General features: G+C 64.0%; 49 protein-coding genes and 2 tRNA genes (1 of these 51 only partly in view). 20 read left to right on the top strand and 31 right to left on the bottom strand.

The genetic code is table 11. The features are described 5' to 3' along the window. Positions 1-1,487 (top strand): PhoH family protein (locus tag B0E41_RS07175; protein ID WP_253194664.1); only part of this gene is annotated, 1,487 nt, incomplete at its 5' end. 63 nt (positions 1,488-1,550) lie between these two features. On the opposite strand, the gene dnaB is transcribed toward B0E41_RS07175, so the two are convergent. The 9 genes from dnaB to B0E41_RS07130 form a co-directional block, all read right to left on the bottom strand. Further along, positions 1,551-2,981: a replicative DNA helicase gene (gene dnaB, locus B0E41_RS07170; RefSeq protein ID WP_077330379.1), complete on the bottom strand. Its 1,431-nt coding sequence runs from the start codon at positions 2,979-2,981 to the stop codon at positions 1,551-1,553. Between the two features lie 186 nt (positions 2,982-3,167). Continuing rightward, positions 3,168-3,620 carry a 50S ribosomal protein L9 gene (rplI, locus tag B0E41_RS07165; protein ID WP_077330377.1) on the bottom strand — a complete coding sequence of 151 codons (453 nt, stop codon included), beginning with the start codon at positions 3,618-3,620 and terminating at the stop codon, positions 3,168-3,170. Between the two features lie 13 nt (positions 3,621-3,633). After that, positions 3,634-3,915: a 30S ribosomal protein S18 gene (gene rpsR / locus B0E41_RS07160; RefSeq protein ID WP_077330375.1), complete on the bottom strand. Its 282-nt coding sequence runs from the start codon at positions 3,913-3,915 to the stop codon at positions 3,634-3,636. 12 nt (positions 3,916-3,927) lie between these two features. After that, positions 3,928-4,230: a primosomal replication protein N gene (gene priB, locus B0E41_RS07155; RefSeq protein WP_253194663.1), complete on the bottom strand. Its 303-nt coding sequence runs from the start codon at positions 4,228-4,230 to the stop codon at positions 3,928-3,930. A gap of 10 nt (positions 4,231-4,240) precedes the next feature. Continuing rightward, entirely contained in the window at positions 4,241-4,654 is a 414-nt protein-coding gene (rpsF, locus tag B0E41_RS07150; RefSeq protein WP_077330371.1) for a 30S ribosomal protein S6, read from the bottom strand. A gap of 178 nt (positions 4,655-4,832) precedes the next feature. Then, positions 4,833-6,944: a sodium:solute symporter family protein gene (locus B0E41_RS07145; RefSeq protein WP_077330369.1), complete on the bottom strand. Its 2,112-nt coding sequence runs from the start codon at positions 6,942-6,944 to the stop codon at positions 4,833-4,835. Positions 6,945-6,948: 4 nt separating this feature from the next. Then, on the bottom strand, positions 6,949-7,209 hold the full coding sequence (locus B0E41_RS07140) for a DUF4212 domain-containing protein (RefSeq protein ID WP_077330367.1): 261 nt from the start codon (positions 7,207-7,209) through the stop codon (positions 6,949-6,951). Between the two features lie 175 nt (positions 7,210-7,384). Continuing rightward, on the bottom strand, positions 7,385-7,960 hold the full coding sequence (locus B0E41_RS07135) for a tetratricopeptide repeat protein (protein ID WP_077330365.1): 576 nt from the start codon (positions 7,958-7,960) through the stop codon (positions 7,385-7,387). Continuing rightward, a complete protein-coding gene (locus B0E41_RS07130) occupies positions 7,957-8,253 on the bottom strand; it encodes a hypothetical protein (protein ID WP_077330363.1) in 297 nt (98 codons plus the stop codon). Before B0E41_RS07130 ends, B0E41_RS07135 begins: the two co-directional genes overlap by 4 nt. Positions 8,254-8,427: 174 nt before the next feature. On the opposite strand from B0E41_RS07130, the gene B0E41_RS07125 reads away from it, so the two are divergent. Beyond that, entirely contained in the window at positions 8,428-10,293 is a 1,866-nt protein-coding gene (locus B0E41_RS07125) for a putative nucleotidyltransferase substrate binding domain-containing protein (protein WP_077330361.1), read from the top strand. A 124-nt stretch (positions 10,294-10,417) separates the two neighbouring features. Here B0E41_RS07125 and B0E41_RS07120 read toward each other — a convergent pair whose 3' ends face one another. The 5 genes from B0E41_RS07120 to ppsA form a co-directional block, all read right to left on the bottom strand. Beyond that, positions 10,418-12,613, bottom strand: coding sequence for an exonuclease domain-containing protein (locus tag B0E41_RS07120; protein WP_077330359.1), 2,196 nt, complete (start codon positions 12,611-12,613; stop codon positions 10,418-10,420). Between the two features lie 2 nt (positions 12,614-12,615). Next, a complete protein-coding gene (locus B0E41_RS07115) occupies positions 12,616-12,984 on the bottom strand; it encodes a response regulator (RefSeq protein WP_077330357.1) in 369 nt (122 codons plus the stop codon). After that, the gene (locus tag B0E41_RS07110; protein ID WP_077330355.1) at positions 12,981-15,749 is read right to left on the bottom strand and encodes a sensor histidine kinase; all 2,769 of its coding nucleotides are present in this window, start codon (positions 15,747-15,749) and stop codon (positions 12,981-12,983) included. Before B0E41_RS07110 ends, B0E41_RS07115 begins: the two co-directional genes overlap by 4 nt. A gap of 171 nt (positions 15,750-15,920) precedes the next feature. Continuing rightward, positions 15,921-16,142 (bottom strand): hypothetical protein, encoded by a 222-nt coding sequence (locus tag B0E41_RS07105; RefSeq protein WP_077330401.1) that lies wholly within the window; start codon positions 16,140-16,142, stop codon positions 15,921-15,923. 147 nt (positions 16,143-16,289) lie between these two features. After that, positions 16,290-18,698: a phosphoenolpyruvate synthase gene (gene ppsA / locus B0E41_RS07100; RefSeq protein ID WP_077330353.1), complete on the bottom strand. Its 2,409-nt coding sequence runs from the start codon at positions 18,696-18,698 to the stop codon at positions 16,290-16,292. A 245-nt stretch (positions 18,699-18,943) separates the two neighbouring features. Here ppsA and B0E41_RS07095 point away from each other — a divergent pair, with 245 nt between their 5' ends. From B0E41_RS07095 to B0E41_RS07085, 3 genes are all read left to right on the top strand, one after another. Beyond that, a complete protein-coding gene (locus B0E41_RS07095; protein WP_077330352.1) occupies positions 18,944-19,765 on the top strand; it encodes a pyruvate, water dikinase regulatory protein in 822 nt (273 codons plus the stop codon). 176 nt (positions 19,766-19,941) lie between these two features. Further along, on the top strand, positions 19,942-20,250 hold the full coding sequence (locus B0E41_RS07090; RefSeq protein WP_077330350.1) for a DUF485 domain-containing protein: 309 nt from the start codon (positions 19,942-19,944) through the stop codon (positions 20,248-20,250). After that, positions 20,247-22,064, top strand: a complete 1,818-nt coding sequence (locus B0E41_RS07085) for a cation acetate symporter (RefSeq protein ID WP_077330348.1) — start codon at positions 20,247-20,249, stop codon at positions 22,062-22,064. Before B0E41_RS07090 ends, B0E41_RS07085 begins: the two co-directional genes overlap by 4 nt. A gap of 90 nt (positions 22,065-22,154) precedes the next feature. Here B0E41_RS07085 and ahpF read toward each other — a convergent pair whose 3' ends face one another. Both ahpF and ahpC read right to left on the bottom strand, forming a co-directional pair. After that, positions 22,155-23,735, bottom strand: a complete 1,581-nt coding sequence (ahpF, locus tag B0E41_RS07080) for an alkyl hydroperoxide reductase subunit F (protein WP_077330346.1) — start codon at positions 23,733-23,735, stop codon at positions 22,155-22,157. Positions 23,736-23,973: 238 nt separating this feature from the next. Beyond that, a complete protein-coding gene (gene ahpC, locus B0E41_RS07075; RefSeq protein WP_077330344.1) occupies positions 23,974-24,537 on the bottom strand; it encodes an alkyl hydroperoxide reductase subunit C in 564 nt (187 codons plus the stop codon). Between the two features lie 341 nt (positions 24,538-24,878). Between ahpC and B0E41_RS07070 the strand changes: the two genes are divergently transcribed. The 7 genes from B0E41_RS07070 (at position 24,879) to B0E41_RS07040 (ending at position 31,573) form a co-directional block, all read left to right on the top strand. Then, entirely contained in the window at positions 24,879-27,194 is a 2,316-nt protein-coding gene (locus B0E41_RS07070) for a TonB-dependent siderophore receptor (RefSeq protein ID WP_077330400.1), read from the top strand. 97 nt (positions 27,195-27,291) lie between these two features. Further along, positions 27,292-27,984, top strand: a complete 693-nt coding sequence (locus B0E41_RS07065) for a Fe2+-dependent dioxygenase (protein ID WP_077330342.1) — start codon at positions 27,292-27,294, stop codon at positions 27,982-27,984. Next, a complete protein-coding gene (locus B0E41_RS07060) occupies positions 27,981-29,201 on the top strand; it encodes an alpha-hydroxy acid oxidase (protein WP_077330340.1) in 1,221 nt (406 codons plus the stop codon). Before B0E41_RS07065 ends, B0E41_RS07060 begins: the two co-directional genes overlap by 4 nt. Positions 29,202-29,481: 280 nt before the next feature. Then, a complete protein-coding gene (locus B0E41_RS07055) occupies positions 29,482-30,135 on the top strand; it encodes an energy transducer TonB (RefSeq protein WP_077330338.1) in 654 nt (217 codons plus the stop codon). A gap of 27 nt (positions 30,136-30,162) precedes the next feature. Continuing rightward, positions 30,163-30,897, top strand: a complete 735-nt coding sequence (locus B0E41_RS07050; protein WP_077330336.1) for a MotA/TolQ/ExbB proton channel family protein — start codon at positions 30,163-30,165, stop codon at positions 30,895-30,897. An 18-nt stretch (positions 30,898-30,915) separates the two neighbouring features. Beyond that, on the top strand, positions 30,916-31,329 hold the full coding sequence (locus B0E41_RS07045; protein ID WP_077330334.1) for a biopolymer transporter ExbD: 414 nt from the start codon (positions 30,916-30,918) through the stop codon (positions 31,327-31,329). Positions 31,330-31,366: 37 nt separating this feature from the next. Then, positions 31,367-31,573 (top strand): hemin uptake protein HemP, encoded by a 207-nt coding sequence (locus tag B0E41_RS07040; RefSeq protein WP_077330332.1) that lies wholly within the window; start codon positions 31,367-31,369, stop codon positions 31,571-31,573. A gap of 105 nt (positions 31,574-31,678) precedes the next feature. On the opposite strand, the gene B0E41_RS07035 is transcribed toward B0E41_RS07040, so the two are convergent. Beyond that, positions 31,679-32,086 (bottom strand): heme-binding protein, encoded by a 408-nt coding sequence (locus tag B0E41_RS07035; protein WP_077330330.1) that lies wholly within the window; start codon positions 32,084-32,086, stop codon positions 31,679-31,681. Between the two features lie 205 nt (positions 32,087-32,291). Here B0E41_RS07035 and B0E41_RS07030 point away from each other — a divergent pair, with 205 nt between their 5' ends. Continuing rightward, positions 32,292-32,990, top strand: coding sequence for a Bax inhibitor-1 family protein (locus B0E41_RS07030; protein WP_077330328.1), 699 nt, complete (start codon positions 32,292-32,294; stop codon positions 32,988-32,990). Between the two features lie 137 nt (positions 32,991-33,127). Continuing rightward, entirely contained in the window at positions 33,128-33,475 is a 348-nt protein-coding gene (locus B0E41_RS07025; RefSeq protein ID WP_077330326.1) for a hypothetical protein, read from the top strand. A gap of 15 nt (positions 33,476-33,490) precedes the next feature. Here the strand turns inward: B0E41_RS07025 and rlmD are convergent, their stop codons facing one another. The 5 genes from rlmD to surE all read right to left on the bottom strand — a co-directional run bounded on the left by rlmD (position 33,491) and on the right by surE (position 38,394). Next, the gene (gene rlmD, locus B0E41_RS07020) at positions 33,491-34,942 is read right to left on the bottom strand and encodes a 23S rRNA (uracil(1939)-C(5))-methyltransferase RlmD (RefSeq protein ID WP_077330324.1); all 1,452 of its coding nucleotides are present in this window, start codon (positions 34,940-34,942) and stop codon (positions 33,491-33,493) included. A gap of 34 nt (positions 34,943-34,976) precedes the next feature. Then, positions 34,977-35,762, bottom strand: coding sequence for a 3'-5' exonuclease (locus tag B0E41_RS07015; protein ID WP_077330322.1), 786 nt, complete (start codon positions 35,760-35,762; stop codon positions 34,977-34,979). A gap of 13 nt (positions 35,763-35,775) precedes the next feature. Beyond that, positions 35,776-36,597 carry a peptidoglycan DD-metalloendopeptidase family protein gene (locus B0E41_RS07010; RefSeq protein ID WP_253194670.1) on the bottom strand — a complete coding sequence of 274 codons (822 nt, stop codon included), beginning with the start codon at positions 36,595-36,597 and terminating at the stop codon, positions 35,776-35,778. A gap of 163 nt (positions 36,598-36,760) precedes the next feature. Further along, positions 36,761-37,402: a protein-L-isoaspartate(D-aspartate) O-methyltransferase gene (locus B0E41_RS07005; protein WP_077330397.1), complete on the bottom strand. Its 642-nt coding sequence runs from the start codon at positions 37,400-37,402 to the stop codon at positions 36,761-36,763. A gap of 215 nt (positions 37,403-37,617) precedes the next feature. Continuing rightward, positions 37,618-38,394 carry a 5'/3'-nucleotidase SurE gene (gene surE / locus B0E41_RS07000; RefSeq protein ID WP_077330320.1) on the bottom strand — a complete coding sequence of 259 codons (777 nt, stop codon included), beginning with the start codon at positions 38,392-38,394 and terminating at the stop codon, positions 37,618-37,620. Between the two features lie 146 nt (positions 38,395-38,540). On the opposite strand from surE, the gene B0E41_RS06995 reads away from it, so the two are divergent. Further along, positions 38,541-39,530 carry an NADPH:quinone oxidoreductase family protein gene (locus B0E41_RS06995; protein WP_077330318.1) on the top strand — a complete coding sequence of 330 codons (990 nt, stop codon included), beginning with the start codon at positions 38,541-38,543 and terminating at the stop codon, positions 39,528-39,530. 56 nt (positions 39,531-39,586) lie between these two features. On the opposite strand, the gene B0E41_RS06990 is transcribed toward B0E41_RS06995, so the two are convergent. From B0E41_RS06990 to B0E41_RS06970, 5 genes are all read right to left on the bottom strand, one after another. Beyond that, a tRNA-His gene (locus B0E41_RS06990) sits at positions 39,587-39,662 on the bottom strand. A 52-nt stretch (positions 39,663-39,714) separates the two neighbouring features. Then, a complete protein-coding gene (locus B0E41_RS06985; protein WP_077330316.1) occupies positions 39,715-41,610 on the bottom strand; it encodes a SurA N-terminal domain-containing protein in 1,896 nt (631 codons plus the stop codon). Positions 41,611-41,694: 84 nt separating this feature from the next. Further along, positions 41,695-41,770: transfer RNA gene (locus B0E41_RS06980), tRNA-Val, on the bottom strand. A gap of 22 nt (positions 41,771-41,792) precedes the next feature. After that, positions 41,793-42,065: an HU family DNA-binding protein gene (locus tag B0E41_RS06975; protein ID WP_077330314.1), complete on the bottom strand. Its 273-nt coding sequence runs from the start codon at positions 42,063-42,065 to the stop codon at positions 41,793-41,795. 294 nt (positions 42,066-42,359) lie between these two features. After that, positions 42,360-43,457, bottom strand: coding sequence for a tartrate dehydrogenase (locus B0E41_RS06970; protein ID WP_077330312.1), 1,098 nt, complete (start codon positions 43,455-43,457; stop codon positions 42,360-42,362). An 82-nt stretch (positions 43,458-43,539) separates the two neighbouring features. Here B0E41_RS06970 and B0E41_RS06965 point away from each other — a divergent pair, with 82 nt between their 5' ends. Next, positions 43,540-44,508 (top strand): LysR family transcriptional regulator, encoded by a 969-nt coding sequence (locus B0E41_RS06965; protein ID WP_077330310.1) that lies wholly within the window; start codon positions 43,540-43,542, stop codon positions 44,506-44,508. Here the strand turns inward: B0E41_RS06965 and B0E41_RS06960 are convergent. The 4 genes from B0E41_RS06960 to B0E41_RS06945 form a co-directional block, all read right to left on the bottom strand. Beyond that, the gene (locus B0E41_RS06960) at positions 44,465-45,379 is read right to left on the bottom strand and encodes a DMT family transporter (protein ID WP_077330308.1); all 915 of its coding nucleotides are present in this window, start codon (positions 45,377-45,379) and stop codon (positions 44,465-44,467) included. The genes B0E41_RS06965 and B0E41_RS06960 overlap by 44 nt on opposite strands. Beyond that, on the bottom strand, positions 45,379-45,948 hold the full coding sequence (gene pgsA, locus B0E41_RS06955) for a CDP-diacylglycerol--glycerol-3-phosphate 3-phosphatidyltransferase (RefSeq protein ID WP_077330306.1): 570 nt from the start codon (positions 45,946-45,948) through the stop codon (positions 45,379-45,381). The genes B0E41_RS06960 and pgsA overlap by 1 nt, the downstream gene beginning before the upstream one ends. 124 nt (positions 45,949-46,072) lie before the next feature. Then, positions 46,073-48,103: an excinuclease ABC subunit UvrC gene (gene uvrC / locus B0E41_RS06950; RefSeq protein WP_077330304.1), complete on the bottom strand. Its 2,031-nt coding sequence runs from the start codon at positions 48,101-48,103 to the stop codon at positions 46,073-46,075. Positions 48,104-48,152: 49 nt separating this feature from the next. Next, positions 48,153-49,217, bottom strand: coding sequence for a dienelactone hydrolase family protein (locus B0E41_RS06945; RefSeq protein ID WP_171984693.1), 1,065 nt, complete (start codon positions 49,215-49,217; stop codon positions 48,153-48,155). A 121-nt stretch (positions 49,218-49,338) separates the two neighbouring features. Between B0E41_RS06945 and earP the strand changes: the two genes are divergently transcribed. The 4 genes from earP to B0E41_RS06925 all read left to right on the top strand — a co-directional run. Next, positions 49,339-50,424 carry an elongation factor P maturation arginine rhamnosyltransferase EarP gene (gene earP / locus B0E41_RS06940; protein WP_077330393.1) on the top strand — a complete coding sequence of 362 codons (1,086 nt, stop codon included), beginning with the start codon at positions 49,339-49,341 and terminating at the stop codon, positions 50,422-50,424. A 152-nt stretch (positions 50,425-50,576) separates the two neighbouring features. Further along, positions 50,577-51,131, top strand: a complete 555-nt coding sequence (gene efp / locus B0E41_RS06935; RefSeq protein ID WP_077330302.1) for an elongation factor P — start codon at positions 50,577-50,579, stop codon at positions 51,129-51,131. A 162-nt stretch (positions 51,132-51,293) separates the two neighbouring features. Continuing rightward, complete coding sequence (locus B0E41_RS06930; protein ID WP_253194661.1) at positions 51,294-52,172, top strand: AEC family transporter; 879 nt, start codon at positions 51,294-51,296, stop codon at positions 52,170-52,172. 35 nt (positions 52,173-52,207) lie between these two features. Beyond that, positions 52,208-52,668, top strand: the 5' portion of a protein-coding gene (locus tag B0E41_RS06925; RefSeq protein ID WP_077330298.1) for a TIGR00730 family Rossman fold protein. It continues 409 nt past the right edge of the window; only the first 461 of its 870 coding nucleotides appear in the window; it begins with the start codon at positions 52,208-52,210; its stop codon lies off the right edge, out of view.

Genomic DNA, 52,668 nt, shown 5'->3' with positions numbered 1-52,668 from the left:
CTCCGGCACCCCGGTTGCCTTTTCCGACCCCCACCCCGGCGGCTTTGGCGCCACATGCGGGAGCCCGTCGTCGTGGGGGCAAAGCCGCGTCCCATGGTGCCACGCGCCTGTTTGTGCTCGACACCAACGTGCTGCTTCACGACCCCATGAGCTTGTTCCGCTTTGAGGAACACGACATCTACCTGCCGATGATCGTGCTCGAAGAGCTCGATGGTCACAAGAAGGGCATGACCGAAGTCGCACGCAACGGCCGTCAAACCAGCCGCACCCTGGACGCCCTCGCCGCGCAGCAAGGCAGCGACATGGCCAAAGGGCTCAAGCTTTCAGCGACAGGGCACCAGACCGCGCGGGGTTTGCTCTTTTTCCAGACCGAGCCGCTGAACGCTGAGTTGCCCAGCAGCCTGCCGCAAGGCAAGGCGGACAACCAGATTCTCGGCGTGGTGCATGCACTCCGTGAGAAACATCCCGAACGCGAAGTCATCCTGGTGTCCAAAGACATCAACATGCGGGTCAAGGCGCGTGCCTTGGGTTTGGCCGCGGACGACTACCAGAACGACAAGACACTGGAAGACGGCGAGTTGCTGTACGCCGGTGCTCTGGCGCTGCCGCAAGACTTCTGGACCCGTCAAAGCAAGACCATCGAGAGCTGGCAAAGCGGCAGTCACACCTTCTACCGCGTCAGTGGCCCGGCGGTGGGACATTTCTACATCAACCAGTTTGTCTATTTCGAAGCACCCGGCGAACCAGCGCTGTACGCTCGTGTGACTGAAATCCGTGACAAGACCGCTGTGCTCAAGACCCTGAAGGATTTCACGCACCTGAAGAACGCGGTGTGGGGTGTGACCAGCCGCAACCGCGAGCAGAACTTTGCGCTCAATCTGCTGATGGATCCCGAGGTCGATTTCGTGACGCTGGCAGGCACAGCCGGCACCGGCAAGACACTCATGGCCCTTGCCAGTGGCCTGACGCAGGTGCTCGACGACCGCCGCTACACCGAGATCATCATGACCCGTGCCACGGTCAGTGTGGGCGAGGACATCGGTTTTCTGCCAGGCACTGAAGAAGAAAAAATGGGCCCCTGGATGGGCGCCCTTGACGACAACCTCGAATTCCTGGCCAAGGGTGACGGTGGCAACGCGGGTGACTGGGGTCGTGCAGCCACCAACGAGCTGATTCGCAGCCGCATCAAGGTCAAGAGCATGAACTTCATGCGCGGGCGGACCTTCATGAACAAGTACGTCATCATCGACGAGGCGCAAAACCTGACGCCCAAGCAGATGAAGACACTGATCACTCGGGCAGGCCCGGGCACCAAGATCATCTGCATGGGCAACCTGGCGCAAATCGACACGCCGTACCTGACCGAAGGCTCGTCAGGCCTGACCTACGCGGTGGACCGCTTCAAAGGCTGGCCTCATGGTGGGCATATCACGCTGGCACGCGGAGAGCGTTCGCGGCTGGCCGACTACGCCAGTGAAGTGCTCTGATCGCGCTGTACGCACCAAAGAAAAACCCGGCTCTGCCGGGTTTTTCTTTGGGTGGTGCAGGGTTCAGAAATCACCACCGCCAGCCAAGCTTTCAAAGCGGGTGAGCGTATTCAGGAAGGTCAGCTTGACCACACCCGTGGGGCCATTTCGCTGTTTGCCGATAATGATCTCGGCCACGCCAGGTTCCTTGCACGCATCCTTGGTGTAGTACTCGTCGCGGTAAATGAACATGATGATGTCCGCATCCTGTTCGATGGCACCTGATTCGCGCAGATCGCTCATCATCGGGCGCTTGTCGGTGCGCTGCTCAACCGAACGGTTCAACTGGGAAAGCGCGATCACCGGGCACTGCAGCTCCTTGGCCAGCATTTTCAAGCCGCGTGAGATTTCGCCCAACTCCGTCGCGCGGTTGTCGCCGCCATCGGAGCTTGAACCACTCATGAGCTGCAGGTAGTCCACCACGATCAGACCCAGCTTGCCGCACTGGCGCGAGAGGCGCCGTGCATTGGCGCGCAGCTCACTGGGGGTCAAACCCGGCGTTTCGTCGATGTGCAGGGACACGTTGCGCAACTTCTCGATGGCTTCGGTCAGGCGTGGCCATTCATCGTCGGTGAGTTTGCCGGTGCGCAGATGGCCCTGGTTGATCCGGCCGATGGAACCAACGATACGCACCGCCAGTTGGGATGCACCCATTTCCATGGAGAACACGGCGACCGGCAGGCCTTCGTTGAGCGCCACGTGCTCGGCGATATTGATGGCAAACGCTGTCTTTCCCATGGAAGGGCGCGCGGCCAGCACCACCAGATCACCGGCCTGCAGACCCGAGGTCATGCGGTCCAGGTCAATGAACCCGGTGGGCACGCCAGTCACGTCCATCGGGTTGTCGGCCATCTCCTGCACACGGTCCAGCAGATCGACCACGAGCGTGTCCATGCCCTGGAAACCCTCCTTCATGCGCGAGCCTTCTTCGCCGATCTTGAAAATCTTCTGTTCGGCCTCGTCAAGGATCTTGGCGACCTGCTTGCCTTGCGGGTTGAACGCCGCAGTGGCAATTTCATCGCTGGCTGCCACCAGCTTGCGCAGGATGGCGCGCTCGCGCACGATCTCGGCGTAGCGTCGGATGTTGGCCGCGCTGGGCACGTACTGTGCCAATGAATTCAGGTAGGCAAGTCCCCCCGCCTCTTCGGCCTTGCCCAGGTTCTGCAAGTGCTCGAACACCGTCACTACATCGGCCGGCTTGCTGGCATTGACCAGCGCGGCGATTGCGGAATAAGTCAGCCGGTGCTCGTAGCGGTAGAAGTCGGAGTCGTTGACCAGATCGGCCACGCGATCCCAGGCCTGGTTGTCGAGCAGCAGGCCGCCCAGCACACTGGACTCGGCCTCAATGGAATGCGGTGGCACCCGCAACTGAGCGATTTGTCGGTCGGACCCGAAACCGGCGTCATCCAGGCCGGCATCGAAGGAGGAAAGTGAGTTGGAAAAGACGGCTGACATGGCGTTCCTGTTGAATCGGCAATGGTACGCCGCACCCTCGTGGATGTCATGGGACAAGCCTGTGGACAAGCCGTGCACAGGCTGGGGACGGATGGGGACAACTCCGTGCTCAGAAAACAAAAGGCCGCTGACCCGAGGGCAGCGGCCTTTGACCGATCGGCGGATGAACCGCCGGTCAGGCGGGGCTCAGGCGGTTTCGCCGAGCACCGACACGTTCACGTCGATGGTGACGTCGGTGTGCAGGTTCACGCTCACCGTGTAGTCACCCACATTTTTCAACGGGCCATTGGGCATGCGAACTTGCGACTTCACCACTGCGAAGCCTTGCTTGTTCAGCTCTTCGGACACGTCGTGGTTGGTCACGGAACCGAACAGCCGACCGTCTACACCAGCTTTTTGCGACAGCTTGAGCGCCACAGCAGCCAGCTTTCCACCCAGGGCTTGCGCCTCGGCGAGTTTGGCAGCAGCCACTTTTTCCAGCTCTGCGCGGCGAGCTTCAAATTCGGCGATGGCCGTTTGCGTAGCGCGACGAGCGCGGCCAGCGGGAATCAGGAAATTGCGTGCGTAGCCGTCTTTGACCTTGACCACGTCGCCCAGAGCGCCGAGGTTGACCACTTTATCGAGAAGAATGATTTGCATGTCAGTTTCCCTTTCAGACGCGGTGCTGGTCGCTGTACGGCAGCATGGCCAGGAAACGCGAGCGTTTGATGGCGGTGTTGACCTGGCGCTGGTAGAAGGCGCGGGTGCCCGTCAGGCGAGCGGGGATGATCTTGCCGTTTTCGGCGATGAAGTCACGCAGGACATCCACGTCCTTGTAGTCGACTTCTTCGACGTTGGCCACGGTGAAGCGGCAGAAGCGCTTGCGCTTGAACAGCAGCGATTGGGTGTTGCGCTTGGGGCGCTTGTCTTTGTTGAAACGTTTCGGTGCAGCCATGATGGGCCTTTCCTATGTTTTGCTGAAATCTTGAATATGGAACACGACACCTTTGCCGTTGCGTGCATTCGCCAGGAAACCGTGAAAGCTGCAGACCGATTCGAGCCCCTGTCGGGACAGCGTCTCTGCCATTGAACCGAAGGCCACGGCCCTCAGTTGCAGTTTCACCGTTCGCGGGGCATCCATTTCGGTGACCATCGACTCGTGCTCAAGCACAAGATTCACGGCCGGTATGCCTGCCGGGGTGTAACGAAGGCTTTGAACCTGCACCACCGTGGCCGACAATTGAAACTGGTTACCTGCTGGCGATGTCACACCTCGGGTGTCAGGCTTCGGCGCGTTGTTCGCGGGGCTCGCGCGGTTCGCGCTGTTCGCGAGATTCGCGCTCAGGAGCCTGCAGCTTGCGGGCCTCTTCGCGCTCGACCGACTTCATCATGCTCGAAGGGCCGGTTTCGGCCTTCTTCTTCAGCACGGTCAGGTGGCGCAGCACGGCGTCGTTGAACTTGAAGGCGTGCTCCAGTTCGGCCATCACAGCCTGATCGGCTTCGATGTTGACACACAGATAGTGGGCCTTGGACAGCTTGTTGATCTGGTACGCCAGTTGACGGCGACCCCAGTCTTCAACGCGGTGGATCTTGCCGTTGCCGGCGGTGATCATGCCCTTGTAACGCTCCAGCATGGCTGGAACCTGTTCGCTTTGATCCGGGTGGATCAGCAAAACGATCTCGTAATGACGCATGGACTCTCCTTGTGGATTAAAAAGCTGCCCCCAGCGTCAACAGGGGTGCAGCAAGGCGAAGCCCATGATTCTAGCAAAAAAATGCCGGCCCGTCGCTTTGACGGGCCGGCAAGCATTTGAACCTCTGTCGGCGAGAGCACCGGGGTCTGCGGGATTTCTACCCCGCAGACTCTCCGGCTCAGGACAGCTTCAGGCTGGGATAACGCACGTGTTCCACCAGCTCCTGGACCTTGCGACTGGGCGCCGGGGTCACCATGCTGACGACGATGATCACCAGAAAGCCCAGCGGCACACCAAAGACACCCGCAGAGATCGGCAGGATGCCAAACCACAGCTCAATCGGTGACGTGACGCCAAAGATCCCGCGCATCCACGGCTGGGTGGTCACCATGTAGTACACGGTGATGCCCAGACCGGCGACCATGCCGAGTGAAGCTGCGATGCCGGTGGCCCGTTTCCAGAAGATGCCAAGCACCAGTGCAGGAAAGAAGGCCGCCGCAGCGAACGAGAACGCCGCCGACACCAGGAACAGGATGTCCGCCGGTTTCTGCGCCGCGACATACGCCGCGCACAAGGCCACCACCAACAGCAGCATCTTGGAGATGGTCACGCGTCGCGCGGTGGATGCGTTCGGGTCGATCATCTTGTAGTACAGGTCGTGCGACAACGCGTTGGCAATCGTCAGCAGCAAGCCGTCGGCGGTGGACAACGCAGCGGCCAGGCCGCCCGCGGCCACCAGACCCGAGATCACGTAAGGCAAGCCACCAATTTCAGGCGTGGCCAGCACGATGATGTCGCCACCGATGGTCATCTCGTTGAGCTGCAGAATGCCGTCCTTGTTGATGTCGGTGATCGCCATCAACGTAGGATCCACCTTGTTCCACGAAGCCACCCAAGCTGGCAACTGGTCAAACGGCGTGCCGACCAGCACATGGAACACCTCGTACTTGACCAACACGGCCAGCGCCGGGGCCGTGAAGTACAGCAAAAAGATGAAGAACAGCGACCAGGTTACTGACTGACGCGCCTCTTTCACGCTCGGCACGGTGTAGTAGCGCATCAGGATGTGCGGCAGCGCGGCGGTGCCGATCATCAGACAGAAGATCAGTGCCAGGAAGTTCAGGCGCGACTCTCTGTACGTCTTCTGAGCTTTCTCATCGCCGTTCGGGTCGCCGCTGAACTGCGCGGCGTGGGCCGGCATGCCGTTGAGTGGTTTGGCCTTGTTCTCCGCCGCAGTCTTGGCAGCCGTCCATGCTTTCTTGGCGGCGGCCTCGTCCTTCGGAACAGCGGCCAGCGCCTTTTCTGCCGCAGCCACATCGGTCGCAGCGCCGTTGGCTGCACGCACTTCGGCCAGCTTGGCTTCGGCTGCGGCTTTGTCAGCCGCCAGCGCCGCGGCGGGGTCCTTCAGCTTCGCGTCCAGGTCAGCGGCGCGCTTCTTGAAGATTTCACGCACCTCCAGCTCTTTGGGATCGTTGGCGAGCAGCTTTTCCTTGGCCGTGACCTTTTCCAGCTGGTAGCCGTAGATGGCCTGCGGCACGGGCACGCTGGTTTGCTTCACTGAAAGCCAGACCACCGGAATCATGTAGGCCACGATCAGGATGATGTATTGGGCCACCTGTGTCCAGGTCACCGCGCGCATTCCACCCAGGAAGGAGCACACCAGAATGCCGCCCAGCCCGAGGAAAATGCCCAGCTCGAACGCCACACCGGTCAGGCGCGACGTGATCAGGCCCACGCCGTAGATCTGCGCCACCACATAGGTGAATGAGCACAGGATGGCCGCGACGATGCCGATGAAGCGTGGCAGGTTGCCGCCATAGCGTTCACCCAGAAAGTCGGGAATCGTGAACTGGCCGAACTTGCGCAGGTAGGGCGCCAGGAACAGCGCCACCAGGCAGTAGCCACCGGTCCAGCCCATGATGAAGGCCAGGCCGCTGTAACCGGTCAGGTACAGCGTACCGGCCATGCCGATGAAGGACGCGGCCGACATCCAGTCCGCGCCAGTGGCCATGCCGTTGTACATGGCGGGCACACGGCGCCCGGCCACGTAATACTCCGCCGCGTCGGTGGTCCGGCTCATGATGCCGATGCCGGCATACAGGCCAATGGTGGCGAGAAGGAAGATGAAGCCGATCCACTCGCGCGAGAGGCCCAGTTGCTCAAGGATGGCCAGGACCACCACGAAGACAACGAAGCCGCCCGTGTACCACTTGTAGACCTTGTTGAGTTGACTCTTGAACGCTTTGTTGGAGCCGCCGCCGGCGCCCGCTGTTTCGAACATGCCTGCCATGGTGTTACTCCTCGGTCTCTTCGACACCGTGTTCGATGTCGAGTTTGTTCATGTACCAAGCGTAGTACCCGATGATCAGGCAATACACCACCAAGGCCCCTTGCGCCCCCATCCAAAAGCTGAAGGGCCAACCGAAAAAGTTGAAGTTGAGGTCTCTCGCGAAAAAGCTCACAACAAAGGTCACCACGAACCAGATTGCAAGCAATACGGCGGTGATGTTGAGGTTTTTCCGCCAATAGCGGCGGTGGTTATCTGTCAATTCCATCTGATCGACTCCATCAATGACGCCCTCTCGGGCAGATCGCGGACACCACCTGTCTCCTCAGGTGGCCTGCAGACGGTCCGCGTGGTTCGGCAACCAGCTTGTGACTGGCCACCACTTCTGGGGCACCACAGCACCAATGCGAGTTGATCCATCCGGCCAGAGCCGGGTAGATCGATCAGGTCAGGGCGGCGCCCAGTCCTGTCTCGCGCTCAAGCTGTGCCGCCACCTTCGGCTCGAACTTTCGGAGGTGGCGAATGATCTTCGCTGCCTCGTCGGGCTCATGTCGATCCACATGAACCCGGGCCAGCTGATACCAGCCGTAGGGGCTCATGGGTTGCAGTTCGGTGTTTTTGCGAAGCGCCACGAGGGCTTCGTCGAAGTGGCCCTGGCGGATCAGGCTGAGGCCCAGCCCGTACCAGGCGCGGTCCATATCGGGCTCAATCTCGATGGCACGGTGAAACGCGGCCTCGGCCTGCTCCAGGCGGCCTTCTTCTTCGCGCAAAAAGCCCAGGTTGTACCACCCTGAAGACTTCGCTGGCTGCACTTCCACCAGGCGCTCCAGGGTCAAAATGGCGGCAGGCTTGTCGCCCAGCTCGGTCAGCAACTGGGCCCGTGTCGCGAGCGCATAAGGTTCCAGGGGCTGATCAAGCAGCAACTGATCCACACGGGCCAAGGCCTGGCGTTGCTGACCGGCCAACAACAACAAGCGCACCTGCCAGCGCACGAACCAGGCGTCGATGGACGTGATCATTGACACAACTGGACCCCGATCTTCAAGCAATGGGAGATCTTGGCGGCGGTCGCCATGATCCACACGAACCCCAGAATCAGAAACGCCACCAAGGGGTGGTGGCGTTCGAGCACAAAGCGCGGCGAGACAAAACGGGCCAGCAACACGAAGGGTTTGCCGATCTGCTGCAGGACTTTGTAGAACAAGTTGGTGTCCCGCTTCTGTCCGGACAGCAAGCCCAGCACCCATTGGCCAAACAGCGCCAGAAGGGCGATCTCGGCTATCAATTTGACAGAGGCAATGAGTGTCAACATGTAAGGATCGGGTAATGGTGGGCCCATTTTTGGCACCTGACTTACCGAACACTTACAGAGTGGTCAATTGCACGTCCTGCCCTAGGTCAAACACCGAGAGGGTTTACCCGCAGAAGGTACCGTCCCTGGGGTGTAGCATCAAAAGCACCTCATACCAACAGGCTCGGTTCATCCATGAGCGAAGACGCTGGCACCTCCGTTTCACTGCAAAAGTCCCTCTCCCGTCACCGCATCCTGGGGTTGCTGCCACCCATGACCCAAGACGCCTTGGCACGTGCACTGCCCGATTTGAGAGTGATCGCAGGCGAGCGCATCGCTGACGGTGAGAGGCTCAAGGCCCATCTCTACTGGTTGATCGAAGGCTCCGTTCAACTGCAGGACGCCGATGGAGAGGCTTTGCTGAGTCTCCGGTCGGGAGAGTTGTTTGGCTTGGCGCAGGGCGAGTCCCTCTTGATCAGCGCCGCCCTGGCTGAAACGGATTGCCGCTACACCCGGCTCGACGCGCTGACCGCCGAAGCCTTGTGCAAGGAAACGCCGGCATTGGGCTACTTTCTGGCCAAGCCCGCACAGAGCGGGCACATGGTCACGCCGCACGCGACCCGTGGTGGCCCGAACAGCGACCCGGCGCTCAACCTCATGACCACGCCCGTGAGCGCGCTGATCAAACGCGCCCCGATCACGCTGTCGCCCCACACCAGCATTCGCGACGCCGCGCAGGTGATGAGCGACCAGCGTGTGTCGTCGGTCCTGATCGTCGAACAGGGACTGCTGTTCGGCCTGATCACCGACCGCGACCTGCGCAACCGGGTGATTGCCGCCGGGATGGACACGGCGCGACCGATTGCAGACATCGCCACCCTCGCGCCCATGAGCGTCGATGTGAAGAACCCGGCCTTCGACGCGCTGCTGCTCATGGCCCGCCACAACATCCACCACGTGCCGGTGCTCGACGGCCAGCGAATCGCCGGCATGATCACCGCCACCGACCTGACCGAACAACACAGCACCTCGGCGGTCTACCTGGCGGGTGACATCTACAAGCAGACCACGGTCGAAGGACTTCAGACCGTCGCCGCCAAGGTCAAGCGCCTGCAGCAAAGCCTGGCCGCCGCAGAGGCCTCGGCCTACAGCACCGGGCACATCGTCACGGCCATCACCGATGCCATCACCAGCCGCTTGCTGCAACTCGGTGAGGCCCAGTTCGGACCGGCGCCGGTGGACTACGTCTGGGTGGCCGCAGGCTCTCAAGCGCGCAACGAACAGACCGCCAAGTCCGACCAGGACAACTGCATGTTGTTGGACGACACTTACGACGAAGCGCTGCACGGTGCCTACTTCAAAGCACTGTCCACCTTCGTCTGCGACGGACTCGATGCCTGTGGCTACGTGTATTGCCCCGGCGAGATGATGGCCCAGACCGACCAGTGGCGCCAACCGCGCCGGCGCTGGCTGGCGTATTTCACCGAATGGACCAGCCAGCCCGACCCCACGGCCCTCATGCTCACCTGCGTGTTCTTCGACATGCGGGCGATCCACGGCAACGCTGGGTTGCTGGACGATCTGCGGCGCAGCGTGTTGCAGCAAACCCGCGGCAACTCGATTTTTCTGGCACACATGGTCGGCAACGCCCTGCTCCGGCAACCACCGCTGGGCATGTTCAAAGGCTTTTCCACCATCCGCAGCGGTGAGCACAAAGGGACCATCGATCTCAAGCACCATGGCGTGGTGCCCATCGTGGATCTGGCGCGGGTCTGCGCGCTGGCCCATGGCGACAACGACATCAACACGCACGACCGCCTGACCGCCGCGGCAGCGGGCGGCGGGCTCAGCGAGAGAACAGCCCGTGACCTGCAAGACGCGCTGGAGTTTCTGGCCTTTCTGCGCATCCAGCACCAGGCGCACCAGATGGCCGCCGGTCAACTCCCCGACAACCACATCAACCCGGACGACCTCTCCAACTTCGAGCGCCACCAGCTCAAAGACGCTTTCGTGGTCGTGCAGACGGTGCAAAGCGTCATGGGCCAGCGGTATCGGATGTGACGCCCCCCGCGCCGCGCCTGCGGCGCGTCACCCCCCAGGGGGCGATGCGAGTGGCCCGGCAAAGCCGGTTCCACCGCATCCTGGGTTGGGCCAAGCGTGCTGTAAAGGCGGCGCGGCGCGGGGGTCAATACCTGATTCGGGCGTAGTAGGTTTTCTGCGCTGCTTCTCTGGCTTCACCCAGCGTGTGAATGCCTTTTTCGGCGAGCAGCGGAATCAGCTTCAGGAACACCTCAGCCGTGACCATGGCGTCGCCCAGGGCCGTGTGCCGACCGACGATGGTCACGTTGAAGCGCTCGGCAATGGCCTCCAGCCGGTGCGAGTCTTGGTTGGGGTGGATCACGGCCGACAACAGCAGGGTGTCGAGCACCGGGTGGTCAAACACCACGCCGGCCTGCTGTTCCTTGAGTTGCAGGAAGCGCATGTCAAAGGCCGCGTTGTGGGCCACCAGCACCGTGTCTTGGGCGAACGCATGAAAGGCCGGCAGCACCTGGTCGATGGTGGGCTGCCCCATCACCATGTCGGGCCGGATGCCGTGGATCGGTATCGACGCGGCGGGAATCAGGCGCTGCGGATTCACCAACTGCTCGAAACATTCCTGGCGCAGCAGCTTGTGGTTGACGATGCGCGCCGCGCCAATCTGGATGATCTCGTCGCCCTGCCCGGGGTTCAGCCCCGTCGTCTCGGTGTCGAACACGGTGTAGACCAGATCGGTGAGCCGGCGGTCGTCCATCGTGCGCGTCTGCTCGGTGGTCTTGAAGAGATCGAAGTCGTAGTACTCGGGCCGACTTTCGTTCGTCGACAGCGTGGCGGCGTCCACCTGCTCTTGCGGGTTGGCCAGCGGCAGCAGGAAGCGGAAAAAGGCCTGATGGCGCAGCCGCTCGCGCTCGAACCAGAAAGCCCCGTTGTGACGTTCGATCACGTCGCGCACCGTCAGGCGAACGGTTTCGTTGCCCACCCTCATCGGGTCCATCTCCCAGCTCATCACGGTCTCGGTGCTCATCACCTGGCCGCTCCAGATCAGGTCCAGCCAGGCCTTGCCGGGGCTGCCCGCTGCCGGCTGCAAACGCAACTGGACAAAGCGCACGGAAAACTCGTCGCCCAAGCGGCCCGCCAGACAGACCAAGGCTTGCAGCAGCGAGAAGCTCTCGACCTTGAGCCAGAGCGCGGGGTCGATCTCGGCGACGGAGGCCTGCAGCGAGGTGACGGTTTCAATCCGCTTCAGCGCAGCGGTCACGAGATCGGTGCCCAACATGTCTTCCAGCGGCCAACGCGTTTTCAGGCTGTCGGTCGAACCCGCTTCGAGCGCTCCGATGCGCTGGCTCAGCGCCATGGTCTCGTCGCGGAGCACACCGAGAAAGCGCTCACGCATGGTGGCGTCGAGATCGGGGTAGTCGAGCATGTCCAGCGCCGCCTGCATGCTGGCCAGTGCCGCGCGGCTGCGCTCGGTCAGTGTGTGCAGCACCTGGTCTTTCGCGGACTCGGCCTCGAAATCGCGCGTGATGTTGTCGAGCATGAGCACGAAGCCGGTGAGGTCCAGCGAGGGTTCCGTGGCGCCGGCCACCGCCGGGGAGCGCACGGGCGCCATCTGCACCCGCAGCAGTTGCCCCGCTGGCGTGGTGGTGACAAACTGCGCTGAAGGCTGGCCCGCGCCACGCAGCATGCGCTGCTGGATGTTTTCCAGCGCATGCGCCACCAGCTTGCGGTCGAACACGCTGTAGATCGAACGCCCAAGGCCCATCAGCTCGGCACCACCGGCCACGCCGGGCGCTTGTGAGAGCGCGCGGAACTGCATGCGGGCGCGGTTGTTGTAGAGGAGGATGCGCCCGTCCAGGTTGCACACCACCACGCTCTGCGTGAGCTCGGACATGAGCGCGGCGAGCCGGCTCTTTTCCTGCTCGATCCCCTGCGCCGCCTCCTGCACCTTGGCATCCATCTCGGCACGCAGCTCTTCGCGCTGTGCCACCAGCTGGTTGAACAGGCCGACGAGCACCTGGGTTTCGACGTTGCCCTTGAGCGGCAGTTCGCGCACCACGTCGGTCCGCAGCAGCACCTGCGCCTCTTCGGCGAGCTGCACCGAGGGCGTGACCCAATGATCGAACCAGCGCTTGAGCCCATAAGCGATGGCGGCCATGCCCGCCGCCCAGGTCAAGGCGATCAGCGTCAGGCGATCACCGATCAGGCCCCAGACCGTCTGGCGTGCATCCGGTTCCAGCGTGGAGCCCAGCAAGCCGATGGTGAGCATCAGCCAGACCAGGGACAGCGCGGCCGCCGCTGCCAGCAACCACCAGAGCCGGCGGTCGGTTTTCTGTTGCGCCGCCATGTTCAGGTGCCCAGCAGTTCGCGCACCTTCTGCACCAGCTCCTTGGTGGAGAAGGGCTTCGTCATGTAGGCATTGGCGCCCAGCGCCAGGCCTTTGGCCACGTCGGTGTCGCGCCCTTTGGCGGTGAGCATGACGATCAAGGTATCTCGCACCGACTCGTTCGAGCGCACCTCGTAACAGACGTCAAAGCCGGTCTTGATCGGCATCATCACGTCCAGCAAGACCAGCGCGGGGCGCTCACGCTGGATGGCGTCGATGGCTTCCTGCCCGTCGCGCGCCAGCACCACCTCGTAGCCTTCGCGTTTCATCAGGAACTCCAGCGAGATCAGGATGTTGGGCTCGTCGTCTGCAATCAGAATTTTGGTGCTCATGTCTCTGTGCTCCTCTGGTTGTTCTGTTCGGGCGGTGCGTCCGTCGCGCGGTGCGGCAGTGAAAAACCGAAACAGGCGCCCTGCCCCGGTTCGGACCGCAGCCACATGCGCCCGCCGAAATGCGCCACGATCTGGCGGCTGATCGGCAGGCCCAGCCCCGTGCCGCCCGGCCGGTAGTGCGCGTCGCCGGCCACCTGCCGGAATTTCTCGAACACCATGGCCTGCTGGTCGGCTGCGATGCCCGGTCCGTTGTCCTGCACCTCCACTTCGACCGAGGGGCCGGCGTCGCGCAAGCGCATCACCACGCGGCCGCCTTCGCGCGGCGCGTACTTCAGGGCGTTGGACAAGAGGTTGAGCACCACCTGGGTGATGCGGTCCGCGTCGGCACTCACCGGCCCCACGCTCGGCGGCAGGTCCAGCGCCAGCGTCACACCCCGCTCCCGGTACATCTCGCCCATGCTGCCCGCGGCCTGCTCCAGCAGTTCGCGCAGGTCCACCGCTTCCTCGTTCCATTCGGCATGGCCGGCCTCGATCTTGGCCATGTCCAGCACCTGATTCACCAACCGGCTCAAGCGTTCGGCCTCGGTCACGATGATGCCCAGAAACTGCTGCCGCTGGGGCAGGTCCATGTCGTCATCGTCCCGCATCAGCTCCGACAGCGCCCTGATCGATGTCAAAGGCGTGCGCAACTCGTGGGTCACGGAGGACATGAAGTCGTCCTTGAGCCGGTCCAGGCTCTGCAACTGCTGATTGGCCTCGCGCAGCTCGGCCGTGGCGCGCTCCAGCGAACGCGACTTGTCCTCCAGCGCGTGCGAATACGCGCGCAACTGTGAGGCTTCGTCCAGGATGCGCATCACATCGTCCAGATCCAGTGTCTCTTCCTCGGCCACCGAAGCCACCATCACCCGCGCCGAGGCGCTGCCGATAGCACCCGCGAGCTGGGTCTCCACGAACTGCACCAGGCGCGCGTCGGCCGGTATGTGCGCGATGCCCTCCACGCCCACCGCCTGGGCGTAACCGGCAAACAGCTGCTGCGCCCGCCTCACCCCCAGAAATCGCCCCACCAGTGACTGCAACTCGTGCACCTGAGCCCGCCCCTGCCAGAACACCGGCCGCGAGCCCGCCGTGCGATGAAAGACGTCCACAAACAACAATGCCTGGCTGGTCTCGGCTGCCGACGGCACGCGCCAGAGCGAGACGCCCACATAAGCGCCGATGTTGACCAGCAGGCTCCAGAACAGCGAGTGGGTCAGGTTGTCCAGCCCGGACAGGCCCAGGAAGGCCTCGGGCTTGAGCCAGACCCAGCCGAACAGGCCGTGCTGGAGAAAGCCATCGGCCAGCCAACCCGACTTGGCAAGCGACGGCAGCATCAACGTGTAAGCCCAGAAGCCAAACCCCAGCAGCAGACCGGCGAGCGCGCCGCGCCGCGTGCCGCCCTTCCAGTACATGCCGCCCAACATGGCCGGCGCGAACTGGGCCACGGCGGCGAAACTGATCAGGCCGATGCTCACCAACGCATAGGCTTCACCCGCCAAGTGGAAGTACAGGTACCCAAGCAGCAGGATGAACAGGATCGCCCATCGGCGGATGAGCAGCAGCACCCCCGTGAGGTCGCCGCTGGCGCGCGCACCAAAGCGCCGACTGCGCAGCAGCAGTGGCATCACCAGGTCGTTGCAGACCATGGTGGAGACCGCGATGGCTTCGACGATCACCATGCCGGTCGCAGCCGACAACCCGCCGACAAAGGCCAGCAGCGCCAGCCCCTGCTGCCCTTGCGACAGCGGCAGCGAGAGCACGAAGGTCTCGGGGTCCATGCGCCCCACGCCGAAATGCAGCAGCCCACCGAGGGCGATGGGCAGCACGAAGAGGTTGATCAGCAGCAGGTACAGCGGAAACACCCAGACGGCCCGCTTCAGGTGCCGCTCGTCCACGTTCTCCACCACCATCATCTGAAACTGCCGGGGAAGGAAAATGACCGACAACATGGCGAGCAAGGTCAGGCCCGCCCATTGCGCGTAGGCGAAGGGCTGGCCCTGCCCGAACCGGAGCAGCCGGTTCACGGCCTCAATGGCCTGCGCTTGGTCAAACAGATCACCCAGGCCATCAAACAGGCCAAAAACCACAAACACACCCACGGCCAGAAAGGCCAGCAGCTTGACGATGGATTCAAACGCGATGGCGGCAACCATGCCCTCATGGCGCTCGGTGCTGTCCAGGTGCCGCGCACCAAAGACCATGGTGAATCCAGCCAGCGCCAGCGCCACGTACAGCGTGCTGTCACGCCACCACTGGGCGGGTTGGGCCACGGCCTGGCCCAGCGGCGAGGTCAACACCGCGTAACCACTGGCGATGGCCTTGAGCTGCAGCGCGATGTAGGGAACGATGCCCACCACCGTGATCAAGGTCACCAGGCCCGCGAGCGTCGGGCTCTTGCCGTAGCGGCTGGCAATGAAGTCGGCGATGGAGGTGATGCGGTAGGTCTTGGCGATGCGGATCATCTTGCGAACCACCATCCAGGCCAGGATCATGGCCAGCATCGGCCCGAGGTAGATGGGCAGGAACCACACACCCGTGTTTGCGGCGCGTCCCACGCTGCCGAAATAGGTCCAGGCCGTGCAATACACCGCCATCGACAAGGCGTACACCCAGGCATTGCCAATGACCGAACGTCCCTGCGCGGCCCGCCGGTCGCCCCAATAGGCCACCGCAAACAGCAGAAGCAAGTAGGCAAACGAAACACCGATGACGAGCGGGGCGGACAACATGGCGCGGTGTCAGAGGCTGGGAGGGAATTGGGTGTGCCCGAAAGGGCGCCCCAAAGCGCTGCCGGCAAGGCGCAAAGCACAGCCGTAGCTCGGGCTACGGCGCGCATTTGCAACGCGGCTGGTGGTGGTTTGGGGCGTCAAGGCGGGCATGACCGATTTCCTCTCAGCCTCTTAGTCGGTGCCGTCCGGCGCGGGCGCCTCAGGCGTGCGCTCAACCACCCAGGCCAATGCCGCAATCAGCAGCGCCCAGATCACGAACAAGGCCGCAGGAAACAGCGGCAAGCCGAACACGCGGGCATCGTGGTCCCAGAGCGCCAGCAGCGGAAAGTTGAAAAGCAACACACTGGCCACAAACAGGGCCACCAGGCGTTGGGCGTCCAGACCTTGGAACATGTGCGTCTCCTCTTTCGGCAGCGCCATCGTGGTGGCGCCTTTGAAACCGATTGTGCGCCAGGCACTGACCACGGCCTTACGCTGTCGCGCACAAAAAAGGCGGCAGGGCTTTCGCCCTGCCGCCTTGGTGCGACGGGTTCTGAACGCTTACTTCGCTGTCGAAGCCAGCAACTGCCAAGTGTCCGCCACCGAGTCCGGGTTCAGCGAGATGGAGCTGATGCCCTCATCGCGCAGCCACTGGGCGAAGTCCGGGTGGTCGCTGGGGCCTTGGCCACAGATGCCGACGTACTTGCCCTGTGCCTTGCAGGCGCCAATCGCCATCTTCAGCAGCGCCTTCACGGCCGGGTCGCGCTCGTCGAAGTCCTTGGCCAGCAGCTCCAGGCCGGAGTCGCGGTCCAGGCCGAGGGTGAGCTGGGTCAGGTCGTTGGAGCCGATGGAGAAGCCGTCAAAGAACTGCAGGAACTCGTTCGCCAGCACGGCGTTGCTCGGGATCTCGCACATCATGATGACCTTGAGGTCGTTCTCGCCGCGCTTGAGGCCTTTCTCGGCCAGCAACTCGGTGACGCGCTGGGCCTGGCCCAGTGTGCGCACAAAAGGCACCATCACCTGCACGTTGGTCAGGCCCATGTCTTCACGCACCCGCTTCAAGGCCTCGCACTCCATGGCAAAAGCTTCGCGGAAGTCTTCGCTGATGTAGCGCGCCGCGCCCCGGAACCCCAGCATGGGGTTTTCTTCGTCGGGCTCGTAGCGGCTGCCACCGACCAGCTTGCGGTACTCGTTGGACTTGAAGTCCGACAGGCGCACGATCACCGGCTTGGGCCAGAAAGCGGCGGCGATGGTCGCCACGCCTTCGGCCACTTTGTCCACATAGAAAGCGCGCGGCGAGGCATGGCCACGGGCCACCGACTCCACGGCCTTCTTCAGATCGGCGTCGATCGCGGGGTAGTCCAGGATCGCCTTCGGGTGCACGCCGATGTTGTTGTTGATGATGAATTCCAAGCGTGCCAGACCGACGCCGCTGTTGGGAATCTGCGCGAAGTCGAACGCCAGCTGGGGGTTGCCCACGTTCATCATGATCTTCACGTCGACCTCGGGCATGCTGCCGCGGCGCACCTCGGTGATCTCGGTTTCCAGCAGGCCGTCGTAGATGTGGCCGGTGTCGCCCTCAGCGCAGCTCACCGTGACCAGCGTGCCGTCTTTCAGCTGGTCGGTGGCGTTGCCACAACCCACCACGGCAGGGATGCCCAGCTCGCGCGCAATGATGGCGGCGTGGCAGGTGCGGCCGCCGCGGTTGGTCACGATGGCGCTCGCGCGCTTCATCACCGGTTCCCAGTTGGGGTCGGTCATGTCGGTCACGAGCACATCGCCGGGCTGGACCTTGTCCATCTCGCTGATGTTGTGCACCAGGCGCACCGGGCCGGTACCGACCTTCTGACCAATCGCGCGGCCCGAGGCCAGCACGGCGCCCTTGCCCTTGAGCTTGTAACGCACCTCGACCTTGCCGGCCGACTGGCTCTTCACCGTCTCGGGGCGGGCCTGCAGGATGTAGAGCTGGCCGTCTGTGCCGTCCTTGCCCCACTCGATGTCCATCGGACGACCGTAGTGCTGCTCGATCACCAGCGCGTAATGCGCCAGCTGCTCGACGTCGGCGTCGGTCAGGCTGTAGCGGTTGCGCTGCTCGACCGGCACGTCCACCGTCTTGACCAGCTTGCCCTTGAGCGCACCGGCGGCCTTTTCTTCGGCCGTGGTGAAGGTCATCTGGATCAGCTTGCTGCCCAGGTTGCGGCGGATCAGCGCTCGCTTGCCGGCTTTCAACATGGGCTTGTGCACGTAGAACTCGTCGGGGTTCACGGCGCCTTGCACCACCGTCTCGCCCAGGCCGTAGCTGGAGGTGATGAAGACCACCTCTTCGAAGCCGGACTCGGTGTCAATGGTGAACATCACGCCCGCGGCACCGGTGTCGGAGCGCACCATGCGCTGAACGCCAGCCGACAGGGCCACGTCGGCATGGGCGAAGCCCTTGTGCACGCGGTAGCTGATGGCGCGGTCGTTGTAGAGGGAGGCAAACACCTCCTTCATCTTGTGCAGCACCTCGTCGATGCCATGCACGTTCAAGAAAGTCTCTTGCTGGCCGGCGAACGAGGCGTCGGGCAGGTCTTCGGCCGTGGCCGATGAGCGCACCGCAAAGGTGGCCTTCGGGTTGTCACCCACCAGCGTGACGAAGGCGTCGCGGATGGCTTTCTCCAGATCGGCCGGAAACGGCTGGTTTTCCACCATGGCTCGGATTTCGGCGCCGGCCTCGGCCAGCGCGCGCACGTCTTCGGTGTCGAGCGCATCGAGGCGCGCATTGATGCGGTCGGTCAGGCCGTCGTATTTCAGGAACTCGCGGAAGGCATGCGCTGTGGTGGCAAAGCCGGTGGGCACCTTCACGCCTTGCGGCAGCTGCGAGATCATTTCGCCGAGGCTGGCGTTCTTGCCGCCGACCGACTCGACGTCGCTCATTCGCAGTTGTTCGAAGGGGACGACCAGATCGGTCGCGCCAAACAGGTTGGACATGGGAAGACTCCTAAGGTTGAAAAAACCGGGGGCTCCTTGCGCCAGCTGTCGACCTGTGGTTCTGTTGTGGGTCTTGCTCCGGGCAACGGTGCTGCAAACAGGGCGGGGCAATCGGATAATGGATTCCGCGCGAGCCCCAGATTGTAGGGCGGCAGCCCACTCCCGACGGCCAGAGCGTCCACTGCGGCATGAAAACTGCTGTGCCCTGACCTGAATTTTTTGCAAACCCCTGCCAGAGACCCAGCATGCCCACCAGAACGGCCTTTTTCCTCTCCGACGGCACCGGCATCACCGCGGAGACCTTCGGCAACGCCATCCTCAACCAGTTTGAAATCGACATGCGCCGCGTGCGCCTGCCGTTTCTGGACAGCGTGGACAAGGCCCACCAGGCGGTGCGCCAGATCAACCACACGGCCGAGGTCGAGGGCAAACGACCGTTGGTCTTTGCGACCGTGGTGAACATGGACGTGTTGGCGGTGGTGAAGGCGCACTGCAACGGCATGATGCTCGACATGTTCGGCACCTTCGTGGAGCCGCTGGAAGACGAGCTGGGCATCAAGTCCAACCACCGCGTCGGGCGTTTCTCGGACGCGTCCAAGAGCAAGGAATACAACGACCGCATTGAAGCGATCAACTTCTCGCTCATGCACGACGACGGCCAGAGCCACAAAGATCTGGCGGGCTCGGATGTGATCCTGGTGGGCGTGAGCCGCAGCGGCAAGACCCCCACCTCGCTCTACCTGGCCATGCAGCACGGCCTGAAGGCATCGAACTACCCGCTGATCCCGGAAGACTTCGACCGGCGCAAGCTGCCGCCTGCCCTGGTGCCACACCGCAAGAAGATCTTTGGCCTCACGATTGCGCCGGAGCGCCTGAGTGAGATCCGCAACGAGCGGCGCCCCAACTCACGCTACGCGAGCCTGGAGAACTGCCGGGCTGAGGTCAATGAAGCCGAGGCCATGATGCGCCGCGAGGGCATTCGCTGGCTCTCCACCACCACCAAGTCGATTGAAGAGATCGCCACCACCATCCTGCAGGAAATTCGACCGGAGCGGCTGGCGTATTGAGCGGCCATTCAGAGAGTGTCTGCTGCATTCAGACATTACACACGTCTGACAAAACGCCAGCGCATGCCCTAGGGAAAGTCCCCCCTTCGCAAGCGAGCGCGTGCGCGTTTGGGTAAGTGCAACGTAAGTGGTGGAACCTACTCTGCCTTCTGTTCAAACCCACAGAAGGAGACGGTATGGAAAATGATCTGGTTCAACGGATTGCAAGCAATCCGAAATACCAGGAGCTCAGAGCCAAGCGATCAAGCTTTGGCTGGTGGCTGACGCTGGCAATGATGGTCGTGTACTACGGCTTCATCTTGCTCGTGGCCTTCAACAAAGAGTTCCTCTCACAAACAATCGGCAGCGGCGTGATGACCATGGGCATTCCCATCGGCTTCGGCGTCATCGTGTTCACCATCGTGATCACGGCCATTTATGTCAAGCGCGCGAACACCGAGTTCGACGAACTGTCCAATGCGGTGATCAAGGCGGTGACGAAATGAATTTTTCCAACAAGCACACCCGCCGCGTCCTGACCCTGCTCGCGCTGTTTGGTGTTTCATTTGCAGCCTGGTCGGCGGGCGCCGATCTGGGTCAGGCCGAGAAACAGGCCACCAACTGGACGGCCATCACGATGTTCGCGCTGTTCGTGGTGGGCACGCTGTTCATCACCAAGTGGGCCGCCGCCAAGACCAAGAGCGCGTCCGACTTCTACACCGCCGGTGGCGGCATCACCGGCTTCCAGAACGGTCTGGCGATTGCGGGCGACTACATGTCGGCCGCTTCGTTCCTCGGTATTTCTGCGGCCGTGATGGCCAGCGGTTTTGACGGCCTGATCTACTCCATCGGCTTCCTCGTGGGCTGGCCTGTGATCACCTTCCTGATGGCCGAGCGCCTGCGCAACCTGGGCAAGTTCACCTTCGCCGACGTGGCCGCGTTCCGCTTCGACCAGACCCCGGTGCGCATCTTTGCCGCCTCGGGCACGCTGGTGGTGGTGGCCTTCTACCTGATCGCACAGATGGTCGGCGCCGGTCAGTTGATCAAGCTGCTCTTCGGCCTGGAGTACTACATCGCCGTGATCATCGTTGGCGCGCTGATGATGGTCTACGTGTTGTTCGGTGGCATGACCGCCACCACCTGGGTGCAGATCATCAAGGCCTGTTTGCTGCTGGGCGGCGCGTCGTTCATGGCCTTCATGGTGCTGTGGCACTTTGGCTTCAGCCCTGAAGCGATGTTCGCCAAGGCCGTTGAAATCAAGGCGCAACTGGGCGGAGCCGCCAAAGACACCGCCACCGCTGCGGCCACCGCAGCCTCCGCTGCCGCATCGACGCCTGAAGCCGTTGCCAAGGCCGCCAAGGACCTCGCCACGGCCAACGCCATGCCCGATGCCACCAAGGCCGGTTTCTCGATCATGGGCCCGGGCAACTTCGTGAAAGACCCCATCTCCGCCATCAGCTTCGGCATGGCGCTGATGTTCGGTACCGCCGGTCTGCCGCACATCCTGATGCGCTTCTTCACCGTCCCGAGCGCCAAGGAAGCGCGCAAGTCGGTGATGTGGGCCACGGGCTGGATCGGCTACTTCTACCTGCTGACCTTCATCATCGGTTTTGGCGCCATCACCTTCGTGCTGACCAACCCTGACTTCCTGGACGCCAAGGGCGCTTTGATGGGTGGCAACAACATGGCCGCCATTCACCTGGCCAACGCCGTCGGCGGCAACGTGTTCCTCGGCTTCATCTCGGCCGTGGCCTTCGCAACCATCCTCGCCGTGGTGGCGGGCTTGACGCTCTCGGGCGCCTCTGCCGTATCTCACGACCTGTACTCCACGGTGTTCAAGAAGGGCAAGGCCGACAGCGCTTCCGAACTGCGCGTGTCAAAGATCACCACGATCTGCCTCGGCATCGTCGCTGTGGTGCTGGGCATTGCCTTCGAGAAGCAGAACATCGCCTTCATGGTGTCACTGGCTTTTGCCATCGCCGCCTCGGCGAACTTCCCGGTGCTGTTCATGAGCGTGCTGTGGAAAGACTGCACGACCAAGGGCGCTGTGATCGGTGGTTTCCTGGGCCTGATCTCTTCGGTGGCGCTGACGGTTGTGTCGCCCTCGGTGTGGGAAGCCACGCTGGGCAATCCCAAGGGCTCGGCCTGGTTCCCCTACACATCCCCAGCCCTGTTCTCCATGACCATCGGCTTCGTGGGCATCTGGCTGTTCTCGATGCTGGACCGCAGCGCGCGCGCCAAGGTGGACCGTGCAGGCTTCCTGGCGCAGCAGGTGCGTTCGGAGACCGGCATCGGTGCTTCGGGCGCATCGGGTCACTGATCTGCTGTTCGGCGGACCCCTTCGGTCCGTCAGAAAACAAAAAGCCGCTGGGTCACCCCAGCGGCTTTTTTCATGCTTTCTCCTGAAGGATCAGGCGGCCACGGCCTCGGCGGGGACCGGCTGGCGGATCAGGTGATCGAAAGCGCTCAGAGCGGCCTTGGCGCCGTCGCCCGCAGCGATCACGATCTGCTTGTACGGCACCGTGGTGCAATCGCCCGCAGCGAAAACGCCCGGCACATTGGTGTGACCTTTGGCATTGACCACGATCTCGCCGAAGCGGCTCAGCTCAATCGTGCCCTTGAGGAACTCGGTGTTGGGCACGAGACCGATCTGCACGAACACGCCTTCCAGCGGCACCAAGTGTTCTTCGTTGGTCGCACGGTCCTTGTACTTCAGACCATTCACCTTGCCCTCGGCACCGGTGATCTCAGTGGTCTGAGCATTCACATGGATCGTCACATTGGGCAGGCTTTTCAGCTTGCTCACCAGCACCGCGTCGGCCTTGAGCTGGTCGGCGAATTCAACCAGGGTCACGTGCTGCACGATGCCGGCCAAATCAATCGCGGCTTCGACGCCCGAGTTGCCACCGCCGATGACCGCCGTGCGCTTGCCCTTGAACAGCGGCCCGTCGCAGTGCGGGCAGTAGGCCACGCCCTTGTTCTTGTATGCCTGCTCGCCCGGCACATTGACGTTGCGCCAGCGCGCGCCGGTGGACAGGATCACGCTGCGCGCCTGGAGCACACCGCCATGGGCCATCTGCACCTGCACCAGACCGCCCGGCTCTTCAGCGGGGATGATCTTGTCGGCGCGCTGCAGGTTCATGATGTCCACCTCGTAGTGGCGCACCTGGGCTTCCAGCGCGGCAGCGAACTTGGGGCCGTCGGTTTCGAGCACCGAGATGTAGTTCTCGATGGCCATGGTGTCGTTGACCTGGCCACCGAAACGCTCGGCCGCCACGCCCACGCGAATGCCCTTGCGGGCCGCATACACCGCTGCCGCCGCACCAGCCGGACCACCACCGATGATCAACACGTCAAACGGGTCCTTGGCGTTGAGCTTGGCGGCTTCGCGGTCGCCCGAGTTCGTGTCCAGTTTGGCCACGATTTCTTCCACCGACATGCGCCCGGAACCGAAGACCTTGCCGTTCAGGAACACCATGGGCACGGCCATGATCTCGCGGTCGGCAACTTCTTGCTGGAACGCGCCACCTTCGATCACCACCGTCTTGACCTTGGGGTTGAAGATCGCCATCAGCGACAGCGCCTGCACCACGTCCGGGCAGTTGTGGCAGGTCAGGGACATGTAGACCTCGAAGCTGAAATCACCGTCCAGGGCCTTGATCGACTCGATCACGTCAGCCTCGACCTTGGGTGGGTGGCCACCGGTCCACAGCAGCGCCAGCACCAGCGAGGTGAACTCGTGGCCCAACGGCAGGCCGGCGAAGCGCACGCCTGCGGTCTCACCTTCACGTGCCACCACAAAAGAAGGCTTGCGCGCATCGTCGCCCGAGGTGTCCAGCGTGACCCTGTCCGACAGCGAAACGATGTCGTCCAGCAGCCCACGCATCTCGGTGCCGGTGTCGCTGTCATCCAGCGACGCGATCAGCCGGATCGGCTGGCGCAGCATGCCGAGGTAGGTCTGAAGCTGGGATTTGAGGGTGGCGTCAAGCATGGCGGACTCCTGAAGAAGGGAACAGAGGGATGTGCGGAACCAATGCCGCTGGTGCATGAGCCACCGCTCGTGACGGAAGCCCATGAGGCAGCGGTACTGCCAAACAAAAGAGGGAGACAACTGCCACCTTGGAGGATCGCGAGGCAGTTCACCCAGAACGCGGCGGAACTGGCTTTGCCAGGCCGCTCGCGTTGTCCCCCTGGGGGGAAGACGCGCCGCAAGGCGCGGCGCAGGGGGGTTAGATTTTTCCGACGAGTTCCAAGGAAGGAGCAATCGTCTTGGCGCCTTCGTTCCACTTGGCCGGGCACACCTGGCCTGGGTTGGCGGCGGTGTACTGGGCGGCCTTCAGCTTGCGCAGGGTTTCCTTGACGTCGCGGGCGATTTCGTTGGAGTGGATCTCGGCGGTCTTGATGATGCCGTCGGGGTTGATCACAAACGTGCCGCGCAGCGCCAAGCCTTCTTCTGGGATGTGCACGCCAAACGCGTTGGTCAGGGTGTGGGTCGGGTCACCCACCAGCGGGAACTTGGCCTTGCCCACGGCGGGGCTGGTCTCGTGCCAGACCTTGTGCGAGAAGTGCGTGTCGGTCGTGACGATGTAGACCTCGGCGCCGGCCTTCTGGAACTCGGCGTAGTTGTCGGCAGCGTCTTCCACTTCGGTCGGGCAGTTGAAGGTGAAGGCGGCCGGCATGAAGATCAGGACGGACCACTTGCCCTTCAGGCTTTCGTCGGAGACTTCGATGAACTTGCCATTGTGGAAGGCCTGGGTCTTGAAGGGTTGGACTTGGGTGTTGATCAGGGACATGGTGTTTCCTTGGGTTGGGTTGAGGGAGGCGGTGATCGGAGCTGAAAGCAACTCGATGGCATGAATCATAGACCAGCACTATCGATTACTCGAATTGATAGTCTTCATGAGTCTGATAGCTTTTGTTGCTGTGCAGCATGCCGATCATGGACGGGTCCGCGCCAGCGGCCCGCGTCCGCCGCCAGCACAGTATGTTGGGCAGTTGCTACACAAATCAACAAATGCCGCTTCATTGGCGTCAATTTATTGCGAATCGTTCGTGTTTGCAATAGCATAAAGATTCCAGCCAGCCACAGCGCAGCCCGTTGAAGCCAGCCGACAACCCGATCGACGATGCTGACATGTCTCAACGCCACAAACCCCTGCGCAACGGCGCAGCCGCACCCTCTGCTGCCACACCGAGCGTGATGCTCCCCCTGGGTGCCATGCTGCTCGCAGGCTCCTTCAACGCCCTCGCCCAGACCACCCCACCACCGGAGAAAACGCTGCCCACGGTCGTGGTGCGCGAACAGGCCATGGCGCCCGAAGGCAAAGACGCCTTGCAGGCGACCGAAACCACCATCGGCAAGGGCAAGCAGCAACTGCGCGACATCCCGCAATCGGTGACCGTGGTCACCGAAAAGTTGATCGATGACCGCAACCTCGACACCCTCAAGGAAGCCCTCAAGAACACCGCCGGCATCACCTTCCTGGCGGCCGAAGGCGGCGAAGAAGACATCCGCCTGCGTGGCTTCGCGCTGCAGGCCACCGGCGACCTGTTCATCGACGGCATGCGCGACCCCGCGATCTACGACCGCGACACCTTCAACCTCGACCGCATGGAAGTGCTGCGCGGCTCGGCCTCGATGCTGTTCGGCCGCGGCTCCACCGGCGGCGCCGTCAACCAGGTCAGCAAGACGCCGCGCCTGATCGACGAACACCAGGTCGATCTGACCCTGGGCAGCCACAAGTACGTGCGTGCCACCGGCGACTTCAACATCAAGACCGGCGAGAGCGCTGCGCTGCGCCTGAACGCCATGGCCACGAAGGCCGACAACAACGGCGCGGGCGCCAGCCTGGACAAACGGGGTGCGGCCATCGCCTACCGCAACGGCATCGGTGAAAAAGACGAATTCCTCGCCAGCCTGTACCACCTCGACAACGACAACGGTGTCAACTACGGCATTCCCTACATCGCCCCCGCCCCTGGCGCGAGCAACCGCGTTCTGCTGCCGCTCAAGCCCGACGCCTACTACGGCGCCGCCAGCGACTACAGCCACAGTGGCGGCACCATCGCCACACTGGGTCACACACACCGCTTCAGCCGCGACAGCGAGCTCAAAACGCAGGTGCGCGTCGGCCAGTTCGAGCGCGACCAACGTTCGGGCGCCATCCGCTTTTGCACACGGAACACCAACGCCGAAACCGGCGTGGTCACCAACCCGCAGTGCCCCACTGCCGTCAGCCTGGCCAACTACGGTTCTGGCACGGTGCTGACCCGCGGCAACCATCTGAAGATCCAGGACATGGACAACGTCCATGCCCAGACCGACTTCAACACCAAGTTCGAAGGCCTGGGTTTCAAGCACGAGCTGATTGCCGGTGCTGAGGTGTCGCGCGAAAAGCGCACCGTGTACGCGGCGCGCTCCGCCGCGCAAGGCGGTGTGACCATCACCAAGCCGACCACCACGATTGGCACGCCCAACGACGGCGCCTGGGTCGACGAATCCACCCGCGTGCTGCGCATCAACAACCAGTACGTGGCACAAGGTGTTGGCGCCTATGTGCAGGACACGGTGCAGGTGGCGCCTCAGTGGAAACTGGTGGGCGGCCTGCGCTACGACCACCTGACCGGCGACTACGACAGCTTCGGCCTGCCCAACGACGCACCCGGCCCGGTGACCGCCGAGAGCTACCGCATGAAGGTCTCAGAGATGAGCCAGCGCGTGGGCGTGTTGTTCCAGCCCACGGCTCTGCACTCCTTCCACGCTTCGGCCGGCACCTCGTTCAACACCTCGGGCGACGCCTATTCGCTGGGCGCGTCCAACGTGAACACGCCGCCCGAGAAGAGCATCAACATGGAGATCGGCGCCAAGCTCGATTCCGCCGACAAGCGCTTCACCACGCGCCTGGCCGTGTTCCGCTCCACCAAGCTCAACGAGCGCAACACCGACCCGGATCTGCCGGTCATCACACTCAGCGGCCGGCGCCACGTGGCCGGTTTCGAGACCGACATCTCCGGCCGCCTCACGCCCCAGTGGGAAGTGTTCGGCTCCTACATGTGGATCCCGGTGGCCCGCGTGGACAACGCGGCGCCCTGCCCTACCACGGGTGCCTGCACCCAGAGCACGCCGGGTGAACGTGTGGGCGACCGTCCTTCGCTCACGCCCGAGCACAGCGGCACGGTGTGGACCACCTACCAGCTCACCCCCAAGCTGCGTGTGGGCGCGGGTTTGAACTTCCGCAGCCAGCAGAAACCCACCCGTGTCGAGTGGAACGTGCCGTCCTACGTCACGGGTGACCTGATGGCGGAATACAAGTTCGACTTCGATCGCCTGACGCTCAAGGCCAACCTGAGCAACATCACCAACAAGCTCTACGCCGACCAGCTCTACCCAGGGCACTACATCCCCGGTGCCGGTCGCACGCTGCAAGTGACCGCCAGCCTGAAGTTCTGACGCCCGTCACACCCAGAAGAGTCGACAAAGACGCCGCCCCGAGCCCGGGGCGGCTTTTTGCCTGAAAGGGGTGACCATCACACCCCATCCACCCACGATGCTGATCACCCTGCCCGACATCCTCTCGCCAGACGATCTGGCCCAAGCCCGCCAATGCTTGTCTGAGGCGCCGTGGGCCGACGGCCGCGACAGCGCTGGCCCACAGGCCCGCACCGTCAAGAACAACCAGCAGTTGTCGCACGACAGCCCGGCCGCACAGGCCATCCGCGCGACGGTGCTGAACGGCCTGAACCGTTCGCCGATGTTCTTCAGCGCCGCCCTGCCGCTGCGCATCTTCACACCGCGCGTCAACCGCTACAGCGGCGAGGCCAACACCTACGGTTACCACATCGACAACGCCATCCGGCTCAAGCAGACTGACGCCGGCACCACCGAACACGTGCGCACCGACGTGTCATGCACCGTGTTCCTGAATGACCCCAGCGAATACGACGGCGGCGAACTGACCGTGAGCGACACCTACGGCACGCGCGGCGTCAAGCTGCCCGCCGGTCACGCCGTGCTCTATCCCGGCACCAGCCTGCACCAGGTGACCCCGGTCACGCGCGGACACCGCGTCGCCTGTTTTTTGTGGATTCAGAGCATGGTGCGCAGCGACGAACAGCGCCGACTGCTCCACGAACTCGACATGAACATCCTGGCCCTGCGCCAGCAACACGGTGAAACCGACGAGACCACAGGGCTCACAGGCACGTACCACAACTTGCTGCGCATGTGGGCAGAGGTATGAAGGACCCCCACGCTCCACCGCTGCGCGGGTCGTTGCCCCCCGAGGGGGCTGGGCCCGCCTTGGGGCGGCCCGGCGGCTGGCCCGATGTCCCCCACACACTTGCACCTCGCACCACCCTGCCCGAAGGCCTCATCAGTCTGGCCGACCATGAAGCGCTGGCGCGCGCGTCGCTGAGTCCCGAGGCCGATGCCTATTTCAACGGTGGCGCGGCCGACGAAATCACGCTGCGTGAAAACGTTGCAGCCTGGCAGCGCCTTCGCCTGCACCCGCGCGTGCTGCGCCCCCTCGCGGGCGGCCACACACGGGTGAAACTGCTGGGTCGCACCCTGGCCCACCCCATCCTCGTCGCCCCGATGGCCTACCAGCGCCTCGCGCACCCGCACGGCGAAATGGCCTCGTCCTTGGCCGCGGCGGTGCTCGGCGCCGGCTTCGTGCTCAGCACCCAGGCCAGCACGCCACTCGAAGACGTAGCCCGCACCGTGCTGAGCGAAGCAGCGCATGGACCGCTGTGGTTCCAGCTCTACCTGCAACCCGACCGCGCCTTCACCCTGGAACTGGTGCAACGCGCCGAAGCCGCCGGCTACGAGGCGCTGGTGCTCACCGTGGACGCGCCGGTGAATGGCGCAAGGGACCGCGAGCGCCGTGCCGGTTTTGCCTTGCCGCCCGGGATCACCGCGATCAACCTTCAAGGCCTGCGTCCGCCCGCGCCGCAGACGCTGCAGCCCGGTCAAAGCCCCTTGTTCGACGACCTGCTCACCCACGCCCCCACCTGGGACGATGTGGCCTGGCTGCGCTCCATCACACGCCTGCCGCTGCTGCTCAAGGGCATCACCCACCCGGCCGACGCGCGCCTCGCCGTGCAGGCCGGAGCGCACGGGCTGATCGTCTCCAACCACGGCGGGCGCACGCTGGACACCATGCCTGCGACCGCCGAGCTGCTGCCGGCCATCATGCAAACCATCGGCGGCGAGGTACCGGTGCTGGTGGACGGCGGCATCCGGCGCGGCACCGATGTGCTCAAGGCCATGGCGCTTGGCGCGGCGGCCGTGTTGGTCGGCCGCCCCATCGTTCACGGGCTGGCCAACGCAGGCGCCACCGGGGTGGCCCACATCATCCGACTGTTGCGCGACGAGCTGGAGATCGCGATGGCGCTCTGCGGTTGCCAGACCCTGGCCGAGGCCGCCACGTCACTGGGCCGGCCGGCTGAAGATCACTGACCTCCACCAGATCTCAGCGATTTTTCGGCCTTTGAATTGAATGAGATCAATTCTCATTTATACTTTCAGCATGCTTTCATCCACCGATCCAAAGGACGCCTCCATGACCAGCAGCGTGTTCATCCTTGGCGGAAGCTTGGTCCTGATCCTCGCCGCCGTCTGGTGGGTCTTCCGCGCCTAATGCCCCTGGCATCCATCGACCTACACTATGACCTCCGCCAGCGCCAGCCTTGCGCTCCCCCTCACCGGAGCCTCAGAAGCTTCACCCCCGACACCCCGCATGGACCGCCGCCTGTTCATCGTGATCGCCGTGGTCGGCTTTCACGTCCTGGGCCTGTGGGCCCTGCAAACCGGCCTGCTGCGCCGGGCGGTCGAACTCGTGGTACCGGTGGAGGTGTTGGCCGAATTCATAGAAGCTCCGCAGCCGCAGGTGACGCCGGCACCGCCGCAACCAGAGCCCAAACCTGTCCAGAAACAGGTCACGCCCGTCAAACCTGTGCTCAAGCAGGCCCCGCAGCCGATGGCCATTGCCGACCCAGCGCCGTCTGCCACGGCACCCGCCGGCACCACCGAACCCCAGCCACCGGCACCACCCATGCTCGCACCGGTGGTGGTCGCAGAACCTGCGCCACCGGCTCCGCCCAAGGTCGTTTTGCCTTCGAGCGATGCAGCGCATCTGAACAACCCCCGACCCACCTATCCACCGCTGTCACACCGCCTCGGGGAAACAGGCAAAGTGGAGCTCAGAGCTTTGATCGAAACCGACGGACACCCCTCACAGGTGCTGCTTTCCAAGTCAAGCGGCTACAACCGACTTGATCAGGCCGCATTGATCACAGTGAAGAATCACTGGCGATTTGTGCCGGGGACAACAGACGGGGTCCCAGTTCGCAGCTGGGTTGTCGTCAGTCTGAATTTCGAACTCACCGAGTAAGCCTTCAATTTTCCGTCACCGTTACCTATGAATCCCCAAATCGCATCCTCTGGCATCGCCCACGTCTGGACCCAGGGCGACTTCGTCACCCGCACCGTCGCTATCGTCCTCCTTGCGATGTCCCTCGCCACCTGGATCATCGTCCTGTGGAAGGCCCTCGACCAGCGCGCCCAGCGGCAGCAGGCCAAGGCGTGCGATGGCTTCTGGCACAGCGCCGACTTCGCCGAAGGCATCGACAAGCTCGGCAAAGACGATGGCAACCCTTTCCGTGCCCTGGCGCTCGAAGGCCGCGAGGCCACCCGCCACATCCTGCACAAGGACGGTCAGGCCCGCCCGCAGCTGCACGACAGCCTGGACATGAGCGACTGGGTCGAGCGTTCGCTGCGGAACAGCCTGGATGATTTCACCGCCCGCGCCCAGAGTGGCCTCACGGTGCTCGCATCCATCGCATCCACCGCGCCTTTCGTGGGCCTGTTCGGCACCGTCTGGGGCATCTACCACGCACTGCTGAGCATCGGCGCTGCCGGCCAGGTGAGCATCGACCAGGTGGCCGGGCCCATCGGCGAGGCACTGATCATGACCGCTATGGGCCTGCTGGTCGCCATCCCCGCCGTGCTGGGCTACAACGCCCTGGTGCGCGGCAACAAGGGCATCACCCACCGCCTCAACCGCTTCGGCAACGACCTGCACGCCTACTTCGTGACCGGTGCCCGCGTCACCGTGGGCGGTGATGCGAAGGTGCTGCCGATGAAGAAGGCCTGAACCTTTTAGGACATCACCATGGCCATCGGAACCCAGGACGACAGCGACCAGATGCTCAGCGAGATCAACATGATCCCGTTCATCGACGTTATGCTGGTGCTGCTCATCATCTTCATCATCACCGTGCCGGTCATCAAGCACGCGGTCAACATCGACCTGCCCCGCGCCAGCAATGAAAAGGTGTTAGACAAGCCGCAGAACGTTCGGCTGTCGGTGGACGCCGACGGCGCCTATTTCTGGAACGAAGTGCGGGTGGAAGACGCTGACTTCGAGCAACGGCTGGCCAGCGCTGCCGCCCAGGAGCCACAACCGGAGCTGCACATTCGCGGCGACAAGGCCGTGCGCTACGAGCGCGTGGCGCTGGCCATGGCCGCCGCGCAGCGCGCTGGCGTGCGCAAGATTGGCTTCATCACCGAACCGGTGGCGCCGTGAATCCGGTTGTGTGGAACCGGCCCAGGAGGATCAACAGATGATCAACGCTGCACCCAAGGAGCCTGTGCCCGCGTCAGACCCGCGTCAAACCGTTGAGGGGCCAGCCGAGAGCGAAACCCCGTCGCCCGTCCTGCTCACCAGCCATGAAGTGATGCGTGGCCAAAAGGCGGTGGGCATCACCCACAACGGCGCCCTCTACCGCCTGCAGACCACACGCCAGGGCAAGCTCATCCTCACCAAATAAGGATCACATCAACTTCATCGTGGGGCGACCCGGGGAAATGCAATCTCCCCGAGCGTCGTTTTTTGGCCAGCCAAGGGACCGAAGGTCCTGGTAGCCAGTCACTTTTTACAACCCGATGGCCGCGATGCCCGCTTTGGCGATCTGGGCGTCTTCACTCGATTTGACGCCGCTCACGCCCACCGCACCGATGCACTGGCCGTCCTTGACGATGGGCACGCCACCCTCCAGCATGCCGTGGATCGCTGGGGCGCTTAAAAACGACATGCGCCCCTGGTTGATCACGTCCTCGTAGACCTTGCTCTCACGGCGACCTAGGGCGGCGGTGTGCGCCTTGGCCGGCGCGATGTGCGACGAGATGGCCGCAACGCCGTCCATGCGTTGCAGCCACAACAGATGACCACCGTCGTCCACAATGGCAATGGTCACTGCCCAGTTATTCTTGAGTGCTTCTGCCTCGGCAGCGGCGGCGATGAGTTTGACGTCGGCCAGGTCGAGAACGGCTTTGGTTTTCATGAACTTGTCCAGAAAGAGAGAGGGATCGGTTCCCAATGAGAAGCGCGAGCACGGTGGCACCGCAACGGGAACGCAACCATACCCGATGGATTGCACCCACACGGGTCACAACAGCCCTCACCTTGACCCGGTTTTCCCTCCGCAAGCAAATTCCAAGCCGCCTACAATGCGCCAAGGGTCACACCGACCACATGGAGAAAACTCAATGAACGACCACCTGCAACCTTCCGGCCGCTTCGGCGACACCGCCAGCAACACGGCGCTGCAACGCAACAAGGTGCTGCGCAACACCTACGGGCTGCTCGCGCTCTCCATGCTGCCCACCGTGCTGGGCGCCTGGGTGGGTGTGGCCACGGGCATCACCGCCGGACTGACCGGCTTCCTTGGCCTGGTCGTTTTCCTGGGCGGCGCCTTTGGCTTCATGTTCGCCATCGAAAAGACCAAGAACTCGGCGGCCGGTGTGCCGGTGCTGCTGGCCTTCACCTTCTTCATGGGACTGATGCTGTCGCGCATGCTGGCCGCGGTGCTGGGCTTCAGCAACGGCTCCAACCTGATCATGACCGCCTTCGGCGGCACGGCGGGTGTGTTCTTCATCATGGCCAACCTCTCCGCCGTGATCAAGCGCGACCTCTCGGGCATGAGCAAATGGCTGTTCGTCGGCGCGATGGCGATCATGATCGGCGCCATCATCAATGTCTTCGTGGGCAGCACCATCGGCATGGCCGTCATCGCCACCATGGCGATCCTGGTGTTCAGCGCCTACCTGCTGTACGACCTGAAGAACATCATCGACGGCGGTGAAACCAACTACATCTCCGCCACGCTGGCCGTGTACCTGGACCTGTTCAACATCTTCCAGAGCCTGCTGGCCCTGCTCGGCATCTTTGGCGGCGAGCGCGACTGATTCCGCTCTCCTCAAGAAAAGGGACCTTCGGGTCCCTTTTTTCATGCCTGCACACGCGTGGCACTGCCCCTCGGTGAATCGGCCATCAAGTTCCGGGCCGTGGCGCCGAAAAGAAAGGCAAACCCCGTTGAAACACCATGCGACATCCAGCCCTCACCCTCTGCCTCTGCGCTGCAGCCAGCCTGTTGGCCGGCTGTGATGTGCTGGGCATCGAAACCGCCCCACAGATTGCGGCCCGGAAAGAAGCCGAAGGCATGGCCATCGGCAGCGCCTGCCGCCACGCGATTCGCAGCATCGAAGATTGCTTCAGCAGCAACCCCAAAGCGGGCAAGGCCGCGGTGTTCGCCGGCTGGAAAGACATGGACCAGTACATGCGCGACAACCAGATCGTCGGCATGCCCTCCGAAATCAAGCCGGAAGAGGCGGAAACGAGCGATGAGACCGCCGCCCCTGAAGCCGGATCCGGCAAGCCCCACAAATCCTGACCGAACGCACCGGCCTCACCGGCCGGTATCGAGCTCGAACACCGCCATGCTCTCCACGTGCGCGGTGTGCGGGAACATGTTCACCACCCCCGCCGTCGTGCACCGGTAACCGGCCTGGTGCACCAGCAAGCCCGCATCGCGCGCGAGCGTGGCCGGGTTGCAGCTGACATAGACGATTCGTTTGGGAGGCGTCCAGCTGCCGCGCAGTTCGGGTTGCAGGTGCAGGTCGGCCAGGGTCTTGGCCAACGCAAACGCCCCTTCGCGCGGCGGGTCCACCAGCCACTTGTCGGCCACACCATCGCCCACCAGCAGCTCTGGCGTCATCTCGAACAGGTTGCGCGCAGCGAATTGCGTGGGTGCCAGGGGCTGTGCCCTGCCCCGCTGGTTGAGCCCCAGGTTCTCGCGCGAGCGTGCCACCAGCGTTTCGCTGCCCTCAATGCCCAGCACCTCGCGGGCCGTCGTGGCGATGGGCAGGGTGAAGTTGCCCAGGCCACAGAACCAGTCGATCACGCGCTCGTTCTTCTGTGCGTCCAGCAGGCGCAGCGCACGCGAGACCAGCACCCGGTTGATGTGTGGATTGACCTGGGTGAAGTCGGTCGGTTTGAACGGCATGGTGATGCCGAACTCGGGCAAGCTGTAGGACAGCTGAGGCACATCGGCGTCGAGCAGTTTCACCGTATCGGGCCCCTTGGACTGGAGCCACCACTGCACGCCGTGCTGGGCGGCAAAAGCACGTAAACGGGCCTGGTCCCCGTCCGACAGCGGCTCCAGGTGGCGCAGCACCAGCGCGGTCACCTCGTCGCCACAGGCGAGTTCAATCTGCGGACAGGTCTCGCGTGCATCCATGCCGAAGATCAGGTCGCGCAGCGGCATCAACATTGCGTTCACGTGCGGCGGCAGCACATGGCAGACCTTCATGTCGGCCACGTAGCGGCTCTTGCGCTCGTGGAAACCGATCAGCACCACGCCCTTCTTGTGCACATGGCGCACCGAGAGGCGTGCCCGGTACCGGTAGCCCCAGGCCGGCCCCTCGATGGGGCGCAGCAGCATCTCGGCCTTGACCTTGCCCAGGTGCCAGAGGTTGTCCTCCAGCACGCGCTGCTTGACCGCCACCTGCGCCGCCTCGTGAAGGTGCTGCATCTTGCAGCCACCGCAGGAGCCTTCGTGCAGCCCGAAGTTCGGGCAACCGGGTCGCACGCGTTGCGAAGACTCACGGTGGATCGCCGTGACCACACCGGCCTCCCAGTTGTTTTTCTTGCGATGCACGTTGACGCTGACCGTCTCAAAAGGCAACGCTCCGTCGATGAAGACGACCTTGCCGTCTGGGCGGCGGGCGATGCCCTGTGCATCGATGTCGAGGGATTCCACCGCCAGCCAGCCGTCAGGCAAAGCAGCATGGGGTGCGTGGGGCGCGTCGTCGCGCGCGTTGGTCAGAAGGCTGTTGTCGTGGGCTAGGAGCGATGTCATGCCCCGATTGTCTCAGGCCGGCGCGCTGAAGATGTCAGACCCAGGCCTTGAGGTACTCGTCCCAGTGACTCTCTGTCGGCGCCAGATTGCCCAGCGTCTCTTTCACGTAGGCGATTTCCTGTTCGTACTCGGCCTCGGTCAGGCCGCCGCGCATCTTCTGGAAACGGCAATACACCAAGTACGTGTTCATCACGTCGGTCTCGCAGTAGCGGCGGATGTCGTCGGTCTGCCCAGCCAGGTACTGCGCGTACACCTGCGAGCCGTCCATGCCCAGCTTGCCGGGGAAGCCGCAGAGCTTGGCCATGGCGTCCAACGGTGCGTTGTTTTTGGGGCTGTACATCGCCAGCAGGTCCATCAGGTCGAGATGGCGCATGTGGTAGCGGCTGATGTAGTTGTTCCACTTGTACTCGCGGTCGTCCTCACCCATGTCCCAGTACTTGCTGGCCTCCACGCCGTGGCGCAGCCCGCGGTAGTGCAGCACCGGCAGATCGAACCCGCTGCCGTTCCAGCTCACCAGCTGCGGCTGGTGCTTTTCAATGCTGTTGAAGAAGGTTTGAACCACCTTGCCTTCGCTGGCGCCGTCCCGGTCCACAAAGGAGTGAATCCGAAGGCCTTCGGCGTTGCGGAACACCACGCTGATGACCAGGATGCGCTGCAGGTGCAGCGGCGTGAAATCGCTCTGCCCTTTTTCCTTGCGCTCGGCCAGCCAGGCCGCATATACCTGTTCGTCGGAGCTGTCGGCGGGTGCCCCGCGAAGGGCCCGAAGCCCTTCGATGTCGGGAATGGACTCAATGTCGAAAACGAGGACGGGCCAGGCCATGCGCTGGGCCTGATCAGCGCTTTGGCAAGTGGGCCAGCGGATCGACCGGCTTGCCCTGGCGCCGCACCTCAAAGTGCAGCTTCACGCGGTCCGAGTCGCTGCTGCCCATTTCGGCGATGCGCTGCCCCTGCTTGACCGTCTGGTCTTCGCGGACGAGCAGCGCCTGGTTGTGGGCATAGGCGGTGAGGTAGGTGTTGTTGTGTTTGAGGATGATCAGGTTGCCGTAGCCACGTAGGCCGGCCCCTGCATACACCACACGGCCGTCCGCAGCGGCCAGCACGGGGTCGCCGACCTTGCCCGCGATCGAAACGCCTTTGTTCTTGCTCTCGTCGAAGCCAGATACGACCGTACCTTGCGCCGGCCAGACGAAGCTGACTTCGTCAGCGCCCGCCGATGGCTCAGGGGCCGGTGCCGGGACTGGGGCAGCGGGGCTCGCCCCCGTTCCAGGCAACGGCGTGGTGGCGCCCGCAGCGGGCGGGTTGAGCGGCCGCGCGACCACGCCGGGTGTGGTCACGGGAGCGGTGGTCACGGCCGCAGAACCGGACGCCCCAGTGGTGCCAATCTGCGGCGCCACGCGCAGCACCTGACCGACTTCGATCAGGTTGGGATTCGAGAGGTTGTTCCAGGCCTGCACATCGCGCGGCGCCTGACCCGCTTCCAGCGCGATCCGGTACAGGGTGTCACCCGGTCGCACGGTGTAGTAACCTGGTTTGCCCGCGTTCTCGGCGCCTGGCAAGGGCTTGATTTCGGCACCGGCACGGGTGCGGTCTTCGACCGGTGCGGGCTGGTTCAGCTGGCGCGAAGAGCACCCCGCCGTGACCAGGAGCCCGCCCATCAATGCCCAAAGGGCCACGCCGCGCCAACGCGATCGTCCTGCACTGTCGGGCACCATCTTCAAAATCTGCTTGTTCATCACTGGTTCCCACCTGAATGTCGGGCCCGGGCTGATCCCGGGTGCCGGCTGTCCAAAACCCGCTGCCGCAAGCGGTCAAGGGGTTTCACGCAATGCCCGATTTTAGAGGCACGAACAACACCGGCTCCAGCACCGAGCGAACCAAACCCTGCGCGGTCTTGTCGATCACCACGAGGTGCTGTTGCCCATGGGTGGTCACGGCGGGGGCCACCAACCGGCCACCCACCGCCAACTGGTCGATCCAGGCTTGCGGCACATCATTCCCGCCGGCGGCGGCCACGATGCCAGCGTACGGCGCACCCTGGGCATAACCCAGCATGCCGTCGCCAAACAACAGGTGCAGGTTCGCCACGCGGAAAGCCCGGAGGTTGTCGCGGGCTTTGTCGTTCAGGCTCCGCAGCCGCTCCATGCTGTAGACCTCCCGCGCCAAGTGGCTCAACACCGCTGCCTGGTAGCCGCAACCGGTGCCGATGTCGAGCACACGGCCCAGCTTCTCTTCGCGCCCCTGACACAAGAGCTCCAGCATGCGCGCCACCACGCTCGGCTTGGAGATGGTCTGCCCCAAGCCGATGGGCAGGCTCGTGTCTTCATATGCCTGGTTGGCCAACGCAGTGTCCACAAACCGGTGCCGCTCCACGGCCTGCATCGCCGCCAGCACACCCGCGTGCACGATGCCCTGCCCTTGCAGCTTGCGCACCATCGCGGTCCGCACGGCGACCGAATCCATGCCCACGCTCGCCGGTGCGCCGTGCCCAATCGGCGTCACCACACGTTTGGCGACCGGCGTAGGCACCGCAGCGGCCACGGGTCGCAGCGCCGCCGAGGTCCCAGGTTTGTAAACCGCCGGCGTCGGCGCCGTGTCCAAGCGCGCCGGAAACGCCGGGCGCGGCCGGGGGGCCGCCGCGCTGGCGGGCGGTTTGCCGGAGGACTGCGCTGGGCGCTTCAACGGGCGCCTCCGCTCATGGCCGCAGCCGTGGGCGCCCAGTACGGCAGCGTGTCGTGGTCCGTCAGGTCGACCTTGAGCGGCGTGATGCTGGCGAAGCCCTGGGCGGTCGCATGGAAATCGGTGCCCTCGGCATCGTCCTTGGCCGGGCCGGCGCTGCCGATCCAGTACATGGTTTCGCCACGCGGACTGGTCTGGGTGATCACCTGCTCGGCCGCGTGGCGGCGCCCGAGGCGGGCCACTTTGAAGCCCTTGATTTCGCTGGCGGGCCGGCATGGAATGTTCACGTTCAGCAACCATGGCGCGCTGCGGTGTGCCGCGTCGGGCAGCGAGGGCATGACCTGCTGCACCAGTTCGGCCGCCTTCTGCGCGGCCACGTCCAGGTACGTCCAGCCGCGTTCGGTCTGCGAAAACGCGATGGCCGGGATGCCGAAGAGGTAGCCCTCCATGGCCGCCCCCACGGTGCCGGAGTAAATGGTGTCATCGCCCATGTTGGCGCCGTTGTTGATGCCCGAGACCACGAGGTCGGGTCGGTAGCCGAGCAAACCGGTGAGCGCGATGTGCACGCAATCGGCCGGGGTGCCATTCACGTAGCGAAACCCGTTGGCGGCCGTGTGCACGTACAGCGGCGAATGCAGCGTCAGCGCGTTGGACTTTGCGCTGTTGTTGTGTTCGGGTGCCACCACCTCCACCTCGGCCAGACCCTTCAGGGCTTCGTAGAGGGCCACAATGCCCGGCGCCTGGAAGCCGTCGTCGTTGGAGATGAGGATTTTCATGAGAGGGATTCTAGGCGCCCTGCCTGGTGCTCACCTCTCGTCCGCTCGGGTCGCGCGAGGGACAAAACCTCACTTGGCGACCCACCCAACGGGCCAGTGCGTGCCTATCATCACCTCTCTGAAAAGCACCAACTGGAGACAAACGCATGCATGCTTGGCTTTGTGAAAACCCCGTCGGCGTGGAAGCCTTGGCGTGGAAAGAACTGCCCACGCCCACACCCGGCCCGGGGCAGGTGCTGCTGGAAATTCAGGCGGCCAGCCTGAATTTCCCTGATCTGCTCATCGTGCAGAACAAGTACCAGATGAAGCCGCCACTGCCTTTCGTGCCCGGTTCAGAATACGCGGGCGTGGTACGTGCCGTGGGCGAGGGCGTGAAGCAACTGCAGGTGGGCCAGAGCGTGGCTTGCCTGAGCGGCACCGGTGGTTTCGGCACCCACACGCTGGCCCCGGCCGCGCTGTGCATGCCGCTACCCCCGGGGTTTCCGCCGGTCGACGCGGCCGCCTTCATCATGATCTACGCCACCTCGTGGCACGCCCTGATGGACCGCGCCGCGCTCAAGGCCGGCGAAACGGTGCTGGTCCTGGGCGCAGCCGGTGGCGTGGGCACGGCCGCCATCCAGCTCGCCAAGGCGGCGGGTGCGCGCGTGATCGCCGCCGCCTCCAGCGAGGACAAGTGCGCCCTGTGCAGACAGCTGGGCGCTGACGAGGTCATCAACTACAGCCTGCACACGCCACAGACCACGTTGCGCGATGAAATCAAGCGGCTGACCGACGGCAAGGGCCCGGACGTGATCTACGACCCGGTGGGTGGTGACTTCGCCGAGCCGGCCTTCCGCTCCATCGCCTGGCGAGGCCGCTACCTGGTTGTGGGCTTTGCCAGCGGGCCCATTCCCAGCCTGCCGCTGAACCTGGCGTTGCTCAAGGGTGCGAGCATCGTGGGGGTGTTCTGGGGGGACTTTGCCAAACGCGAGCCGCAGGCCAACGCCCAGATGATGCAGACCCTCGCCAGCATGTACATGAAAGGGCAGATCAAGCCCGTGATCGACCAGACCCTGCCCATGAGAGAGCTGCCCAAAGCCTACGCCATCATGGGTTCACGCTCGGTCAAGGGCAAGCTCGTGATGGTCAACGGATAGCGCGCGATCAGAAACGACAAAGCCCGGTGAAAACCGGGCTAAGTGCTTAATCTTTATGGGGTGGCTGATGGGGCTCGAACCCACGACAACAGGAATCACAATCCTGGACTCTACCAACTGAGCTACAGCCACCGCAAGTCTCGCATTATAGCGCGAAGCTTTCGGCCTCCCAACCAGATCTGATTCAGGGCTGGGGCTCAGGCACCAAAATCTTGACCTTGAAGCGTTCCTTGATCAGCTCGAAGTGGGCCTGGGTCTCCGCTGCGGTCCACCATTGGGCGTACTGCTGCACCTCCTGGTTTTGGGCGGCGGGCGCGGCGCGGGGCAGCAACTTCTCCACTTTCACGATCGCGTAGCCTTGTTGGCCCAAGTCCACGCCGGCCCAGGCGGGCAGTTGTTTGGCATCGGCACTCAGCGCCGCCTTGAGCACGGGTGCGGCCAGACCCTGCGGGTTGTCGCGGCTCACCACCACAGACGCCGGCAAGGTCGTGGCGTCAGCGCCCGAGCGCAAGGCCGCCAGCTTCTTCACACCTTCCTCTTTCGCGAGCTGCGCAGCACGCTGGGCCACGAGGCGAGCACGCACGGTGTCGCGAACCTCGGCCAAGGGCAGCGTGCGGGCGGGCGTGTGCTGAACGACACGGGCCGCCGTGAGTTGGCCAGAGGCGGTCTCGATGGCTTCGGTGTTGCGCTTGTTTTGCACCGACTCAGGCGAGAACAGCGCAGCCAGCAAACGTTCGTTGGACAGCACACCGCTGCCCTGCACTGGCTGGCGCGTCAGGCCCTTGGCGGTGCGCAGTTCCAGCTTGAGGCTGTCGGCCGCCGGCTTGAGGCTCTCGGCCTGCTCGTAGACGAGGTTCCCGAACTTGTCGGCGTTTTCAGAGAACAGCTTCTGCCCTTGCTGCTTTTTCAGGTCGGCTTCGATCTGAGGCCGCATCTCTTCAAAGCTGCGCTGTTGGGGTGCCTTGACGTCGGTGAGCTGGATGATGTGAAAACCGAAGTCGGTCTCGACCACATCGGAGATCGCGCCTTTGGCCATGGAGAACACCACGTCTTCGAAGGGCTTGACCATCGCGCCACGACCAAAGAACTCCAGGTCGCCGCCCTTGGTGGCGGATCCGGGGTCTTGAGATTCCACCTTGGCCACATCAGCGAAGGTCGCGGGCGCCTTGCGCAGCTGTTCCAGCAGGGCCTGCGCCTTGGCCCGGATCTTCTCTCGCTCGGCAACCGGTGCGCTCTTCGGTGCGTTCAACAGAATATGGCTCGCGCGGCGCTCTTCGTCGCCCGACAGCAGCGCAATGTTTTCCTTGTAATAGGTCCGCAGGGCATCTTCGTTGAGTGTGACGCTCTTCGCCAGTCCGGCCGCATCCAACACCAGGTATTCGACGTCGATCAACTCCGGTGCCTGGAACATCGCCTGGTTGTCTTTGTAGAACTGCTCGATCTCTGCATCCGCTGGCGCGACCTTGGATGCAAAGTCGTCTGCAGCCAAGCGCAACACCCGCACTTCACGACGTTCGAAAAACGCATTGAGGGACACCTGGGCCAGCGCCGGGGGCGCGAAGCCGGTGGACTGCACGCCGCCCGTGACCTGTCGCACCGACAGATCGGAGCGCACGCGGGCCTCGAAACCCTCAGGCGTCAGCCCCTGACGAGCAACCAGTTGCCGGTAACCCTCCACATCCAGTGACCCATCGGGCTTGCGCAGCGCCGCAATGCTCGGGTTCTCCTGCAGCGCCCGCGCCAGGCGCTGGTCGCTCGTGTAGAGGTGGTCTTTCTGGGCCGCCACCGCCAGCACGCGGTCGCGAACCAGACGTTCCAGCGAGGCGTAGCGGGCGCCGTCGCTGTCGAGCAGCTTGGCGTCGATGTTGGGCATGGATTCGCGCAACCGCTGAGACTCGACCTTGTGGGCCTGATCCCATTCCGCCTTGCTGATGTCCTGCCCGTCCACGGTGGCCACCGTTTCGCCGCTCTGGTTGCCGTCAGTGAAACCCTGAATGCCGAACAGCACAAAGGACGGGATGATCAAGATCAGCAGGAAGCCCATGAGGTACTTCTTGTGATTGCGGATGGAATCGAACATGCCTGGAATCCTGCAAATCAAACGAACGCCGACACCGGAATGTCGACAACAAAAAAGGCGAACCCGAGTTCGCCTTCTTGATGGTGGTGGGTGCTGACGGGGTCGAACCGCCGACCTACGCCTTGTAAGGGCGCCGCTCTACCGACTGAGCTAAGCACCCCACCGGAAACTTCAAACACGCTTCAGTTCAGCGCATCTTTCAACGCCTTGCCCGGACGGAACTTCGGCACCTTGGCGGCCTTGATTTTAATCTCTTCGCCGGTGCGGGGGTTGCGACCTTTGCGAGCCGGTCGCTTGGTCACGGCAAAAGAACCAAAACCCACCAGCGACACGGTGCCGCCCTTTTTGAGCGTGGTGCGAATGGCGGTGATGGTCGAATCGAGCGCGCGGGTGGCGGCTGCCTTGGAAATGTCGGCATGCTTGGCGATGTGCTCGACGAGTTCTGTTTTGTTCACAAATAGCCCCTCTTTAAATGGTGAAAAGTCCGTTCAAACAAGCCTCCAACCTCAGGATGCTCGCATCCCGGTTGAAAAGCCTGATGGTTCTGGTTGGATCGTGAGACGCATCGGTCGGCGTTCACCGCCATACATGCGCATCTTCATTAGACCCACCGGGCTGCACCCCTGTCAATACGGCGGTCGCAGCTTTGCCCAACGGTGGCCAGAACCGCGAGATTCTATGCGGATTTCACACCGACCCCGCTTCGCGGACGTGATTCAAACCGTGCCCGGCAAACCTTCTCAGGAGGCTCAGCCGCGCAAGGCGTCGGCAATCGCACGGCCGACGTCGGACGTGCTGGCGGTGCCACCCAGATCGCGCGTGCGCGGGGCGCCACTGCCGGTTTGCAGTGTGGATTCAATCGACCGCATCACCGCGTCGTGCGCGTCGCGGTGGCCCAGGTGATCGAGCATCATCGCGCCGCACCAGATCTGACCAATCGGGTTGGCGATCCCTTTGCCTGCAATGTCGGGTGCCGAGCCATGCACCGGCTCGAACAGCGACGGGTGTTTGCGGTCTGGATTGAGGTTGGCGCTGGGCGCGATGCCGATGGTGCCGGTGCACGCGGGCCCCAGGTCGGACAGGATGTCGCCAAACAGGTTACTACCCACCACCACATCGAAGAAGTCGGGGCGCTGCACAAAGTGCGCTGTGAGGATGTCGATGTGGAACTTGTCCACCGTCACGTCCGGGTACTGTTTCGCCATTTCGGCCACGCGCTCGTCCCAATAGGGCATGGTGATCGCAATGCCGTTGCTCTTGGTCGCGCTGGTCAGGTGCTTCTTGGGCCGCGAGCGCGCCACCTCGAACGCGTAGCGCAGCACACGGTCCACACCGATGCGCGACATCACCGTTTCCTGCACCACAATCTCGCGCTCGGTGCCCGCGTACATGCGTCCGCCGATGCTGCTGTATTCGCCCTCGGTGTTCTCGCGCACGATCACCATGTCGATCTCACCGGGCTGGCGCGGGCTGCCGTCGCGGCGCACCACCGGCGCGGTCACGCCCGGCATGAGCTTGGCGGGGCGGATGTTGACGTACTGGTCAAACTCACGACGGAACATCAGGAGCGAGCCCCAGAGCGACACATGGTCGGGCACCTTGTCGGGCCAGCCCACGGCGCCAAAGTAGATGGCGTCGTGGCCGCCGATCTGTTCCTTCCAGTCGTCGGGCAGCATCTGGCCGTGCTTCTCGAAATACTCACAGCTGGAGAAGTCGAAGTGGTCGAACTGCAGCGGGATGTTGAACTTCGAAGCCGCGACTTCGAGGACGCGAATGCCCTCGGGCATGACTTCGGTGCCGATGCCGTCGCCGGCGATGACCGCGATGCGGTGAGGTGTCTGATACATGTGCTCTCCTGTGGGGAAGGCGCCAGCTTATACCGGTAATGAACAATAATGGAGCAATCCATTACTTCCAAGGAAGAAACAATTGGACCGACCCGACTTGGAACTGGTGCAGGCCATCCGACAACATGGCACCCTGGCCGCCGCCGCACGGTCGCTGGGCATGGCCGCACCTGCCGCCACCAAGCGGCTGGCGGCCATGGAGGCTCAATTGGGCCTGCGGCTGTTTCAGCGCACCACCCGACGCGTCAGCCCCACGGCTGAAGGCGAAGCGGTGTGCCAACGCGCAACCGAACTGCTGCTGGGATTTGAAGCGTTGGAAAGCGAGTTGCGCGAGCGCCGGGCCGAAGCGGCCGGCCCGATCCGCCTCGCCGCAACCTTCGGCTTCGGTCGTTTGTGGCTGGGGCCGGCGCTGGCAGATTTCCAGGCGCGGCATCCGGCGGTGGACATCCAGCTGCTGCTGACCGAGCAGTTGCCGGATCTGGCGGTGGATGGATTCGATGGCGCCATCTGGCTCTGGAACGCCCCGATCCAACGTGCCAGCGAATGGGTCTCGCGCCGGCTGGCGCCCAACCAGCGGGTGCTGGTGGCGGCACCGGCGTACCTGCAAGCCCATGGCGAGCCGCGATCACTGACCGATTTGGCGGCCCACGCCTGCCTGGTGGTGCGCGAGAACGGCGGTGGGCCGGGCCAGCGCTTTGATCACTGGCGGCTGCAACACCGCGACGACACCACGGTGCAGCACACGCCTGTGCGCGGGCCACTATCCAGCAACTCGGGCGAGATGGTGCGCGACTGGTGTCTGGCCGGCCACGGCATCATGCTGCGCAGCCTGTGGGACATCGCACCGCTGCTGGCCAGTGGTGACCTGATGCGGGTGCTGCCCGCTTACGCGATGCCCGACGCCGACATCCACTGGCTCGCGCCCTACCGGGCGCAGGTGCCGCGCCGCATCCGCTTGCTGGTGGACTTTTTGGCTGATCGGTTCAAAGACGAACCGTGGCGCAGGCTCAGCGCGCCGGCCGCACCACCAGGCTCACGCCGAAAGCGGTGAGCGCGGTGCCGGCGATGGTGACCACCGTGATCGGCTCGGCAAACAACAGCCAGGCGATCAGCGCGGTGCACGGCGGCACGAGGTACATCAGGCTGGTGACCGAGGCCGCCGCGCCGCGCTGGATCAGCATGTAGAGCAACGAGCTGCCACCCAGCGTGAGCCCCAGCACCGACCAGGCCATGGCGCCCAACAGCTCGGCGTTGAGCGCGCCGTCGGACAGGCTCCAACGCATGGACTCGGATTCCATCAGGGCCAGCGGCAGCGTGACCAGAAGCGCGGCGGCCAACTGCACGGTGTTGGCACTGCGCACGTCGCAGGGCATCACAAACCGCTTTTGGTAGAGCGTGCCGGCGGTGATGGCCAACAGCGCCATCACGGCGAACGACAGGTTGATCCAGTTGGCCTGATCGCCCGGGCCACCCGCGCCAAACTTGCGCGACACCACCAGCACCAGCCCAGCGAAACCAAGCAGCAGACCCAGCCACTGTCGGCGCGACACGTGTTGCCCGCCCACGCTGGTGAGCCAGATCGCGGTGAGCACGGGCTGGATGCCGACGACCAGCGACGACAACCCCGAGCCCATACCCGCTTTGACCGCCGCCCACACGCCGCCGAGATAGCCCGCGTGCATCAGCACACCGGCCACAGCCAGGTGCATCGCCTGACGCCGATCAGAGGGCCACTTGACACCGGCGACCACGATCCAGGGCAGGAAACAGAGGATGGACAGCGCGTAGCGCACCGCCAGGAACGTCATGGGCGGCCCGTGCGGCATGCCGTAGCGGGCGACGATGAAGCCCGTGCTCCAGATCAGCACAAAAACCCAGGGCATGGCGCGCAGCCACGCGTTGTCTCTGGGCGCCGGCGTCATCAGCGGGAGCGGGCGCGAATCTCGGGCAGCGCCTTCTGCAGGTAATACACCATGGACCAGACGGTGAGCACCGCCGAGATCCAGATCAGCCAGGTGCCCCAGAGGTGGGTGTCGATCACACCGAGCAGCTTGCCGTTGAACAACAGAAAGGGAATCGCTGTCATTTGCACGGCCGTCTTGAGTTTGCCGACCATGTGGACGGCCACGCTCTTGGTCGCACCGATGATGGCCATCCACTCGCGCAGCGACGAGATCGCGATCTCGCGCCCGATGATGATCAGCGCCACGAACACGTCGGCCCGCTCCAGGTGCACCAGCACCAGCAGGCTGGCACAGACGAGAAACTTGTCCGCCACCGGATCAAGAAAGGCACCAAAGGCCGAGGTCTGGTTGAGTTTGCGGGCGAGGTAGCCGTCGGCCCAGTCGGTGGCGGCAAACACCACGAACAGCACGGTGGCGATCAGGTTCTGCTCTTTGGCGCTCATGCCTTCCAGATAGAACACCCCAATGATCAGCGGGATGGCGACGATGCGCGCCCAGGTCAGCAGGGTGGGAAGGTTGAAAAACATGGGGGGATTATGGGGGAGCAGCGCACCATTCCGAGACCAACAAGGCGATTCGGCGCCGGGCCACCCCAAGCCGGATCAGCCCCCTCGGAGGGCAGCGACCCACGCAGCGGCGGAGCGTGGGGGTTCAATGCAGCGCTCGGTAGATGGCGTCGGCCAGTTCGGTCGAGATGCCGTCCACCGTGCAGAGATCTTCCACACTGGCCGATGCCACGCCGCGCACGCCGCCAAAGCGTTGCAGCAGACGCGCCCGCTTCTTGGGACCGACACCTGGTATGTCTTCGAGCTTGCTGCCGCCCGTGCGCACCTTGGCGCGCTGGGCGCGCATGCCGGTGATGGCAAAGCGGTGCGCCTCGTCACGGATCTGCGCCACCAACATCAGCGCGGCCGAGTCGTGGCCCAGGTAGACCTTCTCGCGGCCGTCGGCGAACACCAGCTCTTCCAGGCCCACCTTGCGGCCCTCGCCCTTTTCCACGCCGACGATCAGCGACAGGTCCAACCCGAGTTGCTGGAACACCTCGCGCGCCATGCTGACCTGGCCCTTGCCGCCGTCCACCAGCACCAGGTCGGGCATGCGCGGGCCGGTCGGCAGACCCGAGGTGGCGTCGGTGCTGCCTTCTGCGGCCGGTTCTGAAGCGTCGGTCGGCTCTGCGGGCGTGGCGGCTTCCTCGGTCTCTGCGCGCAAGGCCTCGGCGATCTTGCCGTAGCGGCGCAGCAGCACCTGGCGCATCGCGGCGTAGTCGTCGCCGCCGGTGATGCCATCGATGTTGTAGCGACGGTACTGCGCGTTCTGCATCTTGTGCGCCTCGAACACCACGCAGGACGCCTGAGTGGATTCGCCCGCCGTGTGCGAGATGTCGAAGCACTCGATGCGCAGCTCGTCGAGGCTGTCGTCGGGCAGGCCCAGCGCCTCGGCCAGCGCGCGGGTGCGGGCCTGCTGCGAACCCTCTTCCGACAGCAGCCGGGCGAGCGCGATGTCGGCGTTTTTCTGCGCCATCTCCAGCCAGATGCGGCGGTGCTCGCGCGGCTGGTGCACGGCATTGACCTTGGCGCCAATCTGTTCGGTCAGCGCGTCCAGCAGCGGTTTGCCCACCGGATGGCTGGTCACCAGGGTGTGCGGCATGGCCGTGCCCAGGTAGTGTTGTGCGATGAAGGCTTCGAGCACCTGCACCGCCACGCGCTCAACCGGGTCGCCGCTCGCCGCGCCGTCCTCGGCCAGCAGGCTCTCGATCTGCGTCGCGTCCTCCACGTGCGCCGGAAAATACGGCCGGTCGCCCAGGTGGCGACCGCCGCGGATCATGGCCAGGTTCACGCAGGCGCGACCGCCCTGCACCTTGACCGCGAGCACGTCCACGTCCTTGTCGGACACGTTGTCCATCGCCTGCTGGTGCAACACGCGGGAGAGCGCGCTCATCTGGTTGCGGATCTCGGCAGCCTGCTCGAATTCGAGCTTCTCGGCGTGCGCCATCATCCGCGCCTCCAGCGTGTCGAGCACCGCCTGGGTTTCGCCGCGCAGAAAGCGCTCGGCGTCGGCCACGTCCTGTGCATAGGCTTCGCTGTCGATCAGGTCCACGCAAGGCCCGGTACAGCGTTTGATCTGGTACAGCAGGCAGGGCCGCGTGCGGTTGGCGAACACCGTGTCTTCGCAGGTGCGCAGGCGGAACACCTTTTGCAGCAGGGTGATGGTTTCCTTCACCGCCCAGGCGCTGGGGTATGGGCCGTAATAGCTGTGGCGTCGGTCCACCACGCCGCGGTAGTAAGCCATGCGCGGAAACGCCAGCGAAGGCACCGGGCGCGGTCCGGCGGTGCGAAAGGTTTCTCGCGTGCCGGTGATCTTGAGGTAGGGGTAGCTCTTGTCGTCGCGAAACAGGATGTTGAACTTGGGGTTCAACGTTTTGATCAGGTTGTTTTCCAGCAGCAGCGCCTCGGCCTCGGAGCGCACCACCGTGGTCTCCATGCGCACGATCTTGCTGATCATGTGGCCGATGCGCGTGCCGTCGTGACGCTTTTGAAAATAGCTGCTGACACGCTTCTTTAGGTTGCGCGCCTTGCCCACGTAGAGCAGTTGGCCCTGGGCGTCGAAGTAGCGGTAGACGCCGGGCAGGCCCGGCAGGGCCGCGACTTCGCTGAGCAATTGTTCGGTGTGCGTTTCTGACATGGGCGTTATTGTGTCGCGCCCCGTTCCCTCACATCCAGGGCCACAGATGTCAGCGCGGTGCCAGCGCCCTTCCCAGGAAAGCGAGCACCGTCTGCGCGGCCTTGTCGCGCGCCGCGCGATCCCCCTGCACCGAGGCGCCTACCGCGCTGCAGGCCTGCTTCAGGGTGGTTTGAAGCGCCTCTCCTGTCAGGCGCTGGCCGTTGTTGCGGTCGTATGCCAACATCGTGTCGACGTCCAGCTCAACCGGACAACTCTCCAGGGTGCGCAAAGCGCCACGCATGGGAAAGCGCCGCGTGTCGTCCATATCGAACTTGTGTTGGGCGCCCGCGATGGCGACGAATTCCACCGGTGTTCCAGCCTGGGCGATGCGCTGAGAAAAGTCCCGACAAGCCCCGATCGGCGTGTAGTCATCGGCATCACCATGCACCCACAGCATGGGCGCTGCGGTAGAAAACACCCCGGGTTTGACGACAAAACGGAAGAGGCCTGAGCAGCCACCCGAATACACCGGCACATGCGCCGCGAAGCGCAGGCCATCGGGCAGCTTCTGCGAAGCGATGACGCGCTCGACCGCAGTGCGCCAGGTGGTGATGCCTCCGCGCGAGAAGCCCATGATGGCGATGCGCTTGGGGTCGATGCGAGGGTGGGTCGCGAACAGCCGCAAGGCGGCAAAGGCGTCGGCGGTGTCTGCCGAAAATGGCACCTGCGACTGGTCGTCCGCCGTGCTCTTGACACCGCGCGGTCCAAACGAATCCACCGCCAGTACCGCGAAGCCTGCCGCATTGAACTGCTTGGGCCAGAAGTCCAGCATGGCGTCGTAAATCCCCCCGGAGCCATGAATCAGGATCACCGCACCGACCTTGCCCGCCGCAGCATCGCCAGGCGGCAGGAACAGGTGGCCCACCGCGTTCACCGCGTCTCCCTGCCCCGGACCCTTGAGCAGATCTGCCAGGGTTTTCGGTGTCGAACTGGCAAATGCATAGCGGCCCGACGGCGGCCCGCTGCCCATGTCGGCCAACAGGTCCTGGGCACCCGCAGGCAACAGAAACACCAGCCACGTGCTGCAAACCGCGAGAAACCAACGGCAGACACGGTTCAAACGGGCAGTCCACATGGCATCACTCCTCAGACAAGCGTTGGGTGGGCACGCACGGCCCCGTGGCCTCAGCCAGCCACTATAGGCCGACCGGGTCGGGCCGCCAAGTCCGCCGGCGCTTGCGTCGACAATGCAGGCCATGCGCTGGGACATCTTCTGCAAAGTCATCGACAACCTGGGCGACATCGGTGTCTGCTGGCGCTTCTGCGCCGAACTGGCCGCAAGCGGTCAGACCGTGCGGCTTTGGATCGATCAACCCGACGACCTCGGCTGGATGGTGCCCGGTGCACTCGAAGGCCATGTGGACGGCGTGCAGGTATTGCACTGGACCGAACCGTTGGCGAGTGGTCTGCTGGCGGGCCTGCCGCCTGCCGATGTCTGGATCGAGACCTTCGGCTGCCATCCGCCGCCCGAAGCACTGGAACACCGGGACACCGCCATCGCCGCAGGTGGCCAGGCGCCGGTCTGGGTCAACCTGGAATACATGAGCGCCGAGTCCTATGTCGAGCGCTGTCACCGCCTGCCCTCGCTGGTGTCCACCGGGCCGATGCGCGGCGTGGGCAAGTGGTTTTTCTACCCGGGCTTCACACCGGCCACCGGTGGGCTGCTTCGAGAGAACGACCTGCCAGAGCGTCAAGCCGCTTTCGACGCCCATGCCTGGCTCGGGTCGCGCGGCTTGCCTCACACCGACCAGCCGCGCGCCAGCCTCTTCTGCTACGAGCCCTCCGCCCTGCCCTCCGTGCTGCGACAGGCGGGCGACACTGCGAGCGACTGGCTGGTCACCGCCGGCCGTGCGGGCGATGCCGTGGCCACCGCACAGGCTCAGGGGTTGGACACCGGCCTCGCCGTCCTCCAGCGCCTGCCGCGCCTGACCCAGCGCGACTACGACCACCTGCTCTGGAGTTGTGACCTCAATTTCGTGCGCGGCGAAGACTCTCTGGTGCGAGCACTGTGGGCGGGCAAGCCTTTCGTCTGGCACATCTACCCGCAGCACGACAACGCCCACCACGCCAAGCTCGACGCCTTTCTGGACTGGCTGCAGGCGCCCGCCTCGCTGCGCGAAATGCACCATGCCTGGAACGGCGTGACCGCGCCAGCTACCGTGTGGCCCGGCTGGGAAGTGGTGCACAGCTGGACCGGCTGCGTGCAGGCCGCCCGCGCTCGCCTGCTCGCCCAGCCGTCATTGAGCGAACAGCTGATCAAATTCGTGCTGGAAAAGCGATAAAATTCAAGGCTTTGCAGAAAACCGGTGCGGCCTCTGGCCGATGCCCGTTTCCAGCCAGCCCTCTGCCTCGCCGCGCAGATCGCAGCTCTCAAGACCCTTCCGCAGGCCGCAAGTGCCCTGCCGGAAACCGCGGCCCAACTGTTGGAATCCCTATGAAAATCGCCCAAGAACTGCGCGCAGGCAACGTGATCATGCACGGCAAGGACCCCATGATCGTTCTGAAGACCGAATACGCCCGTGGCGGCCGTGGCGCGGCCACCGTGCGCCTGAAGCTCAAGGCCCTGCTGAACAACATGGCCACCGAAGTGGTCTGCCGGGCCGACGACAAGATGGACCAGATCATTCTGGACAAGAAGGAGTGCACCTACTCCTACTTCGCCGATCCCATGTACGTCTGCATGGACAGCGAATACAACCAGTACGAAGTCGAAGCCGAAAACATGGGCGACGCCCTGAACTACCTCGAAGACGGCATGACCGTTGAAGTGGTGTTCTACGACGGCAAGGCGATCTCGGTCGAACTGCCGACCAGTGTCGAGCGCGTGATCACCTGGACCGAACCCGCCGTCAAGGGCGACACGTCCGGCAAGGTGCTCAAGCCCGCCAAGATCGCCACCGGTTTTGAAGTGGCCGTGCCGCTGTTTGTGGCGCAGGACGACAAGATCGAAATCGACACCCGCACCGGTGAATACCGCAAGCGCGTCTGAGGAACTGCTCCCCCACGCTCCGCCGCTGCGCGGGTCGCTGCCCCCCAAGGGGGTGCGTTTCGGCTTGGGGCGGCCCGGCGCCGAAACCGATCAGACCCAGTGACACCAGAAAGGCTCCTTCGGGAGCCTTTTTGCATTTTCACGCTACCCTAGACGACCTGTATGGAATTGCTGTCCCGCATCGCCGACGTCATCATCCCGGTCTTTCTGATCGTCGCGGTCGGCTATGGCTACGCGCGGCGCAAGGTGCCGGACATGGCGGCGTTCAACCGCATTGCGCTTGATGTGCTGGCGCCGGCGCTGGTGTATTCGGCGTTGGCGTCCAAAGACTTCCGCCTCGCAGACCACGTGCCCTTGCTGATCGGCGGCACGGTGTTGATCCTCGGCAGTGGCCTGCTGGCCTGGCCCCTGGCGCGGCTGTTCGGCGCACAGCCACGCACCCTCGTGCCCGTGGTCATGTTCAACAACTGCGGCAACATGGGTCTGCCGCTGGCGCTGCTGGCCTTTGGCCCGGCGCACTTTGGCGCGGCCGTGGCGCTGTTTTCGGTCAGCAACCTGTTTCATTTCTCGATCGGTGCACGCATCACCAGCGCCTCCGCGCGCACACGCGACCTGCTCACCAGCCCGCTGATGATCGGCACCGCGCTGGGTTTCTTCAGCGCCTTGACCGACGTGCGTCCGCCCGATGTGGTGCTCGCCAGCTGCAAGTTGCTGGGCGACGCACTGCTGCCCATGATGCTGTTCGCGCTGGGCGTCCGGCTGACCGCTCTCACCCGAGAGGGTCTGGCCCTCGGACTGCTCGGCGCGCTGGCGCGCCCGTTGATCGGACTGGCCATCGGCATCCCGCTGGCTTGGGCCCTCGGGCTCGAAGGGGCCGCGCGCGGTCAGCTGTTGCTGTTCGCAGCCTTGCCACCCGCCGTGGTGCAATTCATGCTCGCCGACCGTTACCACCAGGAGCCCGACAAGGTGGGTGCGATGATCATGCTGGGCAATGCACTGGCGGTGATCTTCGTGCCGCTGGCCCTCGCCATGGGCCTGTGATGCATCCCTACTCTCTTCTCCACTGAAAGAACGCCATGGAAGCCACCCAAGACCTGAGCGAACGGCGCATTGCAGACGCCTGGGCCGACCTGCAGGCGCACGCCAACAACGGCAACCCCCTCGCGGCCGATGCCTACCGCATGGCCTTTGCCGATCCCGAGTTCCTGTTGCGCCGCGAGACGCGCGGCATCCGCCTCCAGTTGGAAATGCTCAAGCCCGATCTGGCACAGCAGGCGCTGGGCATCGAGAGCACCGTCGTGGTCTTCGGCAGCGCCCGCTTCCGCGAGGCCTCAGAAGCCCAGGCCGCACTCGACCAGGCCAAGGCAGGCGGCGACGCCGAGACCATCCGCAAGGCCGAGGCGATTCTGCGCAACGCGCACTACTACGACGAGGCCCGCGCCTTTGGCGGCCTGGTGGCCCGCTACAGCGCCAGCGCTGCCAAGGAAGACCAGATGTTCATCTGCACCGGTGGCGGCCCGGGCATCATGGAAGCGGC

This window comes from Hydrogenophaga sp. A37 (assembly GCF_002001205.1).
Lineage (GTDB): Bacteria > Pseudomonadota > Gammaproteobacteria > Burkholderiales > Burkholderiaceae_C > Hydrogenophaga.
The sequence above is the reverse complement of the archived record's forward strand: the minus strand, read 5'-3'. Positions and strand labels throughout refer to the sequence as shown.

Coding starts and splice junctions, on each gene's coding strand:
- rpsR (WP_077330375.1), bottom strand. CDS start 3,915: ATGGCTGCACCGAAACGTTTCAACAAAGACAAGCGCCCCAAGCGCAAC.
- B0E41_RS07050 (WP_077330336.1), top strand. CDS start 30,163: ATGAATCCCCAAATCGCATCCTCTGGCATCGCCCACGTCTGGACCCAG.
- ppsA (WP_077330353.1), bottom strand. CDS start 18,698: ATGTCCAACCTGTTTGGCGCGACCGATCTGGTCGTCCCCTTCGAACAA.
- B0E41_RS06960 (WP_077330308.1), bottom strand. CDS start 45,379: ATGACGCCGGCGCCCAGAGACAACGCGTGGCTGCGCGCCATGCCCTGG.
- efp (WP_077330302.1), top strand. CDS start 50,577: ATGAAAATCGCCCAAGAACTGCGCGCAGGCAACGTGATCATGCACGGC.
- B0E41_RS07110 (WP_077330355.1), bottom strand. CDS start 15,749: ATGTTGTCCGCCCCGCTCGTCATCGGTGTTTCGTTTGCCTACTTGCTT.
- B0E41_RS07085 (WP_077330348.1), top strand. CDS start 20,247: ATGAATTTTTCCAACAAGCACACCCGCCGCGTCCTGACCCTGCTCGCG.
- B0E41_RS06970 (WP_077330312.1), bottom strand. CDS start 43,457: ATGTATCAGACACCTCACCGCATCGCGGTCATCGCCGGCGACGGCATC.
- B0E41_RS07130 (WP_077330363.1), bottom strand. CDS start 8,253: ATGTTGACACTCATTGCCTCTGTCAAATTGATAGCCGAGATCGCCCTT.
- surE (WP_077330320.1), bottom strand. CDS start 38,394: ATGAAAATCCTCATCTCCAACGACGACGGCTTCCAGGCGCCGGGCATT.
- pgsA (WP_077330306.1), bottom strand. CDS start 45,948: ATGTTTTTCAACCTTCCCACCCTGCTGACCTGGGCGCGCATCGTCGCC.
- B0E41_RS06985 (WP_077330316.1), bottom strand. CDS start 41,610: ATGTTCGATTCCATCCGCAATCACAAGAAGTACCTCATGGGCTTCCTG.
- B0E41_RS07120 (WP_077330359.1), bottom strand. CDS start 12,613: ATGGCGGCGCAACAGAAAACCGACCGCCGGCTCTGGTGGTTGCTGGCA.
- earP (WP_077330393.1), top strand. CDS start 49,339: ATGCGCTGGGACATCTTCTGCAAAGTCATCGACAACCTGGGCGACATC.
- B0E41_RS07015 (WP_077330322.1), bottom strand. CDS start 35,762: ATGGCCTGGCCCGTCCTCGTTTTCGACATTGAGTCCATTCCCGACATC.
- B0E41_RS06930 (WP_253194661.1), top strand. CDS start 51,294: ATGGAATTGCTGTCCCGCATCGCCGACGTCATCATCCCGGTCTTTCTG.
- B0E41_RS07105 (WP_077330401.1), bottom strand. CDS start 16,142: ATGTTCCAAGGTCTGGACGCCCAACGCCTGGTGGCCCTGTTTGTGGCC.
- B0E41_RS06945 (WP_171984693.1), bottom strand. CDS start 49,217: ATGTGGACTGCCCGTTTGAACCGTGTCTGCCGTTGGTTTCTCGCGGTT.
- uvrC (WP_077330304.1), bottom strand. CDS start 48,103: ATGTCAGAAACGCACACCGAACAATTGCTCAGCGAAGTCGCGGCCCTG.
- B0E41_RS07115 (WP_077330357.1), bottom strand. CDS start 12,984: ATGAGCACCAAAATTCTGATTGCAGACGACGAGCCCAACATCCTGATC.
- B0E41_RS07030 (WP_077330328.1), top strand. CDS start 32,292: ATGAACGACCACCTGCAACCTTCCGGCCGCTTCGGCGACACCGCCAGC.
- B0E41_RS07035 (WP_077330330.1), bottom strand. CDS start 32,086: ATGAAAACCAAAGCCGTTCTCGACCTGGCCGACGTCAAACTCATCGCC.
- B0E41_RS07070 (WP_077330400.1), top strand. CDS start 24,879: ATGTCTCAACGCCACAAACCCCTGCGCAACGGCGCAGCCGCACCCTCT.
- B0E41_RS07095 (WP_077330352.1), top strand. CDS start 18,944: ATGCCCACCAGAACGGCCTTTTTCCTCTCCGACGGCACCGGCATCACC.
- B0E41_RS07060 (WP_077330340.1), top strand. CDS start 27,981: ATGAAGGACCCCCACGCTCCACCGCTGCGCGGGTCGTTGCCCCCCGAG.
- B0E41_RS07090 (WP_077330350.1), top strand. CDS start 19,942: ATGGAAAATGATCTGGTTCAACGGATTGCAAGCAATCCGAAATACCAG.
- B0E41_RS07045 (WP_077330334.1), top strand. CDS start 30,916: ATGGCCATCGGAACCCAGGACGACAGCGACCAGATGCTCAGCGAGATC.
- rpsF (WP_077330371.1), bottom strand. CDS start 4,654: ATGCGTCATTACGAGATCGTTTTGCTGATCCACCCGGATCAAAGCGAA.
- B0E41_RS07005 (WP_077330397.1), bottom strand. CDS start 37,402: ATGGATTCGGTCGCCGTGCGGACCGCGATGGTGCGCAAGCTGCAAGGG.
- B0E41_RS07055 (WP_077330338.1), top strand. CDS start 29,482: ATGGACCGCCGCCTGTTCATCGTGATCGCCGTGGTCGGCTTTCACGTC.
- rlmD (WP_077330324.1), bottom strand. CDS start 34,942: ATGACATCGCTCCTAGCCCACGACAACAGCCTTCTGACCAACGCGCGC.
- B0E41_RS07140 (WP_077330367.1), bottom strand. CDS start 7,209: ATGGAATTGACAGATAACCACCGCCGCTATTGGCGGAAAAACCTCAAC.
- B0E41_RS07145 (WP_077330369.1), bottom strand. CDS start 6,944: ATGGCAGGCATGTTCGAAACAGCGGGCGCCGGCGGCGGCTCCAACAAA.
- ahpC (WP_077330344.1), bottom strand. CDS start 24,537: ATGTCCCTGATCAACACCCAAGTCCAACCCTTCAAGACCCAGGCCTTC.
- B0E41_RS07135 (WP_077330365.1), bottom strand. CDS start 7,960: ATGATCACGTCCATCGACGCCTGGTTCGTGCGCTGGCAGGTGCGCTTG.
- dnaB (WP_077330379.1), bottom strand. CDS start 2,981: ATGTCAGCCGTCTTTTCCAACTCACTTTCCTCCTTCGATGCCGGCCTG.
- B0E41_RS07040 (WP_077330332.1), top strand. CDS start 31,367: ATGATCAACGCTGCACCCAAGGAGCCTGTGCCCGCGTCAGACCCGCGT.
- B0E41_RS07025 (WP_077330326.1), top strand. CDS start 33,128: ATGCGACATCCAGCCCTCACCCTCTGCCTCTGCGCTGCAGCCAGCCTG.
- ahpF (WP_077330346.1), bottom strand. CDS start 23,735: ATGCTTGACGCCACCCTCAAATCCCAGCTTCAGACCTACCTCGGCATG.
- B0E41_RS07125 (WP_077330361.1), top strand. CDS start 8,428: ATGAGCGAAGACGCTGGCACCTCCGTTTCACTGCAAAAGTCCCTCTCC.
- B0E41_RS07065 (WP_077330342.1), top strand. CDS start 27,292: ATGCTGATCACCCTGCCCGACATCCTCTCGCCAGACGATCTGGCCCAA.
- B0E41_RS07010 (WP_253194670.1), bottom strand. CDS start 36,597: ATGGGCGGGCTCCTGGTCACGGCGGGGTGCTCTTCGCGCCAGCTGAAC.
- B0E41_RS06995 (WP_077330318.1), top strand. CDS start 38,541: ATGCATGCTTGGCTTTGTGAAAACCCCGTCGGCGTGGAAGCCTTGGCG.
- rplI (WP_077330377.1), bottom strand. CDS start 3,620: ATGCAAATCATTCTTCTCGATAAAGTGGTCAACCTCGGCGCTCTGGGC.